52 protein-coding genes (2 of these 52 cut by a window edge) are annotated in these 57,671 nt (G+C 70.8%); 19 read left to right on the top strand and 33 right to left on the bottom strand.

Annotated elements, in window-relative coordinates; all coding sequences use genetic code 11:
• The 4 genes in view from urtE to atzF are tightly spaced (at most 57 nt apart) and all read left to right on the top strand, a layout consistent with a single transcriptional unit that may run on beyond the window.
• Positions 1 to 299: the 3' end of an urea ABC transporter ATP-binding subunit UrtE gene (urtE, locus tag BMZ18_RS03715; RefSeq protein WP_068362389.1), read on the top strand. It extends 394 nt beyond the left edge of the window; 299 of the gene's 693 nt are visible here — the last part of the coding sequence; its start codon lies beyond the left edge, outside the window; its stop codon occupies positions 297 to 299.
• Entirely contained in the window at positions 299 to 1,012 is a 714-nt protein-coding gene (locus tag BMZ18_RS03710) for a GntR family transcriptional regulator (protein WP_068362392.1), read from the top strand. Before urtE ends, BMZ18_RS03710 begins: the two co-directional genes overlap by 1 nt.
• A gap of 57 nt (positions 1,013 to 1,069) precedes the next feature.
• Positions 1,070 to 4,801 (top strand): urea carboxylase, encoded by a 3,732-nt coding sequence (gene uca / locus BMZ18_RS03705; RefSeq protein ID WP_082894984.1) that lies wholly within the window; start codon positions 1,070 to 1,072, stop codon positions 4,799 to 4,801.
• Positions 4,798 to 6,516 carry an allophanate hydrolase gene (gene atzF, locus BMZ18_RS03700; RefSeq protein ID WP_068362395.1) on the top strand — a complete coding sequence of 573 codons (1,719 nt, stop codon included), beginning with the start codon at positions 4,798 to 4,800 and terminating at the stop codon, positions 6,514 to 6,516. The genes uca and atzF overlap by 4 nt, the downstream gene beginning before the upstream one ends.
• Positions 6,517 to 6,612: 96 nt before the next feature.
• Here atzF and BMZ18_RS03695 read toward each other — a convergent pair whose 3' ends face one another.
• The 3 genes from BMZ18_RS03695 to BMZ18_RS03685 form a co-directional block, all read right to left on the bottom strand.
• Positions 6,613 to 7,461, bottom strand: a complete 849-nt coding sequence (locus tag BMZ18_RS03695) for a TIGR02569 family protein (RefSeq protein WP_371828480.1) — start codon at positions 7,459 to 7,461, stop codon at positions 6,613 to 6,615.
• Between the two features lie 67 nt (positions 7,462 to 7,528).
• A complete protein-coding gene (gene moeB, locus BMZ18_RS03690; RefSeq protein ID WP_068362398.1) occupies positions 7,529 to 8,689 on the bottom strand; it encodes a molybdopterin-synthase adenylyltransferase MoeB in 1,161 nt (386 codons plus the stop codon).
• Positions 8,689 to 9,687 carry a DUF3152 domain-containing protein gene (locus BMZ18_RS03685; protein WP_068362400.1) on the bottom strand — a complete coding sequence of 333 codons (999 nt, stop codon included), beginning with the start codon at positions 9,685 to 9,687 and terminating at the stop codon, positions 8,689 to 8,691. Before BMZ18_RS03685 ends, moeB begins: the two co-directional genes overlap by 1 nt.
• A 149-nt stretch (positions 9,688 to 9,836) precedes the next feature.
• Here BMZ18_RS03685 and fasR point away from each other — a divergent pair, with 149 nt between their 5' ends.
• On the top strand, positions 9,837 to 10,487 hold the full coding sequence (gene fasR / locus BMZ18_RS03680; RefSeq protein ID WP_068101880.1) for an HTH-type transcriptional activator FasR: 651 nt from the start codon (positions 9,837 to 9,839) through the stop codon (positions 10,485 to 10,487).
• A gap of 96 nt (positions 10,488 to 10,583) precedes the next feature.
• Here fasR and BMZ18_RS03675 read toward each other — a convergent pair whose 3' ends face one another.
• Positions 10,584 to 10,817, bottom strand: coding sequence for a DUF3107 domain-containing protein (locus BMZ18_RS03675; protein WP_068101882.1), 234 nt, complete (start codon positions 10,815 to 10,817; stop codon positions 10,584 to 10,586).
• Between the two features lie 129 nt (positions 10,818 to 10,946).
• Entirely contained in the window at positions 10,947 to 11,654 is a 708-nt protein-coding gene (locus BMZ18_RS03670; RefSeq protein ID WP_068101884.1) for a ferritin-like fold-containing protein, read from the bottom strand.
• Between the two features lie 318 nt (positions 11,655 to 11,972).
• On the opposite strand from BMZ18_RS03670, the gene BMZ18_RS03665 reads away from it, so the two are divergent.
• The gene (locus BMZ18_RS03665; protein ID WP_068362401.1) at positions 11,973 to 13,679 is read left to right on the top strand and encodes a DEAD/DEAH box helicase; all 1,707 of its coding nucleotides are present in this window, start codon (positions 11,973 to 11,975) and stop codon (positions 13,677 to 13,679) included.
• A 19-nt stretch (positions 13,680 to 13,698) separates the two neighbouring features.
• Positions 13,699 to 14,946, top strand: coding sequence for an Rv3212 family protein (locus BMZ18_RS03660; RefSeq protein ID WP_068362403.1), 1,248 nt, complete (start codon positions 13,699 to 13,701; stop codon positions 14,944 to 14,946).
• Between the two features lie 37 nt (positions 14,947 to 14,983).
• Here BMZ18_RS03660 and BMZ18_RS03655 read toward each other — a convergent pair whose 3' ends face one another.
• A complete protein-coding gene (locus BMZ18_RS03655) occupies positions 14,984 to 15,775 on the bottom strand; it encodes a ParA family protein (RefSeq protein ID WP_068362478.1) in 792 nt (263 codons plus the stop codon).
• Between the two features lie 64 nt (positions 15,776 to 15,839).
• Positions 15,840 to 17,405 carry a DHA2 family efflux MFS transporter permease subunit gene (locus BMZ18_RS03650; protein WP_082894985.1) on the bottom strand — a complete coding sequence of 522 codons (1,566 nt, stop codon included), beginning with the start codon at positions 17,403 to 17,405 and terminating at the stop codon, positions 15,840 to 15,842.
• Positions 17,406 to 17,561: 156 nt separating this feature from the next.
• Here BMZ18_RS03650 and BMZ18_RS03645 point away from each other — a divergent pair, with 156 nt between their 5' ends.
• Positions 17,562 to 18,221, top strand: a complete 660-nt coding sequence (locus BMZ18_RS03645) for an acid phosphatase (protein ID WP_068101889.1) — start codon at positions 17,562 to 17,564, stop codon at positions 18,219 to 18,221.
• A gap of 79 nt (positions 18,222 to 18,300) precedes the next feature.
• Here BMZ18_RS03645 and BMZ18_RS03640 read toward each other — a convergent pair whose 3' ends face one another.
• Positions 18,301 to 18,741 carry a hypothetical protein gene (locus BMZ18_RS03640; RefSeq protein ID WP_068362404.1) on the bottom strand — a complete coding sequence of 147 codons (441 nt, stop codon included), beginning with the start codon at positions 18,739 to 18,741 and terminating at the stop codon, positions 18,301 to 18,303.
• Between the two features lie 71 nt (positions 18,742 to 18,812).
• Between BMZ18_RS03640 and BMZ18_RS03635 the strand changes: the two genes are divergently transcribed.
• Both BMZ18_RS03635 and BMZ18_RS03630 read left to right on the top strand, forming a co-directional pair.
• A complete protein-coding gene (locus tag BMZ18_RS03635; RefSeq protein ID WP_068362407.1) occupies positions 18,813 to 19,838 on the top strand; it encodes a diacylglycerol/lipid kinase family protein in 1,026 nt (341 codons plus the stop codon).
• 263 nt (positions 19,839 to 20,101) lie between these two features.
• On the top strand, positions 20,102 to 20,356 hold the full coding sequence (locus BMZ18_RS03630) for a WhiB family transcriptional regulator (protein WP_068101895.1): 255 nt from the start codon (positions 20,102 to 20,104) through the stop codon (positions 20,354 to 20,356).
• 115 nt (positions 20,357 to 20,471) lie between these two features.
• Here BMZ18_RS03630 and BMZ18_RS03625 read toward each other — a convergent pair whose 3' ends face one another.
• Together BMZ18_RS03625 and BMZ18_RS03620 are read right to left on the bottom strand one after the other, a co-directional pair.
• Positions 20,472 to 21,962: a sensor histidine kinase gene (locus BMZ18_RS03625; RefSeq protein ID WP_068362410.1), complete on the bottom strand. Its 1,491-nt coding sequence runs from the start codon at positions 21,960 to 21,962 to the stop codon at positions 20,472 to 20,474.
• 18 nt (positions 21,963 to 21,980) lie between these two features.
• Positions 21,981 to 22,196 carry a biotin/lipoyl-binding carrier protein gene (locus BMZ18_RS03620; RefSeq protein ID WP_068362482.1) on the bottom strand — a complete coding sequence of 72 codons (216 nt, stop codon included), beginning with the start codon at positions 22,194 to 22,196 and terminating at the stop codon, positions 21,981 to 21,983.
• 121 nt (positions 22,197 to 22,317) lie between these two features.
• Between BMZ18_RS03620 and BMZ18_RS20290 the strand changes: the two genes are divergently transcribed.
• Positions 22,318 to 22,392, top strand: coding sequence for a 50S ribosomal protein bL37 (locus BMZ18_RS20290; protein WP_110293457.1), 75 nt, complete (start codon positions 22,318 to 22,320; stop codon positions 22,390 to 22,392).
• A 67-nt stretch (positions 22,393 to 22,459) separates the two neighbouring features.
• Here the strand turns inward: BMZ18_RS20290 and rsrA are convergent, their stop codons facing one another.
• Both rsrA and BMZ18_RS03610 read right to left on the bottom strand, forming a co-directional pair.
• Entirely contained in the window at positions 22,460 to 22,795 is a 336-nt protein-coding gene (rsrA, locus tag BMZ18_RS03615) for a mycothiol system anti-sigma-R factor (RefSeq protein WP_068362411.1), read from the bottom strand.
• Positions 22,792 to 23,415, bottom strand: a complete 624-nt coding sequence (locus BMZ18_RS03610) for a sigma-70 family RNA polymerase sigma factor (RefSeq protein ID WP_201133059.1) — start codon at positions 23,413 to 23,415, stop codon at positions 22,792 to 22,794. The genes rsrA and BMZ18_RS03610 overlap by 4 nt, the downstream gene beginning before the upstream one ends.
• A gap of 400 nt (positions 23,416 to 23,815) precedes the next feature.
• Here BMZ18_RS03610 and BMZ18_RS03605 point away from each other — a divergent pair, with 400 nt between their 5' ends.
• From BMZ18_RS03605 to rsgA, 3 genes are read left to right on the top strand one after another with little or no spacing between them, the layout of a single operon-like run.
• On the top strand, positions 23,816 to 24,337 hold the full coding sequence (locus tag BMZ18_RS03605; protein ID WP_068362485.1) for a YbaK/EbsC family protein: 522 nt from the start codon (positions 23,816 to 23,818) through the stop codon (positions 24,335 to 24,337).
• A gap of 17 nt (positions 24,338 to 24,354) precedes the next feature.
• Positions 24,355 to 25,665, top strand: a complete 1,311-nt coding sequence (gene aroA / locus BMZ18_RS03600) for a 3-phosphoshikimate 1-carboxyvinyltransferase (RefSeq protein WP_068105820.1) — start codon at positions 24,355 to 24,357, stop codon at positions 25,663 to 25,665.
• Complete coding sequence (rsgA, locus tag BMZ18_RS03595) at positions 25,605 to 26,651, top strand: ribosome small subunit-dependent GTPase A (RefSeq protein ID WP_371828478.1); 1,047 nt, start codon at positions 25,605 to 25,607, stop codon at positions 26,649 to 26,651. The genes aroA and rsgA overlap by 61 nt, the downstream gene beginning before the upstream one ends.
• Positions 26,652 to 26,681: 30 nt before the next feature.
• On the opposite strand, the gene BMZ18_RS03590 is transcribed toward rsgA, so the two are convergent.
• From BMZ18_RS03590 to BMZ18_RS03570, 5 genes are all read right to left on the bottom strand, one after another.
• Positions 26,682 to 27,935, bottom strand: a complete 1,254-nt coding sequence (locus tag BMZ18_RS03590; protein ID WP_068362415.1) for a fatty acid desaturase family protein — start codon at positions 27,933 to 27,935, stop codon at positions 26,682 to 26,684.
• Positions 27,936 to 28,017: 82 nt separating this feature from the next.
• Entirely contained in the window at positions 28,018 to 29,283 is a 1,266-nt protein-coding gene (locus tag BMZ18_RS03585) for a fatty acid desaturase family protein (protein ID WP_068362420.1), read from the bottom strand.
• A gap of 233 nt (positions 29,284 to 29,516) precedes the next feature.
• A complete protein-coding gene (locus BMZ18_RS03580; RefSeq protein ID WP_068362487.1) occupies positions 29,517 to 30,632 on the bottom strand; it encodes a ferredoxin reductase in 1,116 nt (371 codons plus the stop codon).
• 63 nt (positions 30,633 to 30,695) lie between these two features.
• Positions 30,696 to 31,253: a DUF6912 family protein gene (locus BMZ18_RS03575; protein ID WP_068362423.1), complete on the bottom strand. Its 558-nt coding sequence runs from the start codon at positions 31,251 to 31,253 to the stop codon at positions 30,696 to 30,698.
• Positions 31,254 to 31,308: 55 nt separating this feature from the next.
• A complete protein-coding gene (locus BMZ18_RS03570) occupies positions 31,309 to 32,733 on the bottom strand; it encodes a WS/DGAT/MGAT family O-acyltransferase (RefSeq protein ID WP_068105825.1) in 1,425 nt (474 codons plus the stop codon).
• A gap of 236 nt (positions 32,734 to 32,969) precedes the next feature.
• On the opposite strand from BMZ18_RS03570, the gene BMZ18_RS03565 reads away from it, so the two are divergent.
• Positions 32,970 to 33,533 carry an Rv3235 family protein gene (locus tag BMZ18_RS03565; protein WP_139203811.1) on the top strand — a complete coding sequence of 188 codons (564 nt, stop codon included), beginning with the start codon at positions 32,970 to 32,972 and terminating at the stop codon, positions 33,531 to 33,533.
• A 9-nt stretch (positions 33,534 to 33,542) separates the two neighbouring features.
• On the opposite strand, the gene secA is transcribed toward BMZ18_RS03565, so the two are convergent.
• The 14 genes from secA to BMZ18_RS03495 all read right to left on the bottom strand — a co-directional run bounded on the left by secA (position 33,543) and on the right by BMZ18_RS03495 (position 52,548).
• Positions 33,543 to 36,491, bottom strand: a complete 2,949-nt coding sequence (gene secA, locus BMZ18_RS03560) for a preprotein translocase subunit SecA (protein WP_068362430.1) — start codon at positions 36,489 to 36,491, stop codon at positions 33,543 to 33,545.
• Positions 36,492 to 36,681: 190 nt separating this feature from the next.
• Entirely contained in the window at positions 36,682 to 37,488 is an 807-nt protein-coding gene (gene hpf / locus BMZ18_RS03555; protein WP_082833856.1) for a ribosome hibernation-promoting factor, HPF/YfiA family, read from the bottom strand.
• Positions 37,489 to 37,706: 218 nt separating this feature from the next.
• Positions 37,707 to 38,384: a ComF family protein gene (locus tag BMZ18_RS03550; RefSeq protein ID WP_068362437.1), complete on the bottom strand. Its 678-nt coding sequence runs from the start codon at positions 38,382 to 38,384 to the stop codon at positions 37,707 to 37,709.
• A 61-nt stretch (positions 38,385 to 38,445) separates the two neighbouring features.
• Positions 38,446 to 40,221, bottom strand: coding sequence for an MtrAB system accessory lipoprotein LpqB (gene lpqB, locus BMZ18_RS03545; protein ID WP_068362440.1), 1,776 nt, complete (start codon positions 40,219 to 40,221; stop codon positions 38,446 to 38,448).
• Positions 40,218 to 41,846, bottom strand: a complete 1,629-nt coding sequence (mtrB, locus tag BMZ18_RS03540) for an MtrAB system histidine kinase MtrB (protein WP_082894988.1) — start codon at positions 41,844 to 41,846, stop codon at positions 40,218 to 40,220. Before mtrB ends, lpqB begins: the two co-directional genes overlap by 4 nt.
• 82 nt (positions 41,847 to 41,928) lie before the next feature.
• A complete protein-coding gene (gene mtrA, locus BMZ18_RS03535; RefSeq protein ID WP_068101917.1) occupies positions 41,929 to 42,606 on the bottom strand; it encodes an MtrAB system response regulator MtrA in 678 nt (225 codons plus the stop codon).
• Between the two features lie 4 nt (positions 42,607 to 42,610).
• Positions 42,611 to 43,294, bottom strand: coding sequence for a dTMP kinase (locus BMZ18_RS03530; protein WP_068362446.1), 684 nt, complete (start codon positions 43,292 to 43,294; stop codon positions 42,611 to 42,613).
• A 32-nt stretch (positions 43,295 to 43,326) separates the two neighbouring features.
• Complete coding sequence (gene ahcY / locus BMZ18_RS03525) at positions 43,327 to 44,856, bottom strand: adenosylhomocysteinase (protein WP_068362447.1); 1,530 nt, start codon at positions 44,854 to 44,856, stop codon at positions 43,327 to 43,329.
• A gap of 59 nt (positions 44,857 to 44,915) precedes the next feature.
• Positions 44,916 to 46,127: an alkane 1-monooxygenase gene (locus tag BMZ18_RS03520; protein ID WP_244516398.1), complete on the bottom strand. Its 1,212-nt coding sequence runs from the start codon at positions 46,125 to 46,127 to the stop codon at positions 44,916 to 44,918.
• Between the two features lie 169 nt (positions 46,128 to 46,296).
• Positions 46,297 to 47,805, bottom strand: coding sequence for an amino acid permease (locus BMZ18_RS03515; protein ID WP_068362448.1), 1,509 nt, complete (start codon positions 47,803 to 47,805; stop codon positions 46,297 to 46,299).
• A gap of 150 nt (positions 47,806 to 47,955) precedes the next feature.
• On the bottom strand, positions 47,956 to 49,206 hold the full coding sequence (gene manA, locus BMZ18_RS03510) for a mannose-6-phosphate isomerase, class I (RefSeq protein WP_068362449.1): 1,251 nt from the start codon (positions 49,204 to 49,206) through the stop codon (positions 47,956 to 47,958).
• Between the two features lie 73 nt (positions 49,207 to 49,279).
• Positions 49,280 to 50,464 carry a hypothetical protein gene (locus BMZ18_RS03505; protein ID WP_068362493.1) on the bottom strand — a complete coding sequence of 395 codons (1,185 nt, stop codon included), beginning with the start codon at positions 50,462 to 50,464 and terminating at the stop codon, positions 49,280 to 49,282.
• Positions 50,465 to 50,542: 78 nt separating this feature from the next.
• Complete coding sequence (locus tag BMZ18_RS03500) at positions 50,543 to 51,910, bottom strand: phosphomannomutase/phosphoglucomutase (protein ID WP_068362454.1); 1,368 nt, start codon at positions 51,908 to 51,910, stop codon at positions 50,543 to 50,545.
• A 218-nt stretch (positions 51,911 to 52,128) separates the two neighbouring features.
• Positions 52,129 to 52,548: a DUF3499 domain-containing protein gene (locus tag BMZ18_RS03495; protein ID WP_170851437.1), complete on the bottom strand. Its 420-nt coding sequence runs from the start codon at positions 52,546 to 52,548 to the stop codon at positions 52,129 to 52,131.
• A gap of 188 nt (positions 52,549 to 52,736) precedes the next feature.
• Here BMZ18_RS03495 and BMZ18_RS03490 point away from each other — a divergent pair, with 188 nt between their 5' ends.
• Positions 52,737 to 53,156 (top strand): metallopeptidase family protein, encoded by a 420-nt coding sequence (locus BMZ18_RS03490; RefSeq protein ID WP_235606587.1) that lies wholly within the window; start codon positions 52,737 to 52,739, stop codon positions 53,154 to 53,156.
• Positions 53,157 to 53,218: 62 nt separating this feature from the next.
• Here the strand turns inward: BMZ18_RS03490 and BMZ18_RS03485 are convergent, their stop codons facing one another.
• Complete coding sequence (locus BMZ18_RS03485) at positions 53,219 to 53,491, bottom strand: WhiB family transcriptional regulator (protein ID WP_139203833.1); 273 nt, start codon at positions 53,489 to 53,491, stop codon at positions 53,219 to 53,221.
• 589 nt (positions 53,492 to 54,080) lie between these two features.
• Between BMZ18_RS03485 and cofD the strand changes: the two genes are divergently transcribed.
• The 3 genes from cofD to BMZ18_RS03470 are packed head-to-tail and all read left to right on the top strand — an operon-like array spanning position 54,081 to position 56,943.
• Complete coding sequence (gene cofD, locus BMZ18_RS03480) at positions 54,081 to 55,043, top strand: 2-phospho-L-lactate transferase (RefSeq protein WP_068101932.1); 963 nt, start codon at positions 54,081 to 54,083, stop codon at positions 55,041 to 55,043.
• Complete coding sequence (locus tag BMZ18_RS03475) at positions 55,040 to 56,380, top strand: coenzyme F420-0:L-glutamate ligase (RefSeq protein ID WP_068362460.1); 1,341 nt, start codon at positions 55,040 to 55,042, stop codon at positions 56,378 to 56,380. Before cofD ends, BMZ18_RS03475 begins: the two co-directional genes overlap by 4 nt.
• A complete protein-coding gene (locus BMZ18_RS03470) occupies positions 56,377 to 56,943 on the top strand; it encodes an NUDIX hydrolase (RefSeq protein ID WP_068362461.1) in 567 nt (188 codons plus the stop codon). Before BMZ18_RS03475 ends, BMZ18_RS03470 begins: the two co-directional genes overlap by 4 nt.
• Before the next feature lie 31 nt (positions 56,944 to 56,974).
• Here the strand turns inward: BMZ18_RS03470 and BMZ18_RS03465 are convergent, their stop codons facing one another.
• A protein-coding gene (locus BMZ18_RS03465; RefSeq protein WP_068362464.1) for a mannose-1-phosphate guanylyltransferase ManB crosses the window boundary here: on the bottom strand, positions 56,975 to 57,671 show its 3' portion. The gene runs 380 nt beyond the window's last position; 697 of the gene's 1,077 nt are visible here — the last part of the coding sequence; its start codon lies beyond the right edge, outside the window — the gene reads right to left on this strand; its stop codon occupies positions 56,975 to 56,977.

The raw sequence follows: 57,671 nt of genomic DNA, 5'->3' as shown, positions 1-57,671 counted from the left end.
TGTCCGGCGGGCAACGCCAGCAACTCGCGATCGCCCGAGCCCTCATCACCGAGCCGCGGGTGATCGTGCTGGACGAACCCACCGAAGGCATCCAGCCGTCCGTGGTCGCGGAGATCGAGCGGACCATCGTGGCGTTGTCGCAGCGGGGCGGATTGTCGGTTCTGTTGGTGGAGCAGCACATCGGGTTCGCTCTGGGCGCGGCGCGTACCTACCACGTCCTCGAATCGGGTCGGATCACCGCGACCGGAGCCGGCGGTCTCGGCGCCGAGAGCGACGTGCGTGCGGCGATGGCCATCTGATGACGGGGACGTCCCCTCTGATCGGAACCGGACCGTTGCGCGACCGGGTGTACCTCACGTTGCGTCAGGACCTCATGGCCGGCGCTCTCGATCCCGCGGAGCGTCTCGGCGAGGAACGCCTCGCCGAGCTCTACGGGGTGTCTCGAACACCGGTCCGCGAGGCGCTGGCACGGCTGCTCTCCGACGGATTGCTCCGCCGCGACGACCGCGGCCTGCTCCCCTACCGTCCCCGTCTGGCCGAGATCGCCGACCTCTACGAGCTGCGGATCACCCTGGAGCTCAGGGGAATCGACCGCGTGACCGGTGACGAGGACAGCGTGCCGCGGCACGACCGCGCGGCGCTGGCGGAGATCGTCGAGGCGTGGCGTCGCCTGCGGCACGACCCGCCGGATCCCGACGCCGGGTTCGTCTCCCGCGACGAGGAATTCCACGTGGGGATCCTGCTCTCGTCCGGGAATGCGGCGCTTGCCGACGCCCTCCGCACCGTCAACGCGCGCATCCGTCCCGTGCGCATGTTCGACTACCTGACCCCCGATCGCATGCGGGCCACCGTCGACGAGCACGTGCTCATCGGCGAACAACTGCTCGACGGCGCACTCTCCGACGCCCGGACCACGTTGCTCGACCACATCGACCAGTCCCGCGCCGTCGTCGTCGATCGCGCCACGACCGCACTCTCGATGGCCCACCTCGTTCACGCCGTGCGGCACTGACCGATCCGACCCGACCGACCCCGACCGACCCCGCCCGCATCAGAACAGGACCGACCCATGACCGAACTTCTCGGCCGGACGCCCGCCGGCCCCTCGACCGACGCGGCCACCGCCGCGGCGGCGAGCCTGTCCTTCGACACGCTGCTCGTCGCCAATCGCGGCGAGATCGCCTGCCGCATCGTCCGCGGTGCGCGGGAGCTGGGGTTGCGGACCGTCGCGGTGTACAGCGACGCCGATCGTGACGCCCGGCACGTCCGCATGGCCGACGAGGCGGTACGCCTGGGCGAAGCCCCGGCCGCGCAGTCGTATCTGCGGGCCGACGCCGTGGTCGACGCCGCGCTCGCCACGGGCGCCGGGGCAGTGCATCCGGGCTACGGATTCCTCTCCGAGAACGTCGACTTCGCGACGGCGGTCGAGGCGGCGGGGCTGCTCTTCGTGGGCCCTGCACCGGATCACCTCCGGATATTCGGCGACAAGCACACGGCGCGCCGTGCGGCCGCCGAGGCGGGCGTCCCGTTGGTCGCGGGCAGCGGCCTGCTGGCCGGTCCCGACGACGCGGTGGCGGCCGCGGCTGCGATCGAGTACCCCGTCATTCTCAAGGCCGTGGGCGGTGGAGGCGGCATCGGAATGCAGGCGTGCCGAACTCCCGAGGAGCTGGTCGCCGCCTACGATCGCGTGATCCGTCTGGCGGAGAACAACTTCGGCTCCTCCGGTGTGTTCCTCGAGCGCTTCGTCGAACGCGCCCGCCACATCGAGGTGCAGGTGTTCGGCGACGGTGAGGGCCGGGTGGTCAGTCTCGGCACCCGCGACTGCTCCCTGCAGCGGCGCAATCAGAAGGTGATCGAGGAGGCCCCCGCTCCGGCGTTGCCCGAGTCCGTCACCGAGCAGGTGCTCGCGTCGGCACGGGCCCTGACGGCCGCGCAGCGATACCGCTCCGCCGGCACGGTCGAGTTCGTCTACGACGTCGACCGCGAGGAGGCGTCCTTCCTCGAGGTGAACACGCGGCTGCAGGTGGAGCACCCCGTCACCGAGGCGGTCACCGGGGTGGATCTGGTGGGGTGGATGCTGCGGCTGGCCGGCGGCGACCGCTCGATGCTGACCGACGTCCCCGACTCCGGGCCCGCGATCACCGGACACGCCGTCGAGGCCCGTGTCTACGCCGAGGATCCGGGCCAGGACTACCGACCCAGCGCCGGATTGCTCACCGACGTGGCGTTTCCGGACGACGCGCGCATCGACACCCACGTCGAGACCGGCACCACCGTCAGCTCCTACTACGACCCCATGCTCGCCAAGGTGATCGTGCACCGACACGATCGCACCGACGCGCTCCACGCGCTGCACGACGCTCTGACCCGGTCCCGGCTGCACGGGGTGTCCACCAACCTCGGCCAGTTGCGGATCGCGGCGGTGGCCGAGCCGGTCGTGCAGGCCGTGCACACCACGGGCACGCTCGCCGACCTCCCGACGGACGGCCCTCGGATCGACGTCGAGCGCGCCGGCGTCTCCACCACCGTCCAGGACGTTCGGGGACGGACCGGTCTCTGGAACGTCGGCATCCCCCCGTCCGGAGCGTACGACGACCTCTCGCTCACGCTGGCGAACCGACTCGTCGGCAACGACGATCTCCCGGCCCTCGAATGCACCCTCACCGGGCCGCGTCTGCGGTTCTCGCACCCGACCGTCGTCGCCGTCACCGGAGCCGACGCGCCGGTGACCCTCGACGGCGAACCCGTGCCGATGTGGGAGGCCGTCACCGTGCCCGCCGGCGGCGTGCTCGACCTCGGCGCACCCGCGGACACCGGACTGCGGACCTATCTCGCGGTGCGCGGCGGGCTCGACGCGCCGGACTACCACGGCAGCGCGGCGACGTTCACGCTCGGCGGTTTCGGCGGCGTCACCGGCCGTGCGCTGGTGACCGGCGACGTGCTGCGTCCGGCCGGTACCGACGTCGGCGTCACCGACCCGGCGCCCGTGGTTCCGGCCGACCGACCGGAGTTCACCCACCACTGGCACCTCGCGGTCGGCGAGGGCCCGCACCCGGCTCCCGACTACTTCACCCGCGCCGATCTCGACCTGTTCTACGAGTCGGTGTGGACGGTCTCGGCGCACGCCAACCGGACGGGCATCCGGCTCGAGGGTCCGAAGCCGGAGTTCGCGCGCACGGACGGCGGCGACGCCGGACTGCACCCGTCGAACCTCCACGACTGCCCGTACAGCGTCGGCGCACTCAACGTCTCCGGCGACACCCCGATCCTGCTGGGTCCGGACGGGCCGAGCCTCGGCGGCTTCGCCTGCCCGCTCACGGTGGTCACCGCACATCGCTGGAAGCTGGGCCAGATACGGCCGGGCGACACGGTGCGCTTCGTCCCCGTCTCCGACGCAGGCGCCGACGCCCTGCGGTCCGATGCCGCACGCGCACAGGACCGTCCGACACCCGCGCTGCTCGGTCGCCGCGAAGACGACGACGGTGTTCTCGGCCGTCGCGACGCCGGCGACGGCCGACCGGAAGTCCGCTACCTGCGCGGCGGGGACGACAACGTCCTGGTCGAATACGGACCGAGGGAACTCGATCTCGGGCTGCGGATCCGGGTGCACGCGTTGGCCGCGGCGCTGGCCGAGCGGGCGCCCGCCGGCTTGCTCGACGCGACACCCGGCGTGCGATCGTTGCACCTGCACGTGGATCCGGACCGACTGCCGATCCGCACCGTGGTGGGACTGCTCGCCGAGATCGAGGAGGACCTCCCGCCGACGGCGGACATCGTCGTCCCCAGCCGCCGCATCACCCTGCCTCTGTCCTTCGACGATCCTTCGATCCTCGAGGCCATCGATCGTTACCGCGGCGGCGTCCGCCCGACGGCGCCGTGGCTCCCGTCGAACACCGAATTCGTCCGGCGCATCAACGGTCTCGACTCCGTCGACGACGTCCGACGCATCGTCTTCGACGCGGAGTACCTGGTGCTCGGACTCGGCGACGTGTATCTCGGTGCGCCCTTGGCCGTTCCGCTGGACCCACGACACCGCCTGGTCACCACCAAGTACAACCCGGCGCGGACGTGGACGCCGTCCGACGCCGTGGGCATCGGCGGCAAGTACCTCTGCGTCTACGGCATGGAGTCGCCGGGGGGTTACCAGCTGATCGGACGCACGGTGCCGATCTGGTCCGGTCACACCCAGCGAGCGCCGTTCGAACCCGGGGTGCCGTGGTTGTTCCGCTGGTTCGACCGCATCTCGTGGACACCGGTCACCCCCGACGAACTCACCGAGGCCCGCGCCGACGCTCGCGCCGGGCGATTCGACCCGGCGATCGAGCACGGCGAGTTCTCCCTCGCCGAGCACCGCGGCTTCCTGGCCGAGCACGCCGAGTCCATCGACGAGTTCGACAGCCGTCAACGCGCAGCCTTCGAGCGGGAGAAGCAGACCTGGCGCGAATCCGGCGAGTTCGACGCCCGGCAGACCGACGTGGACCCTGCCGTCGCGTCCGGCGCGCTCGACCTCGACGTCCCCGCGGGGGGCACGGTCGTCGAGGCCCCGATGGTCGCCAGCGTGTGGCGCGTCGACGTGTCAGTCGGCGACGTCCTCGCCGCCGGCGACACCGCGGTGGTGCTCGAAGCGATGAAACTCGAACTGCCGGTGACCGTTCCGGACTCCGTGCGCGTCGTCGCCGTCACCGCCGCCCCGGGCGATCGGGTCGAACCAGGCAGCCCCTTGCTGATCACCGTCCCTGTCGACAACGCAGAGACCACTCCGGGAACCATCCCGACCACCGAAGGGAACACCCTCGCATGAGCGTCGTCGCCGACCGCATCGATCCCACGCTGCCCCCGTCGCAGCGCGTGGCCCTGGCATACAAGCGCCTCTACGAGGAGGACCGACCGGAGGTGTGGATCGACCTGCGACCGGAGGGTGAGGTCCTGAGCGACGCGCACGCCGTCGAGCAGCGCCTGGCCGACGGTGCCGACCTCCCTCTCGCCGGCCTGCTCGTCGCCGTCAAGGGCAACATCGACGTCGGCGGACTCCCGACCACCGCGGCTTGCCCGGAACTCGGCGTCGTCGCCGAGAAGTCGGCCACGGCCGTCCGACGGCTCGTCGACGCGGGCGCGCTGGTGCTGGGCACGACCAATCTCGATCAGTTCGCGACGGGCCTGGTCGGCACCCGCAGTCCGTACGGCGCGGTGCGGTGCGCGTGGGATCCCGAGCGGGTGTCCGGGGGGTCGAGCGCCGGATCGGCGGTCGCCGTGGCCCTCGGCGTGGTCGACGTCGCTCTCGGCACGGACACCGCCGGATCCGGCCGGGTGCCGGCGGCGCTGCACGACCTGGTCGGCATCAAGGCCACCCTGGGTCTCGTCCCTACCGCGGGCGTCGTGCCGGCCTGCGTGGACTACGACGCGGTCACCGTGTTCGCTGCCGACCTCGCCACTGCGGCCGCCGCGATGCGCACGATGATCGGGCCGGACGAGGAGGACCCGCGAAGCCGGTCGTGGCCCGCGACCGTTCGTCTGGCCGCCGCGCCCCGGCCGCGCGTCGCGGTGCCGCGGGCGGACGATCTGACCGCGCTGTCGCCCGAGTTCGCTGCCGCGTTCGGCGCGACCGTCGACGGGCTGACCGACCGTGGGATCGACACCGTCACGGTGGACGTCTCGGCCCTGCTCGACGCGGCAACGCTGCTCTACGACGGGGCCGTGGTGGCGCAGCGGTACGCGGCGGTGGGAGCGTTCCTCGAGACGGCGCCGGCGAATGCGGACCCGACGGTCGCCGCCATCGTCCGGGGGGCGAAGGCACCTGCCGCGCACGAGTACGTCACCGATCTCGACCGCCTCACCCGGGTCCGGGCCCTCGCGGTGCGGATGCTCGCGGACGTGGACGCGCTGCTGCTGCCCACCACCACCGAGCACCCGACCATCGCGGCGGTGCAGGCCGAGCCCGTGGCGATCAACCGTCGGATGGGGACGTTCACGAATTTCTGCAACCTGCTCGACCTGGCCGCCGTGGCCGTGCCGGGCGCCGCGACCGCCGCGGGCGACCCGTTCGGCGTCATGCTCGTCACCGACCGTTTCGACGATCAGGTCGCGGTGGACGTCGCGGCGCGTCTGGTCGGTGAGCCGAGTCCCGACCTCGGCGCAGGCGGCGTGGACGTCCTGGTGGTGGGCGCCCATCTCGCGGGTTTCCCGGCGCACGGGCAGCTCGTCGAGCGCGGGGCGCGATTCCTCGGCGAGGTGCGAACCTCCACGGCCTACCGACTCCAAGACCTGCACACCGAGCCGCCCAAGCCGGGACTGGTCCGGGTGGGCGACGGCGGCGCCGAGATCGCGGGCGAGCTCTACCGCCTCGCCCCGGCGCACCTCGGCACGTTCCTGGCGGCGCTCCCCGCGCCCATGGGACTGGGCCCGGTGGAACTGTCCGACGGTCGGTGGGTCACGGGTTTCACCTGCAGCCAGGAGGCCGCCGACGCCGGAACGGACATCACCGAGTACGGCGGGTGGCGGGCGTATCGGGCACGCTGACGGCGGCGGCCGTCTCGTCGGTACTGACGGCGGCGGCCGTCTCGTCGGTACTGACGGCGGCGGCCGTCTCGTCGGTGCCGACGGCGCCGCCCGGCTCTAGAGCAGGAGCCGCACCAGGTCGGCGGTCCGCGCGAGGCCGGGGTACGCCTCGGCTGTCGAGCGAGGGTGCAACGCGTGGACGGCGAGCCGGAACATGATGGCCCGCAACAACATCTGCGGCCATTCCGGGAGGTCCTCCCACCGGCCGACCAGGCCGTCGTCCGCACCGCCCCAGGACACCGCGTCGACGACGACCACCGCCGCGGCCCATGCAGCGGGACGCCAATAGGGGGTGATGTCGGTCAGTCCGGGCGCGCGGGCGCCGTCGAAGAGCACGGTGCCGAACAGGTCCCCGTGGACCAACTGGTCCGGCTCCTGCACCGGTCGCCGCAGCGTCGCGAGCCGGCCGATCAGTTCCATGCTGCGTACCCCGTCGGGCGACGTCGGCTCCACCGCCCCGCCCGCGCGGGCCGACCGGAACGGAACCGGTTCCCACGCAGCACGATCCGCCGCGACGAACACGTCGACGTCGGACCACGGGGCCACCGGCGGCTGGGTGAGAAACCGCGGCTTCTCCAGCGCGGACGTGGCCACGTGCAGTCGGGTGGCCAAGGAGACCACCTCGTCGTGCCGAGGTTCGGGCGCGCCCTCGATGTAGGTGTCGGCGCGCCACCCGGACACGACGTACCGGCCGTCCGTGGACCGCACCGGGCGGGCGAGCCGCACCCCCTCGACCTCGAGCGTCTCGCGGACCTTCGCCGACCAGGCACCGCGCGCGTGATCGGCCACGGGCGAGAGCACGACGTCACCGAGACGCCATCCGCCGTCCCAGTCGTCGCCGAGCGGGACCGGGTCGGAGCCGCGGAGGCCGAAGGTGCCGATGACGTGCTGAGGTGGTTCCGGCATCATGCGTCCGACCGTACCGCCACGGCGACCGTCGTCCGGGACCTCGGCCCGTCGGGAGAACGGCGGGTCAGTAGGAGGGCAGGGAGGGGTCGATCTCGCGGATCCAGGCGTCGAGGCCGCCGCGGAGATGATGGGCGTCCGCGACACCCGCGGCCCGAAGGACGGCGAGCGCGTCGGCGGACCGCTCCCCCGTCTTGCAGTAGAGAACGACGGGCCTGTCGCGGGGAATGTCGCCGGTCGCGCTGCCGTCGAGCACCCCGCCGACCGGCACGAGAGTCGCACCCTCGAGGTGCGCGATGTCCCACTCGACGCGCTCGCGCACGTCCACCAGCGCGACCGGACCGTCGCCCGCGAGGAGCTCGCGGACCTCCTCCGGTTCGAGGTCCCCGTCGACCGTGAGCGGCGGCGTCGGCAGACCGCAGAGCACCTCGTAGTCCTCCGCGACCTCGGTCACCGGCGCACGGCCGGGATCGCGACGCACCGTCACCGTGCGGAACGCCATCGCCCGCGCGTCGTAGATCAGCAGGCGACCGAGCAACGGGTCACCGACACCGGTCACGAGCTTGACGGCCTCGGTGGCCATGACCGATCCCACGACCCCGCACAGCACGCCCAGCACGCCGGCCTCGGCGCAGGACGGCACGGTGCCCGGCGGCGGCGGATCGGGATACAGGTCGCGGTAGTCGATACCGCGACCGCCCGGCGCCGCGTCCCAGAACACCGACACCTGCCCGTCGAAACGGTGGATCGACCCGAACACGTAGGGCACGCCCGCCACCGCGGCGGCGTCGTTCACCAGGTAGCGGGTGGCGAAGTTGTCGGTGCCGTCCACCACCAGGTCGTACTGCCGAAAGATGTTGGCGGCGTTGCGCGGAGCGAGACGCAGCTCGTGGACGCGCACCTCGATGCTCGAGTCGATGCGCCGGATCGCGTCCCGCGCACTGGCCCCCTTGCCGCGCCCGACGTCGGCCTCCCCGTGCACGATCTGACGCTGCAGATTGGAAGAATCGACCTCGTCGAATTCGACGATGCCGATGGTGCCCACCCCGGCCGAGGCGAGATACAGCAGCACCGGCGAGCCCAGGCCGCCCGCGCCGACCACCAGCACCCGTGCAGCGCGCAGCCGCCGTTGGCCGACCGTGCCGACATCGGGCAGCAGCAGATGACGGCTGTAGCGCGCGACCTGGTCGGGCGTCAGCGGCGGTCCCGGGGCGACGAGCGGCTCCATCACGTGCGCGGATAGGGCCAGGGGTTGAATCGGCACACCTTGCCGTCCATGGGGACGACGCCCTCCGGGTCGAGCGTCGCGATGTCGTCGTTGGCCGTGCCGAAGGTCTGCTGCATCATGATCGGCGCGAGGCCGCCGTCCGTCTCGCACGGCTGGTGCGCCTGGTACCCGATGGCGTGGCCCACCTCGTGATTGACGACGTACTGGCGGTAGGAGCCGATGTCGCCCTGGAACGCCGTCGCACCGCGCACCCACCGCGGCTCGTTGAGCACCACGCGGTCGATGCCGGGGTTGTAGCAGGACACCTCGAGCTGGATGTCGTAGCCGCAGACGTCCCGCACCGTCATCTGCGAGGTCAGGGAGACCCGGAAGTCGGGATCACCCGTGTCGACCCGCCGGAACGCGAACCGCGGGTCGTTGGTCCAGCTCTTCGGGTTGGACAGCGTGGCGTCGACGAAGCGGCCGAAGGACTCGTCACCGCCGAACCCCACGGTGTCGATGCCCTCCTCGATCTCCACGGTGTAGGTGAACACACGCTCGGTGCCCTGCCCCACCTGGTCGGTCGTTCCCGGCACGACGCGCCAGGTGCCCGCGCCCTGGACGGCGAACGGTCCGCCGTCGGGCATCTGGCCGGAGGGAATGCTGTCGGCGAAGTTCCCGTCGCCCGCGGGCGGTACGCCGATCACGTCGGTGCCCTCGGACGTGTTGGACAGGGCGGGGAAGCCGGGGGCGGAATCGGGCGACGCGGCCGTGCCCGGATCGCGCACCGCGTCGACGATGACGAGCACGGTGACGACGAGCAGGATCGGCAGGGCGTAGGCCCGCCAGCCGTAGGTGGCGACGAACCGACCCACCCGGCTGCGCTTCTTCGCGGTGCGTTCGGGGCGCGGCGGGCGCGGGCGACCGGCGTCGACGGCCGTCGGATCCCACTGCGCCCGGAGCGGCTGATGAGATCGCCGCGCCCGGTCCGCGCGCTGCGGATGCCCTCGATCGCTCACCGATCCAGGTTCTCACACGTGCCCGACCGCTCGGATCGGCGCGCCGGGGTATCGTCGACACGATCTGCAGAACGACATGCCGCGCCCTACCGCTGAGCCGAGAGATCCTCGTCCGTCGGCCGACGCGGCGGATGGGACGGTAGTACCAGATGACCGATGTCGCCGACCGAAGCTCGTCCGTCGGGGCGGGAGCGGGGCGTCGCAGCGCCCGCCTTCCCCGCGATGCGCGCCGCGCGCAACTGCTCACCGCGGCCGGCGAGATCTTCGTGGCCCGTGGCTACCACGCCGCCGGCATGGACGAGATCGCCGAGTGTGCCGGTGTCAGCAAACCCGTTCTGTACCAGCACTTCCCGGGCAAGCTCGACCTGTACGTGGCGGTGCTCGGCAACTACGTCGACACGCTCATCTCCGGACTGCGCCAGGCGCTGCGGTCCACCACGGACAACCGCAAGCGCGTGCGCGCCGCCGTCCTCGCGTTCTACGACTTCGTCGACAACGACACCCAGGGTTTCCGCCTCGTGTTCGAGTCGGATCTGATGGGCGATCCGCAGGTGCAGTCCCGCGTGGACCAGGCCACCGAAGCCTGCGTCGACGCCGTCTTCGATCTGGTCAGCCACGACTCCGGGCTCGACCCGCACCGCGCCCGCATCCTCGCTGTGGGCCTCGTCGGCGCCAGCCAGTTCACGGCTCGGTACTGGCTCGAGGCCGACCGGCCGATCACCAAGGAAGAGGCCGTGGACACCACGGTCACCCTGGCCTGGGGCGGCCTGTCGCACGTGCCCCTGCAGGCCGGGTCCTGACCGACCTCGAGCGTCACCGACCTCGAACGCACCGGACGACGAACGGCCCCGCACCTGCTCGGTGCGGGGCCGTTCGCTGTGCCGGAGTTGGTCCGGTCAGGACGCCGTGACGGTCGAGAATCCGACGCGCCGGCTGTCCGACGGGCCGATCTCGACGTAGGCCAGCTTGGCTGCGGGGACGAGGAACTTGCGGCCCTTCTCGTCGAGCAGGGTCAGCACGCCCTCGCCGCCGAAGGCTCCGGAGACCAGCGCCTCCACCTCGTCGGGAGTCTGGGCGCTGTTGATCACCAGTTCCCGTGGGCTGTCCGAAATTCCGATCTTGACCTCCACGGCCGACCTCCACGTCGTTGTCGTTGGTGCCTGTCTGTTCGTGGTCCAGGCTAGTGCAGGGGCCGGTCGCGACACGGCCTCCGACACCACGCCCTGAGCGAACAGCCGGACGACTGCCGGTGGGGCCGCTCAGACGAGGCCGAGGGTGGCCATGCGCTCGGAATGCCGCACCTGCATGCGGTCGAACAACGCGACGATGCCGGTGAAGTCGCCCGACGCCGTCATCACCAGCTCGGTCAGTTCCTCGCGCTGGGCGAGGACGAACTGGGCCTGGGTGATCGCCTCGCCCAGCAGCCGCCGTCCCCACAGCATCAGGCGATCCTTGGCTGCGGCGTCCTCGGCGACACGGGCCACCACCTCGGAGACGACGAACTCCGAATGCCCCGTCTCGGCGAGCACCTCGCGCACCGTCGCGGCGACCTCGGCGGGCAGGCTGTGCGCGATCTCGCGGTAGAAGTCGGCGGCCAACCCGTCCGCGACGTAGGTCTTGACCAGGACTTCCATCCACGTCGACGGCAGGGTCGATGCATGGTAGGCGTCGAGGGCGGCGGCGAACGGTTCGGTGACCGACAGGACGTCACGCCCGCGGTCGCGGAGCGCGGCCTCGAGCACCTCGAAGTGGTTCATCTCGGCGGCCGCCATGCTCGCCATCGCGATTCGGTCGCGCAACGTCGGCGCCATCGCGGCGTCCTCGACCAGACGGTAGAAGGCGGAGATCTCGCCGTACGCGAGCACGCCGAACAGGCTCACGACGCCCGGGTGATCGGCGGACACGACACCCGGCGCGGACGCGCCGTCGACCTGCTGCGTCCGCCCGCTGACCCCAGTGCTCTCCATGGCCACCGACCCTACCGCCGGACACGTCGGAACGGCCGATACCGCCGCCCGAGCGACGCCGGGCTAGAATGGGCGTGACGGCGCTGCGTCCGTACGACGGCGGCCGTGTCCCGGACACGGTCGATTCACCGCTACGGCCACCGCGGCGCCGACACCCGACACTGTGCGCGCACTCGGTTCGTGCCTGCCGCCGATCGTGTCGCCGGGGTTGTCGCGACGGACCGTGTCCGTCGCCACCGCCGGCCGACGGCGCCGCGGGCTGCAAACGGACTCGGGGGCATCGACATCGGCCGTCACTCGGCCTGGCCCTCGTGGTGCGTGCGAGACCCGAGAGAGGCCGGACCCCTGAGCAAGATCACCGTCGACCACGAGAACGACGCCCCCGCGGAGACCACCGTGTCCGCCGCGTTGGACACCACCCACACTCCCCCCACCTTCGCCGAGCTCGGCGTGCACCCGCAGATCGTGCGCGGCCTCGCCGACATCGGCATCGATCGCACCTTCGCCATCCAGGAGCTCACGCTTCCGCTGGCCCTCGCCGGCGACGACCTCATCGGTCAGGCTCGCACCGGCATGGGCAAGACCTTCGGCTTCGGCGTGCCCTTGCTGCACCGCCTGGCCACCGGTCCCGCCGACGGCTCGGGCACGTCGGTGCTCGACGGCACCCCGCGAGCGCTGGTCATCGTCCCGACGCGCGAGCTCTGCGTCCAGGTCACCAGCGACCTCGAGAACGCCGCCAAGCATCTGCAGTCGGCCGACGGACCCGTCCGGGTCATGTCCATCTACGGCGGTCGTTCCTACGAGGCGCAGATCGCCACCCTGCAGGCCGGCGTCGACGTGGTCGTCGGTACCCCGGGTCGACTGCTCGACCTGGCCAAGCAGGGGCACCTGGTGCTCGGCAAGGTCGGCGTGCTGGTCCTCGACGAGGCCGACGAAATGCTCGACCTCGGCTTCCTCCCCGACATCGAACGTCTCATGGGGATGGTCCCGGACAGCCGCCAGACCATGCTGTTCTCGGCGACCATGCCGGGCCCGATCATCACCCTGGCCCGCACGTTCCTCACGCAGCCGACGCACATCCGCGCGGAGGAGGCGGAGTCCTCCGCCGTCCACGAGCGCACCGCACAGCACGTCTACCGCGCGCACGCGCTGGACAAGGCCGAGATGGTGGCCCGCGTGCTGCAGGCCGACGGACGCGGCGCGACGATGATCTTCACCCGCACCAAGCGCACCGCCCAGAAGGTAGCCGACGACCTCGCCGAGCGCGGATTCGCCGTCGGCGCCGTCCACGGCGACCTCGGGCAGATCGCGCGCGAGAAGGCGCTCGAGAAGTTCCGCGCCGGCAAGATCGACGTTCTCGTCGCCACCGACGTCGCGGCCCGTGGCATCGACATCGACGACGTCACCCACGTCATCAACTACCAGTGCCCGGAGGACGAGAAGACCTACGTCCACCGCATCGGTCGCACCGGTCGCGCGGGCCGCACCGGCATCGCCGTCACCCTGGTCGACTGGGACGACATCCCCCGGTGGCAGCTGATCGACAAGGCGCTCGGGCTCGACATCCCCGAGCCCGCGGAGACGTACTCCAGCTCCGAGCACCTCTACACGGAGCTGAACATCCCGCGCGACGCCACCGGCAGCATCGCCCGGCCGTCCCGGACGTCGTCCGACGACACCTCGGCGGACTCGAAGTCCGGTGCCGACCGTGCCGCGTCGTCCGGTTCCGACCGCGCGTCGTCCGACGACGCCCCGCGTGCTCCGCGTCGCTCGCGGAACCGTCGTCGCACCCGTGGCGGCAAGGCCGAGACCGGCGCCGACCGCGGCGCGGCCGACACCACCGCCACCACCGCCACCACCGCGCCCGACTCTCCCGGTGCGGACACGTCCGCCGCGGAGGGCAACGGCTCGACCCGTCCCCGTCGCCGTCGTCGTCGCGGCTCCGGCCGCGGCGGGGCGGCCGCGGGGTCTGCTTCCGCCGGGTCGACCGACGGCGCCTCGGTGACCGCCGCAGCACGCGACTGACCGGCCGGCTCAACGGCCCGTGCTCGCACCCGAACGGCGCACCCGCGCCGACGTGATCGCCGCCGCCACCATCGCCGTCCTGGTGATGGTGGCGGCGGTCGTCGTCTGGTGGAACAGCGACGCCCGCGGCACCACGTCGGTGGTCGCCGAATCCCCGGTGGGGCCGCCGCCCTCGGCGCTGTCCGTTCCCGAGTCTGTCGGCGAGCTCTGGCGAACCGACGACGCCGGATCGGGCACGCCGTTCGTCGTGGGCGGCACCGTGATCGCCTCGGACGAGCACACCGTGCGCGGTCTCGACCCGGCGACCGGCGACACACGCTGGAGCTACACCCGCGATCGCGCGCTGTGCGCCGTCGTCGGCGCCTGGGACGCCGCCGTGGCCACCTACCGCGACGATCGCGGGTGCGGACAGGTCACCGAACTCGACGGCGCGTCCGGCGCGCGCGAGGACCAACGCACCAACGACGCGGACGATCCGGCGCGGCTGAGCTTCGACGTAACCTACGTCACCCAGGCGGGGTCGACGCGGCTCGAGGTGTGGCGGTCCGATCTGGTGCGCACACTCGAGTACGGACGAGTCGACGCTCCCGTGAACCCGGGCTCGCAGCCGCGCAGCGGATGCACGCTGATCTCGACCGCCTCGGCCAGCAGCCGAGTGGCCGTGCTCGAGCGGTGCCCCGGCGAGACCGGCCTGCGCCTGACCACGATGAACCCGGCCCCGAAGGACGCGACCGTCCCGGAGGTCTACGGGTCGACCGTGTTGGCCGACGTCTCCCCCGACGTCGAAACCGCCCGCGTCCTCGCCGTCGTCGGCGACCGCATCGCCCTCTACCTGCCGCCGTCGGACACCGTGGTGGGACGGGTGGCCCTCTTCGACGGCTCGGCGACGTTCCTCTCGGCCGTCCCGATGGACGAGCCGGTGACCACCACGTGGCCCACCGCACGCGCCTCGGACCTGGTCCGCACCGGATCAGTGCTGGTGTGGTGGACCGGATCCGTCGCGGTGGGCTTCGACCAGGCGACGCTCGAGCGCCGGTGGGTCCTGCCCGCCGCCCTCGGCGCGGGAGCCGTCATGGCCGGGCAGCTCCTCGTCCCGGTTCCCGGTGGCCTGGCCGTGACGGACACCGAATCCGGCACCGTCTCCCGCACCCTCCCGGTCACCCGCGAGGACGCGGCCGCACCCGTCTCCGTCACGGTGCTCGGCACCCGCGTCGTCGAGGGCAGACGAGGCGCGGACGGCGCCGGGACCACCGTCGTCCTCGGCTGAGTCGTGTCCCGGTAGGGACCGGGCCGGCGTCGGCCCCCTACTCGGCGTCGTACGTCTGCAGCGCCGCGCCGCCCGTCCAGTACGCGTCCAGGTTGCGCGCCAACTCGCGGTAGGCCTCGGCACCCTTGTTCTTGCGGCCCGAGATCACCGAGGTACCCGACGCCGACGCCTCGGCGAAGCGCACGGTCCGCGGGATGGGCGGAGCGACGACGGGAATGTCGTACTGACCGGACACGTCCGCGAGCACGTCACGACTGTGCGTGGTCCGCGCGTCGAAGAGCGTGGCGAGCGCCCCGAGCAGCTCCAGGTCCGGGTTGGTGATCTGCCGGACCTCCTCGACCGTGGTCAGCAGCTGCCCCACACCGCGATGGGCCAACGTCTCGCACTGCAGCGGGACGAGGACCGCCGTGGCGGCCGTGAGACCGTTGAGCGTCAGCACGCCCAGCGACGGCGGGCAGTCCAGCAACACCACGTCGTAGTCCGCCGCCACCGGCGCCAGCGCCCGCTTCAGCGTGTACTCCCGGCCGGGCCGCATGAGCAGAAGCGCCTCCGCACCCGCGAGGTCGATGGTCGACGGCAGGAGATCCACGCCGTCGTCCGTCGACAGAATCGCCTCCCCGACGGGCAACGCCGCGGTGAGCACCTCGTGGACCGACGCGGTGAGCTTGTCCGGGTTGTGGCCCAGCGAGAAGGTGAGCGATCCCTGCGGGTCGAGGTCGACGACCAGCACCCGTCGTCCCGACGCCGCCAGGGCCGCGCCGAGGGAAGCCACGGTGGTCGTCTTGGCGACGCCACCCTTCTGGTTGGCCACGGCCAGAATCGTCGTCACGCGCACGATCTTGTCATCACGGCCGACCCCGCGCCGCACCTCGCCCCGGTGTGGCGCGACGAGGTCAGTGCAGCAGCGTCGGTGCAGCGCCCGCCCCGGCGGTCGGCGTGACCTTGCGACGCGGCAGCAGGAACGCCGGGACGAAGGTGAACGCCACGATGATCGTCGCCACCAGGAAGGTCGACCCGAACGCGTCCGCGGCCTGGGCGAGCCCCGCCTCCACCGCACCCGGCGGCAGGGCCGCGGCGATCTCCGGGTCGCTCTGCGCGGCCATCGCCGGGCCCGCGGCGGCGCGATCGAGCAACTGGTTCGTCAGCACCACCGAGATGACCGCGGTACCCACCGAGCCGGCGGATTGCTGGATGATGTTCATCAGCGTCGATCCACGGGCCACCGACGCGTCGTCGAGCGTCTGCAGCGCGGCCGTCATGATCGGCATCATCGTCGCGCCGAGGCCCAGACCCATGACGAACAGGCCGCCCAGCAGGATCACGTAGGACGTCGACGGACCCACCTGCGTGAACACCGCCATACCCGCGGTGACCAGGGCCATGCCGGTGATCACGATGCGTCCCGGACCGATGCGGTCGGCGAGATTGCCGGCGATCGGCATGGACACCATCGCGCCGAGGCCCTGGGGTGCCAGCAGCAACCCGGCGGCCAGCGTGGTCTCGCCCCGCACCTGCAGGAAGTAGCTGGGGAAGATCAGCCCGGCACCGAAGAACGCGATCGCGAACAAGCTCATCGCCACGACGGCGACGGACAGCGAGCGGTTGCGGAACAGGCGCAGATCGATCAGCGGGTGCTCGGTCCGCAACGCGTGGACCACGAAGGCGGCGACGAGGGCCAGGCCCACCACCGCGGACACGAGCACGCGGGCGGACAGCACGGTGCCGGTCTCGGGAATCGACGAGACGCCGAAGAGAAACAGTGCGAGGCCCGGCGAGAGCAGCAGCATTCCGACCACGTCGAAGGACTGCGACGGCTGCGGAGCGTCCTTCGGCAGCACCGTCCACGCCGCGACCAGGGCGACGATGCCGATCGGCACGTTGATGAGGAATATCCAGTGCCAGCTCGCGGCGTCGATGAGCCACCCGCCGAGAATCGGTCCGGCGATCGGGCCGAGCAGCATGGGCACACCGAGCACGGCCATGACGCGACCGATGCGATCGGGCCCCGCGGCGCGGGTCAGAATCGTCATGCCGAGGGGCATGAGCATGCCGCCGCCGAAGCCCTGCAGCACGCGGAACACGATGAGCGAGGTGATGTCCCACGCCACGCTGCAGAGCATCGAGCCCGCGACGAAGAGAACCAGAGCCGTCAGGTAGAGACGCTTGGTGCCGAAGCGGTCCGCGGCCCACCCGGTCAGCGGAATGACGGAGGCGAGGGCCAGCGTGTAGCCGGTCATCGTCCAGGCCACACTCGCGTAGGTCGTCCGGAACTCGGCCGCGAACGTCGGCAACGCGACGCTGACCACGGTCACGTCGAGGATCGACATGATCGCACCGATGACGATGACGCCCGCAATCTTGAGCACGGTCGCGTCCAGGCCGCGCTCCGCGGCGGCGGTCGCAATGGAGGGCTCGTCCGCTCCGGTCGCCGGGACGGACTCGGTGGTTCGATCGGTCATGATCGGTGACTTCCTTCTCTCGCGCACTCGTTCCTCGCTTCGAGAGCGGTGGGAGGAACCCGAGAAGTAAACATGCATACGGCCGGTTTGTTCCAGCGAGTTCTCCGAGACCTGCGTCACCGACGAACCTGTGTCGTCGATGAGCCTGCGTCACCGATGAGGAAGGATCGCGTCGTGCTCGACGACCACGGCCGTGACCACCGCCCCGAATCCGATCCGCTGCGCCCGGACGCGCGCGTGGTGCTGCTCCGCCACGGGGAGACCGACTGGGCGCGCACGGGGCGGCACACCTCGGTGACGGACGTTCCGCTGACCGAGCGTGGCGAGGATCAGGCGCGGGCCGCCGGCGCGCGGATCGCGGCGCTGGGCCTGCGCGACCCGCTGGTGGTGACGAGCCCGCGGGCGCGGGCCCTCCGCACCGCGGAACTGGCGGGCCTGCCGGTCGACCGCCGGTGGGACGCCGTGCGCGAGTGGGAGTACGGCGAGTACGAAGGGCTGACCACCCCGGAGATCCGTCGGGAGGTCCCGCACTGGACGGTGTGGACTCACCCCTGCCCGGGTGGCGAGACGGCGGATGCGGCGTCGTCGCGCGCGGACCTCGTGCTGTCGGTGGTGTCGGCGACGCTGCCGGAACGAGACGTCGTCGTGGTCGGGCACGGGCACTTCTCCCGCGTCCTGATCGCCCGGTGGATCGGTGAACCCGTCACCGAGGGACGGCGTTTCGCCCTCGGGCCGGCCGGGTCGACGGTCCTGGGATTCGAGCACGGGTTCCGGCAGGTGGTGTCGCACAACGTGCCGCCGGAGCACGGAGCGTAGCGGAGCTGCGACCAGCTGAACCGGAGCACGGAGCGTAGTGGAGCTGCGACCAGAGGAGCCGGAGCACCGAGCGCAGGGATTACGCCGGTCGGTCGGCGTCCGGTCGGTCGTCCGGATCGGCGTACTCGGTGACCATCCAGCGGGCGGCCGGCGGGCAGAACAGGCAGACCAGGACGACGACCACCACGACGCCGAGGACGGTGCCGAGGACCGGTCGATCGGAGTCGGTGAGCAGGGACCACACCACTGGGAGCAGCAGCAACTGAGCGACCAGCGCCAGTGCTCGTCCCCAGCGATGTCCGAGGACGAGGGCGATGCCACCGGTCAGGACGGCCCCGCCGAGGACGGCGAACCAGATGGCGCTGCCGAACCCGTTGACGACGGATTCGTCCGCTCCGGCGAGACCGCGGACGACCAGGACGACGGCCACCACGACGGCGACGGTCCCCTCGAGCGAGACCAGTGCGCCCGCGATCCGCACCGGGAGCGGGGTGGCGGTCGACGGGGGTGTGGCGGACACACGGTCACCCTAGAGCACCACCCGGCGCGAGCGACGGGAGCCGACGACGGCCGCGTCTAGTCTGGAGCCTCGTGCGAGCCATCCTCATCGTGAACCCCCACGCCACCTCGACCACTCCCGCCGGTCGTGACCTGGTGGCACACGCGTTGGCGAGCCGGGTGAGCCTGCAGGTCGCCCAGACCACGCATCGCGGGCACGCCACCGAGTTGGGTCGCGAGGCTCGTCGGGCCGGTCTGGACCTGGTGATCGTGCACGGCGGCGACGGCACGGTGAACGAGGTGGTGAACGGCCTGCTGGGCACGCCCGCGCCGACGTCGATGCAGTCGGTCACCGTGGGTCCGGTGCCGCTGCTGGCCGTGGTCCCGGGTGGGTCGGCCAACGTGTTCGCTCGGTCCCTGGGTATCGAGCGCGATCCCGTCGCGGCGACCAATCAGCTGATCGATCTGATCGGGGCCGAGCAGCGTCGACGCATCGGCCTCGGCTACTGCGTCCGGGTGGTCGACGGTCGATCGGACGATCGGCGCTGGTTTCTCTTCAACGCCGGGATGGGTCTCGACGCCGACGTCTGTGCGGCGATCGACAAGGGCCGGCGTAGCGGGGAGCCGGTGTCCCCGTCCCGGTACGTGCGCACGGCGATCGCGACGTTCTTCCGGCGCAAACGTGCGGACCCGAAGTTGTCGGTCCGGGTCGAGGACGGGCCCGAGGAAAACGGCGTGCATTACGTCTTCGTCACCAACACCGACCCGTGGACGTATTTGAACGATCGCCCCGTTCGTACCAATCCGACCACGCGTTTCGAAACCGGACTCGGGGTGTTCGGGATGCGGACCACCGCGGTACTGCCGTCTCTTCGTGTGGTGGCGCAATTGCTGTCCCCGTCGCGCGAACCGTCGTCGTCGAGACTGCTGCGTACCGACGACACGCGGTGCGTCGTGGTGCGCGCGAGCGATCCCGTCGGTCTTCAGGTCGACGGCGACTACCTGGGCGAACGGACCGAAGTGCGGTTCGTGTCCGCACCGGACGCGCTCGATGTCGTGGCGCCCCGAGCCGACCTCGGTGTGTCGAACCACGCGGAAACGGGTACGACGCCGCGATGAGCGAACGTCACCGCACCTCGGTAGGTCCGATGACCGGATCGTCAGTGAGCTTGGCCACGGAGACCGCGTCGTCTATTGACTTATCCCTGGTTCGTGAAAGCATTCACAAGTAACAGCGCGGAAACATGCTTCGGCTCGCTCGCGAACTGTTCGACAACAAGACCGTGAAAACCGGCTGAAAGCCCCCTGTAAGCCCTGAACGCGTCCGTCGACGCGACCACGAAACGACAAGCGCGTGCGCGCGCTCGGTGAGGAGTAAGAAGATGGATTGGCGCCACAAGGCTATCTGTCGCGACGAGGACCCGGAACTGTTCTTCCCGGTGGGAAACAGCGGCCCGGCTCTCGCCCAGATCGCCGATGCCAAGGTCGTGTGCAACCGCTGCCCCGTCACCGCGGACTGCCTGGCCTGGGCCCTCGAGTCCGGCCAGGACGCCGGCGTGTGGGGTGGCATGAGCGAGGACGAGCGTCGCGCGCTGAAGCGTCGTAACGCGCGCACCCGCGCTCGCTCCGCCGTCTGACCCGAGGCAGAACGCTCGAAGAGGTCGAAAGCCCGGCACCCACGGGGGTGCCGGGCTCCGTCGTGTGCCGGGCTCTGTCGTGTGCCGGGCTTCGTCTGTTCGGCGAATGCCGCACTCACCCGCGTCGCGTCAGCCCGACCGGGACCCGGACCGTCGCGTCGGTCCCCCCGTCCGGCCCACCCGCGACCGCGATGGAGCCGCCGAGTTCGACGTCGACGAGCGTGGTCACGATCTGCAGACCCAGTCGACCGGACGTGCGCGGGTCGAAGCCCGGTGGAACGCCGCGGCCGCTGTCGCGCACGGTGACGGTGAGTGTGTGCGCGGACCGCTCGGCCAGGATGTCCACCCGCCCCGACGCGCCCGATTCGAAGCCGTGCTCGAGGGAGTTCTGAATCAGTTCGGTGAGCACCATGACCAGTGGTGTCGCCCGTTCCGCGGGGAATCGACCGAGCGCGCCGTCGCGCCGCACCGCGACGTCCGCCGAGACCGAGCCCACGTCCGCCATCACCGGCAGCAAGCGGTCCACCACCTCGTCGAGGTCGACCACCTCGTCGACGGAGTTGGACAGCACGTCGTGCACCAGGGCGATCGACGTCACGCGACGCTCGGATTCCTGCAACGCCGTGCGGGCTTCGCCGTTCTCCGTCCGACGCGCCTGCAGCCGCAGCAGCGCCGCGACGGTCTGCAGGTTGTTCTTCACTCGATGGTGGATCTCGCGGATGGTCGCGTCCTTGCTGAGCAGGGCACGGTCGCGTCGCTTGACCTCGGTCACGTCACGGACCAGGACCACCGCTCCCAGCGGACGGTCCGCGCGCCGAAGGGCGAGCGTGCGCAGCAGCACGGTGGCTCCCCGTGCGTCGATCTCCATCCGGCGTCCCCCGGCGTCGCGCACGGCGGCGCCGATGTGCGCGGCGATCTCGTCACCGTCGAACGGGTCGGTGACCAACCCGCGTGTCGACGCCGCGAGGTCGTGACCCGCCAGATCGGTGGTCAGACCCATGCGGTGGTACGCGGACACGGCGTTCGGGCTCGCGTAGGTCACGATGCCCGCGGTGTCGAGACGGATGAAACCGTCGCCCACCCGGGGGCTCGAGTTGACGTCGCCCGGCTCGGCGGCGGTCGGGAACGTGCCCTCCGCGATCATGTCGCCGAACTGTGCGGCCGACTCGCGGTACGCCGCCTCGAGCAGACTCGGCGGTCGCCGGGACACCGGGGCGGACTCGCGCGTCAGGACACCCACGACGCGTCCGCGGACCCGCACCGGCACGGCGTCGGCGACCGGGACGTACTCCCCCGCTTCCACGCCCGGTCGGGCCGCGGACCGCTCCACGGCACCCGAGTCGAAGCACTGCGCCACTTCGGGGTGCTCGTCGTCGTCCACGACGGCCCCGACCTTGTCCATCGGGATCACGGTCGGTGCGGTGGTGGGGCGACACTGAGCGACGCAGAGGATGCGAGCGGGCGCCGCCGTGGGAACCCAGAGCAGGACGTCGGCGAACGAGATGTCCGCGAGGAGTTGCCACTCGCTGACCAGCCGTTGGAGATGGTCGACGGCGTGACCGGGCAGATCGGTGTGTGCGGCGAGCAGTTCCGACAGCGTCGACACGGGCGGGTGGCGTGCGAGTCAGGCGATGACGGCGATGAGGTCGCCCTGCTGGACGACGTCGCCCACCGCGACGTCGACCGAGGCGACGGTCCCGGCGGACTCCGCCAGCACGGGAATCTCCATCTTCATCGACTCCAGGATGACGACGGGATCGCCTTCCGCGACGCGGTCACCCGGCGCGACCACGATCTGGAACACCGTCGACACCATCTCGGCCCGAACGTCCTCGGCCATCTCGCTGCCCACCCCTCGTCGTCGGAGAACCGCGCGGTCACCGTCGGCCGGTGCGCGGCCGGTCGCGGTACAGCCAACCACACGTGAGAAACTGGAGCGAACGAGAAGGAAGGAGATCGCGATGGGCAAGCGAGGACGCAAGAAGCGCAGCCGCAAGGGGAACGCCGCCAACCACGGCAAGCGACCCAACAGCTGAATCCTCACCACTCGGTGACGACGACGGGGCCGGACACGCATGGCGTGTCCGGCCCCGTACTCGATCGTCAGCGACGCCCGGATTCGACGTCCGTGCCCCGAGTGTTCGTGTCGAGAGAGTCCGTCTCGATCACGGTCACGGTGCGACGTATCTCGATCTTCAACCGTTCCCGCAGACCGTCCGGCGCGCGGTCACCGCCGCACTTGCGGCCCACCAGCGACTTGATCTTCTCCTCGATGCCGTACTGGGCGAGGCAGGAACCGCAGGAGTCCAGGTGCTTCTGCACCCGCTGCCGACTGGCCTCGTCGCACTCGTTGTCGAGCATCACCCAGACGTCCGCGAGGACGGCGGAGCAGTCGAGCTCCTCGAACTGGCTGTCGTCGTCGACATCTCGCGAGCTCATCGCACGACCTCCTCGGGTGCGGTGGTGCGCAGGAAGCCTCGCTCCCGTGCGACCTCGGCCAGTTCGTGCCGCAACTGCTTGCGGCCGCGGTGCAGCCGGGACATGACGGTGCCGATCGGCGTACCCATGATCTCGGCGATCTCCTTGTACGGGAACCCCTCGACGTCGGCGTAGTACACGGCCATCCGGAACTCCTCCGGAAGGGCGGCGAGGGCAGCCTTGATGTCGTCGTCGGGCAGCGTGTCGAGAGCCTCGACCTCCGCCGACCGCAGACCCGTCGACGAGTGCTCGGCCGTGGCCGCCAACTGCCAGTCGGTGATCTCGTCGGTCGGGTACTGCGCCGGCTGACGCTGCTTCTTCCGATACGAGTTGATGTACGTGTTGGTCAGGATGCGGTAGAGCCACGCCTTGAGGTTCGTGCCCTCACGAAAGCTCTTGAACGCCGTGTACGCCTTGATGTAGGTCTCCTGGACCAGATCCTCGGCGTCGGAGGGGTTGCGCGTCATGCGCAGCGCAGCGCCGTACAACTGGTCCACGAGCGGCAGCGCGTCCCGCTCGAATCGCGCGGTCAGATCTTCGGCACTGGCCCGGGAACGGATTCCGTCCTCGGTCTCGAGCACCGCCGGATCGACTGCGCCCGTGGTGGTGCCGGGCTGGTCGTCCGTCACGGGGGTCCCTTCGGTTGCCGCGGTCGACACGGTTGCGGCGGACGTCTCGCCCACCGACACGGCAGCGGCGGGAGCCGCGCCGTCGACCTCGTACCACCACGATACCGGCGGGATGACACGCTTCGCGGTCACCGCCCGGGACCGTGCGACGTGCTCGTCGACTGATGTCGCGATCACCCGGTCGCCTCCTCTCGATGGAGTCCTTCTCACGTGTCCGCGTCGTCGCCGCGGCACGCTCTCGTCGTCGGTGCAACAGCGAGCTCCGCCCACCTGTTCCCGCTGCCCACCCGGCGGTGCCGACAGACGTCCACCGGGCGGTGCCGACCGCGGCCCGTCGGGCACGATGATCGACATGGCAGGAACGGCCACTCCGGCGACCACCGTCCTCGACCGGTCCGGCGTGTCGTACCGGCTGCACACCTACGTTCACGCGAAGGGCACCACGCGCTTCGGCGAGGAAGCCGCCGACGTCCTCACCGCTCGTCTCGGGGTCGACGCGGTCCGCATCCTCAAGACCCTCGTGATCACCGCGTCCGGCGGAGCGGCTACGCGGCCGTTCACGGCCGTCGCGGTGCTGCCCGTGACGGCGACGCTCTCGACGAAGGCCGCGGCCGCCGCACTGGGGGCCGGTCGCGCTGCGATGGCCGATCCGGCGGTGGCGCGCCGGGCGACGGGGTACGTGCTCGGCGGGGTCTCGCCCCTCGGGCCGTGGTGCACGGGCGCCCGACCCGCGCTGCCCACGGTCGTCGACGAGTCCGTCGCCGCCGCGGACACCGTGTTCTGCAGCGGCGGTCGCCGCGGGCTCGAGATCGAGATCGCCCCGGCCGACCTGATCGCCCTGACCGGCGCGGTCCTGACGGACCTCACTCGCTGACGCGCGGGAATGAGAGACTGACCACCGTGACGTACTGGACCGCCCCCACCGCCACGCGCCCGGTGCGTGCCACCGTCGACGTACCCGGCTCGAAGTCGCTCACCAACCGTGCGCTGGTCCTCGCCGCTCTGGCGGACGGCCCCTCCACGATCACCGGTGCGCTGCGCAGCCGGGACACCGACCTGATGATCGAGGCGATCCGCACGCTCGGCGCGACCGTGGAGGTCACCGGCGACCGCGTCCGGGTCACGCCCGGACCGCTGACCGGGGGCACCGTCGACTGCGGCCTGGCCGGCACGGTCATGCGGTTCGTGCCCCCGCTGGCGGCGCTGGGCTCCCGCACGTCGCACTTCGACGGAGATTCGCACGCCCGGAACCGGCCGCAGCGCACGGTGCTCGACGCGCTGCGCGCGCTGGGTGTCGAGGTGCACGGCGACAGCCTGCCCTTCGACGTGGTCGGCACCGGCTCGGTCCGCGGCGGCCGCGTCGAGGTGGACGCCTCCGGATCGAGTCAGTTCGTTTCCGGCCTGCTGCTGTCGGCCGCGCGCTTCACCGACGGGGTGACCTTCGAGCACGTCGGTCCCCCGGTGCCGTCCATGCCGCACATCGACATGACGGTGGCGATGCTGCGGGAGAGCGGCGTGCAGGTGGACACGCCGGCCGAGACCGGACGGGCGAACACCTGGCGGGTCCACCCCGGACCGATCGCGGCCGTGGACCGCACCATCGAGCCCGACCTGTCCAACGCCACGCCGTTCCTCGCGGCGGCAGCGGTGACCGGCGGCGCCGTCACCGTGCCGCGCTGGCCGGCCACCACCACCCAACCCGGCGACGAGTTCCGCGCCGTGCTCGCGGCGATGGGAGCGACCGTCACCGCGGACGAGGCCGGCGTGACCGCCCACGGACCCGACCGGCTGGTGGGCATCGACGTGGATCTTCACGACATCGGCGAACTGACCCCGACCGTCGCGGCGATGGCGGCGCTCGCGTCGTCGCCCTCGCGACTGCGCGGGATCGCGCACCTCCGCGGCCACGAGACCGACCGCCTCGCGGCCCTCGCCGCCGAGCTGACCGCGCTGGGCGGCGACGTCGTCGAGACCGACGACGGGCTGGCCGTCACACCGGTCGCCCTCACCGGCGCACCGTGGCGCGCCTACGCCGACCACCGGATGGCGACGGCGGGAGCCGTTGTGGGACTGAGGGTCCCGGGAGTGCGGATCGACGACATCGATTCCACCGCGAAGACGCTGCCCGGGTTCGCCGATCTGTGGCAGCGCATGCTCGACGGGGACGCCCCCGGCCCGTCGCGACGCGAGGCCCGGTCCTGACCCCCCGCCGCTACGACGAGTCCGACGTCCGGATCCGGCCGGGCAAGGGCACGCGGCCGCGGACCAAGACGCGGCCGACGCACGCCGACGCCCGGCGCGCGATGGTCGTCTCCGTCGACCGGGGACGCTGGGGGTGTGCCCTGGACGAGGATCCGGCGCGCGTCGTCGTCGCGATGCGGGCGCGGGAACTCGGTCGCACCCCGATCGTGGTCGGCGACAGCGTCGGCGTGGTCGGAGACACGAGCGGCCGAACGGACGCCCTCGCGCGCATCGTGCGTGTCGAGGATCGACGAACGGTGTTGCGGCGCACCGCCGACGACACCGATCCGTACGAGCGGGTGGTGGTCGCCAACGCGGACATGCTGCTGATCGTCGTGGCACTGGCGGATCCGCCGCCCCGCTCGGGCTTCGTGGAACGGGCGATGGTGGCGGCGTTCGTCGGCGGGCTACGCCCCGTGCTGTGCCTGACCAAGGACGACCTGGCCGACGCCGACGAGTTCGCCGCGATGTTCGCCGGCCTCGACGTTCCGGTGGTCCTGGTGGGACGCGATCGGCCCCTCACCGAACTGACCGCCCTGATCGCCGGGTCGTCGTCGGCACTGATCGGTCATTCGGGGGTCGGCAAGTCGACGCTCGTCAATCGAGTGGTGCCGGGCGCCGACCGCGCCACCGGCGTCGTGTCCGGCGTCGGCAAGGGACGGCACACGTCCACGCAGTCGGTGGCGCTCCCCCTCGAGGGCGGCGGGTGGGTGATCGACACCCCCGGCATCCGCAGCTTCGGGCTCGCCCACATCTCCCCCGAGGACGTGGTGGCGGCGTTCTCGGACCTTGCCGAGACGGCCGCCGACTGCCCCCGCGGCTGCACCCACCTGGGTCCGCCGGCGGATCCGGAGTGCGCATTGGACACGCTGACAGGTCAGGCGACGCACCGCGTCGCCGCGGTACGTCGCCTGCTGGTGGCGCTCATGTCCAACGAATCCTGGTGACCTACACGCGCTTCGAGTGAGTCGACCGGGTCAGCGGCGACCGAACCGCGCCCGCAGACCCCGGCCGCTCTTCGACTCCGCAATTGCCGACAGCAGACCCTTGCGACGACCCGTCGCCGGATCGACCACCGCGGTGGTGTTCCCGCCGAAGCGGCGCTCGGATGCGGTCTCCGGGGCATCGTCCGCCGTGGCCTTGAGGAACTTGTCCGGCAACGACAGCTTGGCGATGGTCCGCCAGGACTTCGCGTACTGGGCCGGGAACGACCCCGTGGTGTAGGGCAGGTCGTACTTCTCGCACAGCGCGCGCACCTTGACGCTGATCTCGGCGAGACGGTTGCTCGGCAGGTCCGGGAAGACGTGGTGCTCGATCTGGTAGCAGAGGTTGCCACTCATGAACGCGAGCGCGGGTCCGGCCTCGAAGTTGGCGCTGCCCAGCATCTGGCGCAGGTACCACTGTCCCTGCGTCTCGTCCTTCAGATCGTGGCGCGTGAACTTCTCCGCCCCGTCCGGGAAGTGGCCGCAGAAGATCACGGCATTGGTCCAGACGTTGCGGATCACGTTCGCCATGATGTTGGCCGTCAACGTCTTTCGGAACGACGCAGTCGGCGACAGCGACGACACCGCCGGGGTCAGCGCGTAGTCCTTGAGCATCTGCTTGCCGACCTTCTCGCCCACCTCGGCGAGCTTGCGGCGCGTCTCCTCCTTGGACACGCGGCCCTTGGCGACCTTGCCGAGCTCGAGGTGCTGGACGGCGACGCCGTACTCGAACAGCAGCATCAGCAACGTGTTGTAGACGAGGTTGCCGGCGTTGAAGGGCGTCCACTTGCGGTCACGCGTGACGCGGATCAGCCCGTAGCCGATGTCGTCGTCCATCCCGAGCACGTTGGTGTACTTGTGATGGATGTAGTTGTGCGTCTGCTTCCAATGCTCGGACGGACCCGTGTTGTCCCACTCCCACGAGGTGGAGTGGATCTCGGGATCGTTCATCCAGTCCCACTGGCCGTGCATGACGTTGTGGCCGAGTTCCATGTTCTCGACGATCTTGGACACGCCGAGCATCGCACTGCCCGCCCACCACGCCACACGGTTGTTGCTGGCCAGCATGGTGGTGCGGCCGACGGCCTCGAGGGTGCGCTGGAAGCGGATGGTGTTGCGCACGTAGCGCGCGTCCTTCTCGCCCCGCGCGGCCTCGATCTCGCGACGGATGGCATCGAGCTCGTGCCCGATGGCCTCGACGTCGGCGTCGGTGAGGTGGGCGTATTCCTTGACATCGGAGATCGCCATGCATCCACTCCTCGGCAGGTGGGGGAACCCCGCACGCGGGGTCGTACCGTGGTTACCCTACCGGAAGTTACGCCTCCGTAGGTTACGGTGCCGCAGGTGTGTGCGCCTTCACAGCCCGACGGGCCTCACGCCGTGCCTCCTGTAGAGCCGACCGCAGCCCCCTCTTGCGTCCGGTGATCGGATCGAACCGCACGCGGTCCACGACGGCGGACGCCGGACCGTGGAATCGTCGCTCGGAACTGGTCTCCGGTGCGTCGTCGGACGTCCGGCGCAGCCAGCTGTTGGGCACCGACAGCTTGAAGATGGTCCGCAGCGCCTTCCAGTACTGGGCGGGCAGATGGCCCGTGGTGTACGGCAGGTCGTACTTGTCGCACAGTTGCCGCACCCGCTCGGCGATCTCCGGGTACCGGTTGCTCGGCAGGTCCGGGAACATGTGGTGCTCGATCTGGTAGCAGAGGTTGCCGCTGAGGAACGCCATGGTCGGGCCCGCGTGGAAGTTCGCGCTACCGAGCATCTGCCGCAGGTACCACTCCTCGTGCGTCTCGGTCTCGAACTGGCCCATCGTGAACTTCTCGGCGCCGTCGGGGAAATGACCGCAGAAGATCACCGCGTACGCCCACAGGTTGCGAATCACGTTCGCGGTCAGGTTCGCCCCGATGGCCCGGCGCCACGCCGGTCCCGCCAGGGCCGGGAAGAACACGAAGTCCTTGCCCACCTGCGTCGCGACCTTGCGCGCGAACTCCTTGTTGGGTTCGGACAGCACCTGCCACGGATCGACGCCCCGCTCCTCCTTGGAGGCGGCGAGATCGTGCAGCGCGATGCCCCACTCGAAGGTGAGCGCCAACACCAGATTCGCCGCCGGCTGCAGCAGGTTGATCGGCTTCCACTGCTCGTCCCGCGTCATGCGCAGGATGCCGAAGCCGATGTCGTCGTCCATGCCGACGATGTTGGTGTAGGTGTGATGCGAGTAGTTGTGGGCGCGTTTCCAGTGCTCGGAGGGGCCCGTCTGATCCCACTCCCACGACGTCGAGTGGATCTCGGGATCGTTCATCCAGTCCCACTGACCGTGCGAGACGTTGTGGCCGAGCTCCATGTTCTCGATGATCTTGCTCGCCGCCAGCAGGCCCGTGCCGAGCAAGGCCGCCGGTCGCCACCGCGAACACAGGATCGCGAGCCGACCACCGACCTCGAGCGACCGCTGCAGGGCGATGGTGCGGCGGATGTAGTTCGCGTCGCGCTGGCCACGCGACTCCTCGACATCGCGGCGGATCGCGTCGAGTTCTCGGCCGAAGGCCTCGATGTCCTCGTCGGTCAGATGAGCGAACTCGAGAATGTCGGTGATCGCCATAGGGGTGGTACTCCCTGAAGTCTCGTGGTGGCTTTCCCGCGCGGGCGCCGCGTCCGGTGGACGGGTCGAGCAGCCGGGGTGTGCCTCGCGCCGATGCGGCGGGCAGCCACGACCGACAATAGCCGACCCTCCTGAGAGCGGGGTGTGTCTCCTCCGCGGCCTCTGTCACATCGGACGGGGTTCGACCGCCCGGGCGCGCACCCGGAACAAGCGTGCGCGTGCCGGTACGGGCCTCAGAGTTCGAGGGTGCAGTCCCCCGCCGCGGCGGAGATGCACGTCTGGATGCGGTCGCCGCGCGAGTGCTCCTTGCCCGACCGCAGGTCCCGCACGTGACCGTCCGACACCGCGACCACGCACGTCTGGCAGATCCCCATGCGGCAGCCGAAGGGCATCTGCACCCCCACGCGCTCCCCGGCCTCGAGCAGGGTGGTCGCGCCGTCCACCTCGATCGTGCGGCCGGACCGCGCGAAGGTCACGGTGCCCCCGTCCTCGGCCGAGCCGGTGCGGGCGATCTCGAACCGCTCGGTGTGCAGCCGGTCGATCACCCCGGCGTCGGCCCAGTGCGCCTCCACCTCGTCCAGCATCGCGATCGGCCCGCAGGCCCACGTCTGCCGCTCCCGCCAATCCGGGAACCGCTGGTCGAGCGACCGCAGGTCGAACTTGCCGTCGGACCGCGTGAGCTGCACGTGCGACACCACCGAGTCGTACTTCGCGTCGAGCGCCTCGAGCTCCGCGCCGAACATCACGTCCGCCCGCGACGGCGCCGAATGCACGTGGACCACGTCGGGCATCTGCCCGCGCGTGTCGAGACTGCGCAACATGCCGATGACCGGCGTGATGCCGCTGCCCGCGGTCACGAACAGGATCTTCTCCGGCGGCGGGTCGGGCAGCGCGAAGTCGCCCTTCGGCGCGGCCAGGCGCACGATGGTGCCCGTCTTCACACCGTCGACCAGGTGCGACGAGAGAAAGCCCTCCGGCATCGCCTTGACGGCGATGGAGATCTGCTTGTCCTTCCAGTCGGGCGCCGAGGTCAGCGAGTAGGACCGCCAGTGCCACCGGCCGTCGACGTGCAATCCGATACCGATGTACTGGCCGGGCCGGTAGTCGAAGTCGAAGCCCCACCCCGGCTTGATGACCAGCGTCGCCGCCGTGTCGGTCAGCTTCTCGACGCGCACGATGCGGCCGCGCAATTCCCGCGCGGACCAGAGCGGGTTGGCCAGGTGCAGATAGTCGTCGGGGATCAGCGGCGTCGTGATGCGGGTCAGCGCGCCGCGCACCGCGTTCAGCGCGGGCCGCTTCGGCGCGGCCACCCCGGACACCGGTGCCTCGAGCCAGTCCTTGAATCCCATGCGGTCATTGTCCCCGACCACGTCGCTGCCCGGGGCATCGGGCCGGACACGCCCACCGCCGCGTCACATGAGGTCGAGGAGGAACGGGATCTCCTGCGGCGCATACCAGGCGAGTTCGTGGTCCTCGGCGTCGCCGAGGACGAACTCCGCGTCCACGTCACCGAGGTCCGCCGCGTCGATCGCCTCCACCGCGGCACGTACGGCCGGCTCCGCCTCCGCGAGGTCGACGTGGACGGAGGCCACCTGGCGCAGCGCCAACGGCTGCGGCAGTCGCACCACCGCGTCGTCGAGGTCCGGACGCAGCGTCACCGGATCGACGTCCGCCGCGATCACCACGCGTCGTGGGGCCGACCCGGCGGCGGCGGCGGCGGCGTCGACGTCGGCATCGGCGTCGGCGCCGCCATCGGTCTCGTCGACCTCGCCTTCACCACCGAGCAGCCGTAACGACGCGCGAGCCGCCTCCCGCAACGCGACGTCCGCCAACTCGTCGTCGTCACCGGACGAATACGCCTCGCGCAACGTCGGCGTGACCGCGAACGCCGTCCGCGAGATCGGCGAGAACTCGCCGTCGTCGATCAACGCACGCAGCATCGTCGTCGTCGCGGGAACGAACACCCTCACGAGCGCCTCGCTTTCGGGATCGGTGTCGTCGGAATCGGCGCCCCGTCGGGGCCGGTCACCGCACGGACTTGTCGTCGGAGGCGGCGTCGACGAGCTCGTCGAGCGCTTCGTACAGCAGCGTGGTGACGACGTCGATGTCCGGCATCGCCGCGCGGTCGGCGTTGACGCCGTAGTAGACGTGGCCGTCGTACGAGGTGAGGCCGATCGTCATCGCCTGGTTGCGCACCAGCGGAGGCACCGGATACATCTCGATCATCCGTGCCCCGCCCGCGTAGAGCGGGAACTGCGGCCCGGGGGCGTTGGTCACGACGATGTTGAACATACGCTGCGACAGGCTCGACCCGACGCGAGCACCCATCGCGTGCAGCGTGGCCGGCGCGAACCCGGAGAGCTTCATCAGGGTCGACGCCGTCACCCCGCGCCCCTGGCGCGCGTGCGCCTCGGTGGCGTGGGAGATGTGGGACAGGCGCACCACCGCGTTCGGCTCGCCCACCGGCAGATCGACGAGGAACGATTCGACCTCGCCGGCCGGATGCCCGATCGTGTCGGCCCCCGCGGCGACGGGCGCGTGCACCGACAGCGGCACCAGAGCGCGCACCGTCGTGTACGGCCCGAGCGGTTCTCCGCGGGACAACAGCCAGTTGCGCAGGGCACCCGCCACCACGGTGAGCACGACGTCGTTCACCGTGCCGCCGAAGCGCCGACGAACCGCCCGGTAGTCGTCGAGGTCCGTCCGGGCGACGGAGAATCGGCGGTTGCGGGAGATCGTGGTGTTCAGTGGGCTGGTCGGGGCCGTCTGCGCCGCCGTGCGCACCACGGCCGCGACCTTGCCGACCGCGCGCGCCGCGCCGTGTGCGGCCTCGGCGAGGTCACCGACCGCGCCCCGCACCGCCTCGACGGCCTCGCCGGGCCGCGACACCATCTCCGCCAGCGCCGACGCCACCAGCGCCCGATCGGACGGCTCCCGCGCCGGCATCCACAGTTCCTCGGCCATCGGCGGGGGCGACTTCGTGTCGTCGAGGATCACCTGGCTGATCTCGAGGGCCTGATCACCGTCGACCAGGGCGGAATGGGACTTGGTGAAGATCGCGAACCTGTTGCGCGCCAACCCTTCCACCAGATACATCTCCCACAGCGGGCGGGTCCGGTCGAGGGGTCGCGAGGTCAATCGCGCCACCAGATCGTGCAGCTGCTCCGTCGATCCCGGCTTGGGCAGCGCGGACCGCCGGATATGATAAGTGATGTCGAAGTCACGGTCGTCGACCCACACCGGGCGGGCCAGCCCGAACGCGACCTCGCGCACCTTCTGTCGGTACCGCGGCACCAGCGCCAATCGGCTCTCGACGAGCGTCAGCAACTCGTCGTACGTGAAACCGCCACGCGGAGTGCGGAACACCGCCAACGAACCCACGTGCATGGGGGTGGTCCCGGCCTCCAGGAAGTAGAACGACGCATCCTGAGTGGTGAGTCTGGTGGCCACCGCGCATCCCCTTCGATCGTCGGACCCACCGGGTCCGGCCTGCCGGTCCCGCAGCTCGTCGCTGTCGTGGCCCACAGTCTCGCACGACGTGGACCGTTCGGTTCGGGCGGAGGCACGCCGGCGGTTCCGTGCCCGGGTCGGGTGTTACCCCGAGTCGAACCCCGCCGACTGTGAGTCGAGCGGACATTCGCGCACCACCGTTCACGACGGCGGGCGGCGCGACCACACTCGGCCGCGTGACCGCTCCCGACGTCCGCCTGGACCACCCGCCCGCCTCCGAACCGGCGCTCGACGACGGCGGCAGCGCCTCGCCGTGCCCGTGCGTGTCCACGGCCGCAGGGCCCCGCATCTCGCCGCTTCGGGTGTCCGGGCGTCGGCCCGGCCCTCATTCCGGACGGTCACCCGACCGCGCCGCGTCCCGCAGGGGATCGGCACCCGATCACGCAGCCCCACGGTCCGATCCGGATCCCGAGCTCACCGCGGCGCGGGTGATCGCCGACCGTCTGCTCCGCGGCGCGTTCGAAGTGATCGATCGGAGGCGGGCACCCGCCTCCCTGCGCGCCGGAGTCTCCCCCGCCGTGCTCGGCATGATCGCGTCGCTGTCGACGGCCGAGGTACCCGGCCGAGCCGCGGGGGTCGCGGTGCTGCGCACGGTCCACGTCCGTCGCGGAGCGCGCGGACACCTGGAGGTGTTCGGCTCGTACTCGCGCGGGGAACGACGATTCGCGGTGGCGGCGCAGCTGTCGCACCGGACTCCCCCAGGCTCGCCGTGGATCGTCACGAGCCTACGATTGTCCTGATCGGCCGATCTACTTGCGGCGCTTCGACTTCGCGCCGCGCTTGACGGGCTTGACGGTGTTGCGGGCGGCCTCGCGGCGCTCCCGCCGGGTGGTCGTCGACTTCTCCGCCGCCCCACCGTCGGTCGACGCCCGGCGCACGCTGGTGCCGCCGGACTCGTCAGGTCCCGAGTACGTCAGACGGGACGGATCGCGCTCGTCGAGCCCCTTCGCCCGCAGCGCCGGGGGCGCCGTCTTCTCGGCCGCGACGGTGGCCGGCTCCCGGGTCGGCGACACATCGCGACCCGCGGGTGCACCGGGTCCGGCGGCGGGCGTCGGGGCTGCCGGCGGAGCCGGGGTGGGAGTGGTCCCCGTCGCGGCGGCCGATGCCGCGGCGCGCGCCGCGACCGGATTCTGCAGTCCCGCGCCCACCTGCAGCCCCGCCGACGCGGCCGGGCTCGGTGCCGAGGCCTCGACCTGCAGGTTGAACAGGAAGCCGACCGACTCCTCCTTGAGGCCGTCGAGCATGCCGGTGAACATGTCGTAGCCCTCGCGCTGGTACTCGACCAGCGGGTCGCGCTGCGCCATGGCCCGCAGGCCGATGCCCTCCTTGAGGTAGTCCATCTCGTAGAGGTGCTCGCGCCACTTGCGGTCCAGCACCGACAGTAGGACCCGACGCTCGAGCTCGCGCATCCCACCCTCGCCGGCGATCGCGTCGATCTCCGCCTCACGCCGGGCGTAGGCGGACCGGGCGTCGTCGAGCAGGGCCTCGCGGAGCTCGTCGCGAGAAAGGTCGCCCTTCTCGCCGAACTCGTTCTCCTGCGTGAGCTCCTTCTGGTCGACGCCGACCGGGTAGAGCGTCTTCAGCGCCGTCCAGAGCTGGTCGAGGTCCCAGTCCTCGACGTAGCCCTCGGCCGTGGCGCCGTCGACGTAGGCGGTGACCACGTCGGTGATCATCTGCTCGACCTGGCCCTCCATGTCCTCGCCGCGCAGGATCCGACGACGCTCCTCGTAGATGACGGTGCGCTGCTGGTTCATCACCTCGTCGTACTTGAGCACGTTCTTGCGGATCTCGAAGTTCTGCTGCTCGACCTGGGTCTGCGCGCTCTTGATCGCCTTCGAGACCATCTTGGCCTCGATGGGCACGTCGTCCGGCAGGTTGAGGCGGGTCATGATCGACTCGAGCGCGGCCCCGTTGAAGCGGCGCATCAACTCGTCACCGAGCGACAGGTAGAAGCGGCTCTCGCCCGGATCGCCCTGGCGCCCGGACCGTCCGCGCAGCTGGTTGTCGATGCGCCGCGAATCGTGGCGTTCGGTGCCCAGCACGTACAGCCCGCCCGCCTCGCGCACCTTCTCCGCCTCGGCCTTGACCTGGCTCTTGACCTCCTCGAGGGTGGGCTCCCACGCCTGCTCGTAGTCCTCGGCGGACTCCACCGGGTCCAGCCCGCGGCTCCGCAGCGCCAGGTCGGCGAGGATGTCGGGGTTGCCGCCGAGCACGACGTCGGTACCGCGACCGGCCATGTTGGTGGCCACGGTGACCGCACCGGACCGCCCGGCCTCGGCGATGATGGTCGCCTCCTGCTCGTGGAACTTCGCGTTCAGCACGTTGTGCGGCACACCGCGCTTGGTGAACTGCTTGGACAGGTACTCCGACCGCTCCACGCTGGTGGTACCGATCAGGACCGGCTGTCCCTTCTCGTGGCGCTCGACGACGTCGTCCACGACCGCCGCGAACTTGGCTTCCTCGCTCTTGTAGATGAGGTCGCCGTTGTCCACTCGGACCATCGGCCGGTTGGTGGGGATCGGGATGACGCCGAGCGAGTAGATCTGGTGCAACTCGGCGGCCTCGGTCTCGGCCGTACCGGTCATGCCGGAGAGCTTGTCGTAGAGGCGGAAGTAGTTCTGCAGGGTGATCGTGGCGAGGGTCTGGTTCTCGGCCTTGATCTCGACCTTCTCCTTGGCCTCGATCGCCTGGTGCATGCCCTCGTTGTACCGGCGACCCACGAGGATACGACCGGTGAACTCGTCGACGATGATGACGTCGCCGTCGCGGACGATGTAGTCCTTGTCGCGCTGGTAGAGCTCCTTGGCCTTGACGGCGTTGTTGAGGTAGCTCACCAGCGGCGAGTTGGCCGCCTCGTAGAGGTTGTCGATGCCGAGCTGGTCCTCGACGAACTCGACGCCCGCCTCGTGCACACCGACCGTGCGCTTCTTGATGTCGACCTCGTAGTGCAGGTCCTTCTTCATCAGCGGGGCGATGCGGGCGAACTCCGCGTACCACTTGCTGGACGCGTCCGCCGGGCCCGAGATGATGAGCGGGGTCCGCGCCTCGTCGATGAGGATGGAGTCGACCTCGTCCACGATCGCGAAGTTGTGACCACGCTGCACCAGATCGTCCAGCGAGTGCGTCATGTTGTCGCGGAGGTAGTCGAAGCCGAACTCGTTGTTGGTGCCGTACGTGATGTCGGCGGCGTACGCCGCCCGGCGCTCGGCCGGGGTCATGCCGGACAGGATCACGTCGACCGACAGCCCGAGAAAACGGTGCACACGGCCCATCCACTCGGAGTCGCGCTTGGCCAGGTAGTCGTTGACCGTGACCACGTGGACCCCGTCACCCGACAGCGCGTTCAGGTAGGCCGGCAGCACACAGGTGAGGGTCTTGCCCTCACCCGTCTTCATCTCGGCGATGTTGCCGAAGTGCAGCGCCGCGCCGCCCATGACCTGCACGTCGAAGTGGCGTTGGGACAGGACTCGCTTGGAGGCCTCGCGAGCCACGGCGAACGCCTCGGGCAGCAGGTCGTCCAGCGTCTCACCACCCTCGATGCGGGTGCGGAACTCGTCCGTCTTCCCACGCAACTCCGCGTCGGTGAGCCCCTCGACGTCCGGAGAGAGGGAGGAGACGTGGTCGGCGATGTGCTTCAGCCGCTTGACCATGCGACCTTCACCGACACGGAGCAACTTGGACAACGACAACGACGGCACGGTCTTTTCTCGTCCTCGGGTTCGGGAACAGGGGCGGGCGGAGTCGACGCCGGGCGTCGGCTCCACCGGGGGCGCGCGGCACCCTCGGCGCATTCATCGTAGGCGTCGCGCCTGACAGGTCGCTGTGAGGCCGACACGACACCGCCGGGCACCCCCGCACGAGACGGGGGCACCCGGCGGACTCGGCGGGTCAGGACAGCCGGAGCAGTCCGTAGTCGAACGCGTGCCGGCGGTAGACCACCGACGGGCGGTCCGACTCCTTGTCGTGGAAGAGGAAGAAGTCGTGGCCGACGAGTTCCATCTCGTACAGGGCGTCGTCGACGGTCATGGGCACCGCCGGGTGCTCCTTCGTCCGCACGATCCGGCCGGGACCGTCCACGGGCTCGGTCTCGAGAGCGTCGAACGCCTCGGCGGGCGCGGCGTCGACGGTGTTCTGCAGCGCAGCGGTGGCCTCCGCGACGGAGACCGGACGCTTCTCGCCGTAGTGCACCTTGCGACGGTCCTTGGTGCGACGCAGTCGGTTCTCCAGCTTGGAGATCGCCGACTCGAGGGCGCCGTAGAAGCTGTCCGCGCACGCCTCGGCTCGCACCACGGGGCCCTTGCCGCGGGCGGTGATCTCGACGCGCTGGCAACTCTTGGACTGGCGCCGGTTGCGCTCGTGCATCAACTCGACGTCGAACAGGTGGATGGTCGGATCGAAGCGCTCGACACGGGAGAGCTTCTGCGACACGTGAATTCGGAAATGATCGGGAATCTCGACGTTGCGTCCCTTGACCACGACGTCGGCGGTCGCCTCGGTGGGCGACGAACCGGGAACAGGGGCCGGGGCGTCGTCGAACCAGTCGACGGGCGCGTCGGACGCGCCGGGTGACTCGGGCGGGGTGGTGCGGGTGATCTCGGGCCCGGGACCGTGGGTCTCGCGGGGATGAGCGTGCACCCGATGGGTGTTGGTCTGTGCTGCCGTCGTGTGAACTGCCGTAGTCGGCGACGTCGTCATACGTACCTCCCGATCGATGCTGCGCGGACAGTGTTGTCGCACAGGGACATGCGAGGCACCGGAGCGCTGAATGCCCGGCGCCAGGTGAAGAGGCATCACCTCCTGCCCTGGTGTCGAACGTGATCGAGCGTGGCCCCGACCGTAGTCGCTCACGTGCACGTCTGCCACCGTTAGCCGGATATTCACACGCGGTGTTCAGCAGGCCGCCGCCGGGCCGCTCAGCGCACCGCCCCGATCACCACCACCGCGTCCACACCGACGCCCGCGCGCCGCAGAGCCGCGACGGACTCCGCGGCGGTGGTTCCGGTGGTCAGCACGTCGTCGACGAGCACCACCGGCCCGCGCGGCGCCCGCGCCCGCACGCCGATGCGGCCCGCGAGGTTCTCGGCGCGCTGCGCGGCGGACAGACCCACCGAGTCGCGCACGCCGCCGTCGACCTCGAGCACTCGCGCCACGGAGACCACCTCGGGTGCCGACGCGGCGGACGCGGCCGTGCACAACCGGACCACCGGATCGCCCCCACGACGTCGCGCGGCCCGTCGACGCGACGGCGCGGGCACCAGCACCAACGGGTTGAGCTCGGCAGGATCGAGATCGCCGGCGTCGCGCAGCTGCGCGATCGCGTCGGCCAGGGCCCTCCCGAGAGGGACGGCGAGATCACGCCGACCCCGCTCCTTCGCCGCGACCACCGCTGCTCGATGCGGTCCGGCGTAGGAGCCGAGGGCGAAGCACGGGACTCCGACCGTCACCGCCGGGCGCACCGCGCGCGGCGGTTGCGCCAGAGCCTCGGCGCACCGTGCGCACCACGCGACGCTCGCCGCCCCGCATCCGCCGCATTCGCGCGGCACCACCAGATCGATCCCCGCCCGTACCGTCGCCGACCACCGTGCCCACATGCGCGGCAGTGTGCCGGATTCCCCCGACAGGATGCGAGCGGCCGAGGCCCCGAGACGGTCTTCAGCCGGGGAGGACCGGGACCGCCTTCGCGCCGGTCAGCCCGGGCACCTCGCGCCAGTACCGGTCGGACGCCGGGTCGCTGTCGTCGATTTCGAAGACGGCGCGGGAGTCGGCGACGTAGGTGGTGCTCGGTGTCGCGTCCACGGACACCACGGGGGCGGTGAGATTGCGGCTCGGCAGACCGTCGAGACGCGACCCGTCCACGGCCACCTGGACGATCGGGATGTCCGTGGCGGCGCGTGCCACCACGACCGTGTCGCCGGTGCTCCAATCCAGGGACAGCGCGGCGCTGGCCAGACCCGCTGCCACCGCCTCGGGCTCGCGCAGGGAGTAGGAGCCGTCGGCGCGGCGCACCACCACCGCGACGTACACCGCGCCGTCGACGATCAACGCGGCGCGCACCCCGTCGCGGGAGAGCCGGAGTTCGGTGATCTGACCGCCGAGCTCGGCGATCTCGGACGACTCGACGTCGGTCAGCGACACCTGGCCGGTGGCCGGGTCGCGGACCGCGCGCCGCACCGCGGATCCGTCGATCACCGCCCACACTGCGTCGCGGTCCGGGCCCCAGGTGGGCCGGGTGATGGTGCCGCCCTCCGCCACCGGGAACGCGGACCCGCCGTAGGACCCGATGAGCAACGCGTCCGGCGGTTGCGGCGCGGCCCGGCCGGTGTCGGAGACGGCGGCGACCAAGGTGCCGTCCGTCGACAGGGCGATCGACCGCATCGTGTCGACCGTGCCGAAGAAGCCGGGAACCGGGGTGACGGCGTTCGCCCCGACACGGACGAGACTGCCGTTGCGTAGCGCGTGCAGCCCGACGTCGGCCCCGGCCACCGCCGACGGGTCGAACTCGGCGAGGTCGGCGGTGGTCCAGCCGTCGGGAAACTCGGGATCGAGGGGGGCGCCGTCGGCGAGCAGCACGTACGGCCCCGACACCTCGGCCCGGGCCAGCGTCCAGACGATCTGGGCCGCCAGGAGGGTGCGCGTCGCGCTGTCGAGAGGGCTCGCCCCGCGCAGGTCGACGCGAACTCCGCCCGGCCCCACGCCGACACCGGTGGGCCGCCCGTCGGCCTTGGTGATGGCCTGCGCGGTGGTCAGGCCGTTGACGACGTTGCGCACCGCCGGCTCGAGCGACAATCGCGGACCGGCCTGCAGCAGCGTGATCAGCGTGTCCGCCATCCGATCCTGCGACGTCGCGATCCACCGCTGGTCCGGGACGAGAGTGGTTCCGGTGGGATCGACGAAGTACAACGACCTGCGCTGATACGCGCCGAGGAACTGCGTCCGGTCCATGACGACGCCCGAGGGCAGCTCGTCGATCCGCCACTGCCCGTCGCGGAGGACGAGCGTGAGTCGGGTCTCGAAGGATCCCTGTTCGGCCCGGTACTGCCCGCCGGTGTCGAGCTGACCGACCCGGTTGGCGCGGATGGTGTACTCGATGGAGTCGTCCGTTCGTGACTCCTCGAGCACGTCGATCTTGTCCACGACGATCGCGATGGCACCGTCGTTCCACCGGTCCGCGGCCTCGGGGGTGAGGAATTGCCGCGCCCCCGCGTGGCGGTCCGTCGGGTCGGTGCTCGCCTTGACGAAATCGCGGACCAGCAGACTGGGTTCGCGGCCCGGTGCGGGCTCGGGCAGCTCCTCGGCGACGGGGCCACGCGCGACCGTGCCGATCGCCTGGGGTGCGGACGAGGTGGGCAGCGAGGCGCAGCCGGAGACCACCGTCGCCACGACCGCCAGCAGAACGAGGAGGGTGCGCCACCGGGTTCCGGCGGTCATCGGCGCTCCCCCGACGACGCCCCGACGCCTTCCGGCCGGGCCGCGGGCAGAGGCTGTCCGGAGGGATACCGCTGCCCGCTCGGCCGCAGCGGCAACGGGCTGGACACCACTTTGCGTCCGCGCACCCGCGGCAGCGTCAACCGGAAGCAGGCACCCTGTCCCGGCTCGCCCCAGGCCTCGAGCTTGCCGTCGTGCAGCCGCGCGTCCTCCAGCGAGATCGCCAGGCCCAGACCCGTTCCGCCGGAACGACGGACGCGGGAGGGGTCCGAGCGCCAGAACCGGTTGAAGACCAACTTCTCCTCACCGGGGCGCAGACCCACGCCCTGGTCGCGCACCACGAACGCCGCGGCGTCGTCGTCCGCACGCAGCCGCAGCAGGACGGGCTTGCCCTCCCCGTGGTCCAGGGCGTTCGCGAGCAGGTTGCGCAGGATGCGCTCGACGCGCCGCGGATCGACGGCGGCGTTCACCGGATCGTCCGGCATGTCGACGATCAACTCCGTCCCCGTCTCGCGCGCGAGGTGGCGCACGGTGGAGATCGCCGCCCGCGCGCACATGCGCAGGTCGAGTTGCTCGGACGCCAGCTCGGCCACACCGGCGTCGTGCCGGGAGATCTCGAGCAGATCGGACAGCAACGTCTCGAAACGGTCCAGCTCCGCCACCAGCAGTTCCGACGACCGCCTGAGGAGCGGATCGAGGTCGTCCGACCCGTCGTGGATCAGCTCGGCGGCCATCCGGACCGTCGTGAGCGGCGTGCGCAGCTCGTGAGAGACGTCGGAGGTGAACTGGCGTTGCAGGTTGCCGAATTCCTCGAGCTGCGTGATCTGCTTCGACAGACTCTCGGCCATTTCGTTGAAGGACATGGCCAGGCGCGCGATGTCGTCCTCGCCGCGCACGGGCATCCGCTCCTTGAGGCGGCCGTCGGCGAAGCGGACCGCGATGCGCGACGCGGACCGGATCGGCAGGACCACCTGGCGGGCGACCAACAACGACACCGCGGCCAGCAGCACCATCAGCACCGCACCGCCGATCAAGAGCGTGCCGCGCACCAGGGCGAGCGAGCGGTCCTCCCCCGCCAACGGGAAGACGAGGTAGAGCTCGAGGTCGGGCAGATCCGAGGCCGTGGGACTGCCGACGATCAACGCCGGTCCGGAATACCCGCCCGGCTCGGACACCGGCGCGAACTGATAGCTGATCTGGTCGGCCTGCACGAACGCACGAAGGGCGTCGGGGATCTGATCGGCCGGGCCGGTCGACAGTTCCCGCCGGGCGCCGTCGCCCCGCACCAGCAGGACCGGGTCGAAGGTCCCCGCGGACCCGCCCTCCGACGCGGTGTCGCCGTCACGGCTGGTCAAGCTGCTCCGCGCGAGCTCGAGCCGATTGGCGACGGACGTCGTGTCGTCCCCTGCGAGCTGACTCTCCACCGAGGCCCGCGCCCGGTCGAGCTCCTTGGTGGCCGCGTCGATCTTGGTGTCGAGCAACCGATCGGTGATCTGCCCGGTGAGCACCACTCCCAGCACGGAGATAACCACGAACGACAGCGTCAACGTCGACACCACCACCCGCAGCTGCAGGGACCGACGCCATGCGTGGCCGGCGGCGGCCCCCACGGAGCGCGCCCAGCGCATCACCGGCGAGAACGTGCCGTTGATGCGCCGTCGCGAACGGGACGTGAAGATCACCGACCTCCTCGTCCAGGGACCGCGTCGATCACGGCGGTCCGGCCTTGTACCCCACACCGCGCACGGTCAGCACCACCTCCGGGTTCTCCGGATCGGTCTCGACCTTGGCGCGCAGACGCTGCACGTGCACGTTCACCAATCGTGTGTCCGCGGCGTGGCGGTAGCCCCAGACCTGCTCGAGCAGCACCTCACGAGTGAACACCTGACGCGGCTTCCGCGCCAACGCGACCAGCAGGTCGAATTCGAGCGGGGTCAGCGAGATCAGCTCGCCGTCGCGCGTGACCTTGTGGGCGGGAACGTCGATGACGACGTCGCCGATCGAGAGCAGCTCCGCCGGTTCCTCCTCCGTCCGGCGCAGGCGAGCACGGACGCGGGCCACCAGCTCCTTCGGCTTGAACGGCTTCATGATGTAGTCGTCCGCGCCCGACTCGAGCCCGAGCACCACGTCGACCGTGTCCGTCTTGGCGGTGAGCATCACGATGGGCACGCCGGAATCGGCGCGCAGTACACGGCAGACGTCGATGCCGTTCATCCCCGGCAGCATCAGGTCCAGCAGCACCAGGTCCGGACGGTTCTCGCGGACGGCCGACAGCGCTTGCGTGCCGTCGCCGACCACGAACGGCTCGAAACCCTCACCGCGCAGCACGATGGTGAGCATCTCGGCCAGGGCCGTGTCGTCGTCGACGACCAGAATGCGTGGCTTCATGCGCCTATCGTGTCATCCCGTCCGACTCTGCGGTCCGATCCACCAGTTGCGCGGCGAGTCGGTCGCTGTCCGCCTCGATCTCGTCCGCCGCGCCGCTGTCGACGACCACCCACGGCGACACCCACGACCGTGCGGCGAGCCCCGCGTAGACCGCGGCGGTGCGCTCCTGCAGACCACCGTCCCGCTCGTAGACGTCGCGGGCCCGGGACTCGTCCGCCTGCTCGCGCCCGCGCGCCCGCTCCTCGGCCACCGACACCGGCACCTGCAGGTAGAGCTGGACGTCCGGAACCGGGAGGACGAGCCGATCGAACTCGAGCGAGCGGACCCACTCGACCGTCGGACCCGCGGCGTCCTCGTGACGACGGGCAGCCGAGTACGCCGCATTGGAGGCGACGTACCGGTCGAGCAGGACGACGTCGTGCCGGTGCAGCATCCGACGCAGGTCGGCCGCCGCGCCGGCACGGTCGAGCGCGAACAGCACCGCCATCGCGTTCACCCCGTCGGCGAGATCGCCGTGCTCGCCGGCGAGTGCTTCCGCGGCGAGGTCCGCGTGGATCGACTCCCCGTAGCGGGGGAAACCGACGCGGACCGCGTCGATTCCCGCCCGCTCCCAGGCACGGACCAGCCGCGACGACAACGTGAACTTGCCGGCGCCGTCGACGCCTTCGACGGCGATGAGCGTTCCCACGTCGGTCGACCCCTCCGGTTCCGGTACCGGCGTCAGTACCGGTAGTGCTCGGGCTTGTACGGGCCCTCGACGTCGACGCCGATGTACTCCGCCTGCTCCTTGGTGAGCTTGGTCAGCGTGCCGCCGAGCGCCTCGACGTGGATCTTCGCGACCTTCTCGTCGAGGTGCTTGGGCAGGCGGTAGACCTCGTTGTCGTACTCGTCCGGCTTGGTCCACAGTTCGATCTGCGCGATGACCTGGTTGGAGAAGCTGTTGCTCATGACGAAGGACGGGTGGCCGGTGGCGTTGCCGAGGTTCAGCAGACGGCCCTCGGAGAGAACGACGATGGACTTGCCCGAGGAGAACACCCACTGATCGACCTGCGGCTTGATGTTGATCCGCGTCGAGCCGGAGCGCTCCAGTCCCGCCATGTCGATCTCGTTGTCGAAGTGGCCGATGTTGCCCAGGATGGCCTTGTCCTTCATCGACCGCATGTGCTCGAGGGTGATGATGTCCTTGTTGCCGGTCGAGGTGATGACGATGTCCGCGTCCCCGATCGCCTGCTCGACGGTGACGACGTCGAAGCCGTCCATGAGCGCCTGCAGGGCGTTGATCGGGTCGACCTCGGTGACCTGGACTCGCGCGCCCTGGCCTGCGAGCGATTCCGCGCAGCCCTTGCCGACGTCACCGTAACCGCAGATCAGGACCTTCTTGCCGCCGATCAGCACGTCGGTGCCGCGGTTGATCCCGTCGATGAGCGAGTGGCGGGTGCCGTACTTGTTGTCGAACTTGCTCTTGGTGACCGAGTCGTTCACGTTGATGGCCGGGAAGGTCAGCTCGCCGGCCGCGGCGAACTGGTAGAGCCGCAGCACACCGGTGGTGGTCTCCTCGGTGACACCCTGCACCGACTCCGCGATGGCGGTCCACTTGCCCGCGTCCTGCTCGAGCGAGGCCCGCAGCAGTCCGAGGAAGACCTTGTACTCGTCGGAGTCGCGCTCCTCGTCCACGGGCGGGACCACGCCGGCCTTCTCGAACTGCGCCCCGCGCAGCACCAGCATGGTGGCGTCGCCGCCGTCGTCGAGAATCATGTTGGCCGGACGGGCCGTGCCGTCCTCGGCGACGGGCCACGTCAGCATGCGCTCGGCCGCCCACCAGTACTCGGCGAGGGACTCGCCCTTCCAGGCGAAGACGGGCACGCCCTGCGGCGCCTCCGGCGTACCGTGCGGGCCGACGACGATCGCCGCGGCCGCGTGGTCCTGAGTGGAGAAGATGTTGCAGGACGCCCAGCGCACCTCGGCGCCGAGCGAGACCAGGGTCTCGATCAGCACGGCCGTCTGCACGGTCATGTGCAGGGAGCCGGAGATCCGCGCACCCTTGAGCGGCTGGACGTCGGCGTACTCCCGCCGGAGCTCCATCAGGCCGGGCATCTCGTGCTCGGCCAGACCGATTTCCTTGCGCCCGTACTCCGCGAGCGAGATGTCGGCGATCTTGAACTCGAGACCGTTCACGATGTCGGACTGCAGCGCACCGAGGGTGTCGGCGAGCGCCTGCGTCTCGGAGGTGGTCGTCTCGGATGTGGTCATGTCTGGAGGCACTCCCTGGTCGGCTGGCGATCGACACGGCTGGTGATCGCAGACCCAGGCTATCCCCTGACGGCGACCCCGGTGTCGGCGGTGGATCGCACCGGGAATCGAGCGCGCAGTCGGTCGGCGGCGCCCGGCGCGAGGTTCGCCCGATTCACGTCGCCGTCGTAGTGGCGGACGACCTTCGGATCCATGACCCGACGCCACATCGGCGGCACCGCGGCCAGCAACACCATGGTCGCGTAACCGGCGGGCAGCTGCGGCGACTCGTCGAAGCTGCGCAGCGTCTGGAACCGACGGCCCGGGTTGGCGTGGTGATCGCTGTGACGCTGCAGGTGGTAGAGGAAGATGTTGGTCACCAGGTGATCACTGTTCCAGCTGTGTCGCGGCGAACAGCGCTCGTAGCGTCCGGTGGCGGTGCGTTCCCGCAGCAGTCCGTAGTGCTCGATGTAGTTCACCGACTCGAGCAGCAGGATGCCGGTCACCGCCTGCACCAGCAGGAAGGGCAGCACGACGGGCCCGAACACCAGCGTCAGAAGCGCGACCAGCGCCACCGACAGACCCCACGCGGTGAGCACGTCGTTGTGCACCGAGAACACCCTCCGCCCACGACGACGCAGTCGATCGCGCTCGAGGGCCCACGCCGACCGGACGCCACCGAGAATCGTGCGCGGGAAGAAGCGGTAGAGCGATTCGCCGAGTCGGGCACTGGCCGGATCCTCCGGCGTCGCGACGCGGACGTGATGGCCGCGATTGTGTTCGACCACGAAGTGCCCGTAGCCGCACTGCGCGAGCGCGATCTTGGCGAGGCGCCGCTCCGCCCGCTCGACACGGTGGCCCAGTTCGTGCGCGGCGTTGATGCCGATGCCGCCGACCAGACCGACGGACACCGCGTACCCCAGGCGGTCGACGGTGGACAGGGTTCCGAAGGCCACCAGCCAGCAGGCGACGATCAACCCGGCGTACTGCACGGGCAGGAACAGGAAGGTGCACCAGCGGTAGAACCGGTCGTGCTGGAGATCGCGGACCTCGTCGTCCGGCGGATTGCTACCGTCCGCACCCACTGTGACGTCGAGCAGCGGAATGGCGACGAAGAAGATCAGGACGCCGCTCCACCAGAAGATCGGCCAGCCCGTGTGGAGCACCAGCTGGGACGGCAACAGGGCGGACGCCGGCGCCAGGATGCCCAGCGGCCACAGATACCTCTTCGGATCCCGCCATCCCCGCGTCACCGTTCCACGCTCCTCCCCGGTGCCCCACCCGTCGGACACCCGAACCGACGTCCCGACGGGCGGCTCGATTCGGGTGATCGAATCGTTACATCGCGTCGAAACATACCATCGGATCGTTTCGGGGCGTCACGAACGACCGAACCCCCGCCGTCGACGCAGGTCGAGGGCGGGGGTCGAGGGCGGGGGTCGAGGACCGACGCGAGGTGTACTACTCCAGCCCGGCCTGCTGCCGACCGAGCACGGAGTGACGCCGGGAGTACGCGAAGTAGACGATCACGCCCAACGCCATCCAGACCACGAACCGGAGCCAGGTCTCCACGGACAGGTTCAGCATGAGCCACAGGCACGCGACGACCGCGAGGATCGGCACCAGCGGCACCAGCGGCGTCCGGAACCCGCGCTTCAGATCGGGCCGGGTCCGGCGCAGCACCACGACGCCGATCGAGACCAGGACGAAGGCGAACAGGGTCCCGATGTTGACCATCTCCTCGAGCGTCCCGATCGGGAAGAACGTCGCGAGAACCGCGACCACGACGGCCACCAGCACGGTGATGCGCACCGGGGTTCCCCGGGAGCCGGTCTTGGCCAGCGCACGCGGCATCAGTCCGTCGCGCGACATCGCGAACAGTACGCGGGACTGCCCGAGCAGCAGCACCATGACCACCGTCGTGAGACCGGCCAGGGCGCCGAAGGAGATGATCTGCTGCGCCCAGGTGATGCCGTTGAGCTCGAACGCCGTGGCCAGCGTCGAGGAGTCCCCGGCCAGCTCGGTGTAGTTGACCATGCCGGTAAGGATCAGGGTGACCGCGACGTACAGCACGGTGACGATGGCGAGCGAGCCCAGGATGCCGCGCGGCAGGGACCGCTGCGGATCCACCGTCTCCTCCGCCGTGGTCGCCACGATGTCGAAGCCGATGAATGCGAAGAAGACCAGGCTGGCGGCGGCGAGCAGGCCGTACCACCCGAAGTTGCTGCCCTCGGCACCGGTGACGAAGGAGAACAGCGACTGGGTCAGCCCGGTCTCGCTCTCGGCGGGCTCGGCGGGCGGGATGTACGGGCTGTAGTTGGCCGCCTTGATGTAGAACGCACCGACCACGACGATGAGCAGCACGACGGCCACCTTGATCGCGGTGATGATCAACGAGACACGCGAGGAGATCTTCACTCCGGTGACCAGCAGCACGGACAGCACGACCACGATGAGCAGGGCGCCCCAGTCCACGTCGAGTCCGCCGATGGTCGCGACCGGCGAGGCCGTTCCCAGCACCTCACCGAGATAGAGCGACCATCCCTTGGCGACGACCGCCGCCGCGAGTGCGAACTCGAGGATGAGGTCCCACCCGATGATCCAGGCGATGAACTCGCCGAACGTGGCGTAGCTGAACGTGTACGCACTGCCGGCGACCGGGACCGTCGAGGCGAACTCCGCGTAGCACAGGGCCGCGAGACCGCAGGCGATCGCGGCGAAGACGAACGCGAGCGACACGGCGGGACCGGCCACGTTGCCGGCCGTGCGCGCGGTCAGGGTGAAGATGCCGGCGCCCACCGCGACGGCCACGCCGAACACCGTGAGGTCCCACGAGTTCAGAGTCTTCTTGAGTTTGGTGTCGGGCTCGTCCGTGTCTTGAATGGACTGCTCGATCGACTTGGTCCGCCGAAGACCTTGTCCGGAGCCGCTCACCGGCTCCCCCGTCGCACCCTTGCCGTGACTCGTCACCGGCGTGCTCCTTCGCGTCCGCGCGCCGTCGTCGACGGCGCTGTGCGCCCTATCGTCACACGGGGAGGCGTCACAACGGACCAACGGGTGCTCGGTGCGTCACACGGTCGGGCGTGACGGCCCCGGTTCGGCCGACGGCGGAAGAACCGGTCAGTCCACCGATCCCACCGCGGCGACGAAGACGGTGGCGTCGTCGGTCGCCGCGCAGAGTTCCGGAGCCGGGTCGGTCGCGGCCACCCACAGGGCGTGTCCGCGTTCGAGCGGGAGCGTTCGGTCGCCCGCGCGGACCTGCACGTGACCGTGCACGCACAGCAGGATGCGTGGGCGGTCCACGGACTCGAGTGCGTAGGGCGCCGAGTCGGCGGCCGACGATCCGCTCCGCAGGTCGACGCGGGTGAGCGCGAATTCCGGTGCCGGCGTCGGGTAGCGCACCGAGCCGTCCGGCAGCGTCCGCGCCTCGAGAACCGGGGAGGGCAACGGCTCGAAGTCCAGCACGCGCAGGAGCTCCGGCACGTCGACGTGCTTGGGTGTGAGGCCACCGCGCAACACGTTGTCCGAGTTGGCCATGATCTCCACGGCGGTCCCGCGCAGGTACGCGTGCAGATTGCCGGCATCGAGATAGAGCGCCTCGCCGGGCCGGAGGGTGACGCGGTTGAGCAGGAGCGCGGCGAGCACACCTGCATCCCCCGGGTAGTACTCCCCGAGTTCGAGCACCGTCCGCAATTCGGGAACGAAGCGTCGATCGCTCGTCGTCTCCGCACGCTCGAGCGCCCGCACACAGGCGTCGAGCACCGCGGGCAGCACCGCGTCCAGGGCGCGCTGCGGCAGCGTGATCCACGACGTGAAGAGGGTACGCAAACCCGTCGCGTCCGGCTGGTCCTCCAGCATCCGCTGATAGGGGGCCAGTTCCTCGGCGCCCAGGAGGGCGAACAGCTCGATCGTCTCGCGGGGCAGGCGGAAGCCGGCCAACGCGTGGAATTCCGTGAGTGCCACCACCAACTCGGGCTTGTGGCTGGCGTCCCGGTAGTTCCGGACCGGCGCGTCGATCGGCACACCGGCGGCGTTCTCGCGCCGGAAACCCTCCCGCGCCTGGTCCAGCGACGGATGCGCCTGGAGCGAGAGGGGCTCCTCGGCCGCGAGGAACTTCACCAGGAACGGCAACCGTGATCCGAAGCGCTCGGCGACGGCCTCCCCCAGCTGACCGGCAGGATCGCGGTCGATGACGTCCAGCAGCGACGTGGGACCGGTCTCGGTGACCAGCTGCGCGGGATCGCCCGGATGCGCGCCGAACCACAACTCGGCCTCGGGATGCCGGGTGGGCGACGCGAGCCCTCGCAATTCCGCGAGGGCCGTGCGCGACCCCCAGGCGTAGGACCTCGCCGCACCGTCGAGAAGGTTCACCGTCGACCGCCTGTCGTCACCGTCGAACCGTCGTCCGGTCGGACGACGGCGCAGAAGTCTGGTTCGGCGGCCGTCATCGGCCGCCGGCGAGCTGGACGTACGCCGCGGCCGCCTCGAGCCGCGCGGCGAGGACGAGGCAGTGCCGCACCGTCGTCGCCGCTTCCCCTCCGGACGGGGCGATCGCGCCGGGGCCCACTGGTCCGAACTCGAGCGTCGGGCGCAGCTCGGGCGCGGCGTCGCCGGACAGGTCGTCGACCCGCACGACGTCCACCTCGCCGAGAACGGCGACGCGGCGACGCACCGAGGAGTCGTCCGGGTCGATCGAGACGGTCAGGATGCGGACGGGCTCGGTCGGCCTCGGACCGTCGATCTGGTCGTCGTGGAAGAGCGGGTCGTAGTCCTGCGCGGCGCCGCCGCTCCCGGGCGCATCGAGCGCGCCGCTCCCGGGCCCACCGACCGCGCCGAATTCGTGCACCACCGCGACGGCGTCGGCCAGTTCGCTCGCTGCCGCGACGACACCCGCGGTCCGCAGCAGCACCGACGCGCCGTGGCGAGCCAACTCGGTGGCGGCGACGCCGTCGCCGGTCACCAGCACGCGTCGTCCGGCCACGCGCGACGCCAGCGACTTCGCCGGGTTGCGGAACACCTCGATCGACGGGTGATGCCGTGCCGACTCCGCGTCGACCACGTCGGCGACGTCGGCCAGATCCCCCGGGGCGAATGCGGGATCGACGGCGGCGAGCACCGCCGTCATCGTGGCCACGTGACGGGCGAACCCGTGAATGTCGAGGACCCGCACCCGCGGCGGCAGGGCGAGCACCCGACCGGCGCCGGCGTCGGCGACCGGTCCTTCGTCGGGAACCGTCACCACCACGTCGGCGCGGCGGCGGACCGCGCTGTCGACGGAGCGCGCGAGGACGGGGTCACCCGCGTCGTCTCCGGCGACCACGACGACGTCCAGCGGACCGACCCAGGGCGGAGTCGCCGGGGCGATGACCACCGGCACGCCCGCGGAGGCGACGAGGGAGGAGAGCAGTCCGGCGGCCCGACGCGCGGGACCGGACGGCGCGACGATCACCACCGCCCGCGGCCGCGCCCCGTCGAGCCGGGACAGCGCACCCTCGGAGACCGCCGCCGCGGTCGCGCGGATCTGCGCTCCCGCGAGGGCGGCCGATCGCAGGACTCCGCCGCGGTCGGCGCGCGTCACGGCCTCGGCGTCGTCGAGGTCGACCGGCGTCGCCGGGACGGTCGTCGGCATCTCGACCACCTCACCCACCTCCCACGCTCGAACGGGACTCGCGACTGTGTGCGCTCACTCCACCATGCTGTACCCGGTTCACCCCCGAACGATGCCCAGGATCTCCGTCGTCAACCGGTCGACGTCGGCCGTCGTCGGGGCCTCGACGTTCAAGCGCAGCAACGGTTCCGTGTTGGATGCGCGCAGGTTGAACCAGGCGTGGTCACCCAGGTCGACGGTCACCCCGTCGAGGCGGTCGACGGACACCGTCCGATCGGCGAACGCGTCGACGACCGCGCGCGTGCGCTCCGCGGCGTCGTCGACGGTGGAGTTGATCTCGCCGGACGCGGCGTAGACCTCGTAGCGCGCCATGAGCTCGGACAGCGGTGCGTCCTGCGAGCCGAGGGCCGCCAGGACGTGGAGGGCGGCGAGCATGCCCGAGTCCGCACCCCAGAACTCGCGGAAGTAGTAGTGCGCCGAGTGCTCGCCGCCGAAGACCGCGCCCGTCTCGGCCATGAGCGCCTTGATGAAGGAATGACCGACCCGGGTGCGCACCGGGCGACCGCCGAGGGAGTCGACGAGCTCCGGCACCGACCGCGACGTGATGAGGTTGTGGATGATCGTCGAGGACGGGTGCGCGGCGAGTTCGCGCTCGGCCACGAGGGCGGTGATCGCCGAGGGCGACACCGGTTCACCGCGCTCGTCGACCACGAAGCACCGGTCGGCGTCGCCGTCGAACGCCAGGCCGATGTCCGCACCCGTCTCACGGACGAACGCCTGCAGGTCGACGAGGTTGGCCGGCTCCAGCGGGTTGGCCTCGTGGTTGGGGAAGGTGCCGTCGAGTTCGAAGTACAAGGGGTGCACGGTGAGCGGCCCGGGGCCGAGCACGGCGGGGACGGTGTGCCCGCCCATTCCGTTGCCCGCGTCCACCGCGATCGACAACGGTCGGATCGACGTGATGTCGACCAGCGTCCGGACGAATTCCGCGTAGTCGCCCAGGACGTCGCGGGTGGTGATCTCCCCGCGCGGACCGTCGGCCGCGGGCATCCCCTCGATCACGTCGGCGGTGATGGTCGCGAGCCCCGAGTCCTGGCCCACCGGCTTCGCGCCGGCCCGGCAGAGCTTGATGCCGTTGTACCGGGCCGGATTGTGGCTGGCGGTGAACATCGCACCGGGACAGTCGAATCGGCCCGACGCGAAGTAGAGCTGATCCGTCGAGGCGAGTCCGATGTGCACGACGTCGAGGCCGCGTGCGACGACACCGTCGGCGAACGCCGCGGCGAGAGCCGGGGAGGAGTCCCGCATGTCGTGACCGATCACCACACGGTCGGCTCCCTCGGACCCGACGAGCCGCGCGAAGGACGCCCCCACGTCCCGGACGAAGTCTTCGTCGATCTGCTCGCCGACGACGCCCCGCACGTCGTACGCCTTGATGACCGCTGTGACCAGGTCCGCTGATCGAGCCACGTCATTCTCTCCTCGGTGTCTTGGGGGAACGAGCCGGTACGCACCGGATCTCGACGAACGCCGGGTGCGTCGGGCGCCACCGTCGGCGAATTACCCACACGGGGTTCGGTGGGTACGCCAGAGCCTAACGCCCGGCGGGCGGTCGGTAGGGGCAGGCGCGGGAGAACCCTGACGGCTCCGCCCCGGACCGCGTGCCCGTCACGAACCGCAGGATCGAATCAGGTCGAGGGATCGGGGAGAACGCGGAGATGGCCGCGACGACCCGTGCGCGCGGCCGGCATCACGGGCACGGTTCCGACGCCCTCGCCGTCGGCCCGCGTGGACGCCGGCCCGGCGTTCGGCAGGGGCCGAGCGGACACCCGATCGCGGGCGCCGGCCTCCCGGACGGCTTCGGCCAGCGCGGTGAGATCGTCCTCGTCCGGTCCGGAGGTGGCGAAACCGCCCTCGTACCGGACCATGTCCCAGCCTTTGGGGGCGGTGATGGACGAGCCGTGCACCTCGCACAGGTCCCAGGAGTGGGGTTCGTCCACCGTCGCCAGCGGACCGACGACGGCGGTGGAATCGGAGTAGACGTAGGTCAACGTCGCCACGGCCGGTCGGTTGCACCCCGGTCGGCAACATCCCCGCACAGCTCTCACAGCCAGCACCCTAACCCGCGTGACACGCGGGGGAACAGCCGACACGACGGGATCGTGGGCGTGCACCGGTGCCGGCGCCGGGCCGTAGCATGACGCGGGTGTCGTCGTACCCCGATCCCGCACGCCCGTCGCGTTCCGACCGCACCCGACCGTCCACGTCGCGATCGGCGGCCCGGCGTGGGCGCGGCATGCGTGGGGTCCTGCTCCCCGACTCCGTTCCCGGACGCCGGTCCCGGTCCGAGCAGTTCGATGCGGCGGTGCTCGACGCCTTCGCGCCGATCGAGCGTCGGTGGCACGACCGGTTGCTCAAGCTCGACATCGCCGTCGACGACGTGCCCAAGATCCGGGCCGTCGATCCGTCCTCGGTGACGTGGCCGCCGGAAGTGGTGGCGGAGGGGCCGGTTCCGCTGTCGCGGCTCATCCCGGCGGGAGTCGACAGCCGCGGGGCGACCGTGCGCGCGCGGATCGTGGTGTTCCGCCGTCCGCTGGAGCGGCGGGCCAGGTCGATGCACGACCTCACCGACCTGGTGCACGACGTGCTGGTGGAGCAGGTGGCGACGTATCTGGGCGTCACGCCCGACGTCGTCGATCCCGACGCGATGGACTGAGTCGACCCCGACGCGATGGACTGAGTCGATCCCGACGCGATGGACCGAGTCGGGTCGCTCGGTCAGACGATGCCGCGCTTGAGGCGACGACGCTCGCGTTCCGAGAGACCGCCCCAGATGCCGAAGCGCTCGTCGTTCGCGAGGGCGTACTCGAGGCACTCGTCCTTGACCTCACAGCCGAGGCAGATCCGCTTGGCCTCGCGGGTGGAGCCGCCCTTCTCGGGGAAGAACGCCTCGGGGTCGGTCTGCGCGCACAGCGCGCGCTCCTGCCACTGATCGTCCTCGTCCGCACCGTCGACCAGAACCAGGCCGGGTTGCGGTGCCGCCGTGGGCATTCCGAGCGTGACGAGCGGCGGATCGACGTCGACCTCGGACGCCTCGATCGGGTCACCCTCGAGATCGTCGGCCAGGTCGAGGTCGAGCCCCGTGATCGACTCGACGGCGGCGTCGGGCGCGACGCGGAGGCCGGCGCGATCCTGCAGACCGGAGTTCGAGTGCTGGTGGTCGGGCATCACGTCCGCCTCCTTATGTTCTTCGCGTCCCGCCTGGCAGCGGCGGTGCGGTCGGTGTCGGTCACTGGTGTCGATGATCGACCGTGAAGCCGGATCGCGATGCGAGCACTCGCGCCGAGGCGAGCGAACACGTGTTCGAACGATGGTTCGCTGCAAGCGATTCCACCGCCCGAACCGGTAATGACATGACTGTGATTAGACACGCCACGGTGTGTCGCGGTCAAGCGGAGCGCAGTTTTTCCCATACCATCACGCCCCGCGAAATCCGGGCACGCGGAGACCCCGGTGTGTTCGCTCATGGAACCCCGGTGCCACCCCCGTCTCACCCCGGCCTGGTACCCGAGCGTCGCCGCGGGCAAACACCGTCACCGCGCGACGGCCTCCGCGACACGAGGGCCTAGGGTCGACGGTCATGAAGGTGACTGTTCTGGTGGGCGGCGTCGGCGGTGCGCGCTTCCTGCAAGGCGTGCGTGAACTGCTCGGCGACGGCGACGAGATCACCGCCGTGGTCAACGTCGGGGACGACGTCTGGATGCACGGCCTCCGCATCACACCGGACCTCGACACCTGCATGTACACCCTCGGGGACGGCATCGACGTCGAGCGCGGTTGGGGGCGTCGCGGCGAAAGCTGGAGCGTCAAGGAGGAATTGGCGGCCTATGGCGCGCAGCCGGACTGGTTCGGTCTCGGCGATCGGGACATCGCCACTCACCTGGTACGCACTCGCATGCTGCGAACGGGGTATCCGCTGTCCGCTGTCGTCGAGGCACTGTGCGTCCGGTGGTCCCCCGGTGTCCGACTGCTGCCCGTCACCGACGATCGTTGCGAGACCCACGTCGTGATTACCGATCCGGACTCCGACGGCGACGACCGCAAGGCAATTCACTTCCAGGAGTGGTGGGTTCGCCATCGCGCGGCGGTCCCCACGCACGGCTTCGCCTACATCGGTGCGGAGCAGGCCACGCCCGCCGACGGTGTGCTGGACGCGATCTCGGGAGCCGACGTCGTCCTGCTGGCCCCGTCCAATCCCGTGGTGAGCATCGGCGCGATCCTCGCCGTCCCCGGCATGCGGTCCGCGCTACGGACCACGTCGGCGCCGGTGGTGGGCCTCTCCCCGGTCATCGCGGGTCGTCCGCTCCGGGGCATGGCCGACGAGTGTCTCTCGGTCATCGGCGTGGAGACCTCCGCCGAGGGCATCGGGCGACACTACGGCGCGCGCAGCGGCACCGGCCTGCTCGACGCCTGGCTCGTCGACGAGGGTGACACCGCGGACGTCCCCGGCGTCACCGTCCGAGCCGTCCCCCTGCTGATGTCCGATCCGTCGGCCACCGCCGAGATGGTGCGCGCGGCACTGAGCGCGGCAGGCGTGGCGTGAGCGACCACGCTCCCGGTGGGACCGTCGAGATCCTGCCCGTGACCGGCCTGCCCGAATTCCGGCCGGGTGACGACGTCGGCGCCGCGCTGGCGACCGCGGCGCCCTGGGTGCGGGACGGGGACGTCCTGGTGGTCACCAGCAAGATCGTGTCCAAGGCCGAAGGGCGGTTGGTGGTCTCGCCGACCGATTGCGACGCGCGAGACGCGCTGCGCCGCAGGCTCGTCGAGCAGGAGGCCGTGCGCGTCCTCGCCCGACGCGGACGCACGCTCATCACCGAGAACCGGCTCGGCATCGTCCAGGCCGCCTCGGGCATCGACGGATCGAACGTCGTCGGCGACGAGCTGGCTCTGCTGCCCGAGGATCCGGACGCGTCCGCCCGGCGCCTGCGCGACGATCTTCGCGCGAGCCTCGGCGTCCGCGTCGCCGTCGTGATCACCGACACCATGGGTCGGGCGTGGCGAAACGGCCAGACGGACAACGCGATCGGCGCTGCCGGACTCCCCGTGCTTCACGGGTACGCCGGCGAACGCGACGGCCAGGGCAACGAGTTGCTGGTGACCGAGGTGGCGCTCGCGGACGAGCTGGCCGCGGCGGGCGATCTGGTCAAGGGCAAGCTGGGCGGGGTCCCCGTCGCGGTGGTGCGCGGTCTCACCGTCACCGACGACGGCTCGACCGCACGCGATCTCGTGCGACCCGGTGAGGACGATCTGTTCTGGCTCGGCACCGAGGAAGCGATGGCGCGCGGGGCGCGGGCGGCCGTCCCCGGCCGACGATCAATCCGCGCCTTCACCGCCGACCCGGTGGACCCGGCCGCGGTGCGGGACGCCGTCGCCGACGCCGTCACCGCCCCGGCGCCGCACCACACGCGTCCGATGCGGTTCGTCCAGCTGCTCGATCCCGAGCGGCGCACGGCTCTGCTCGACGCGATGGAGCGCCGCTGGCGCCACGATCTGAGCTCGGATCCCCGCACCTCGGGATCGGTGGACGCCCGCGTCGCCCGGGGTCGCATCCTGCGCGACGCACCCGCTGTCGTCCTGCCCTTCCTGGTTCCCGAGGGCGAACACGACTATCCCGACGCCCGTCGGCGCGGCGCGGAACGCACGATGTTCACGGTGGCCGCCGGCGCGGCGGTGCAGGCGTTCCTGGTGGGGTTGTCGGTCCGGGGCCTCGGCTCGTGCTGGATCGGCTCCACGATCTTCGCCCCCGAGGAGGTGCGCTCCGTCCTCGACCTCCCGGAGTCGTGGCTGCCCGTGGGCGCGGTCGCGATCGGGGTGCCCGCCGAGCCGCCGACTCCGCGACCGACCGGCTCGATCGACGACGTGCTGGTGGAGCGATGAGCGCGGAGTCGTTGCACGCATCCGCCACGCGCGTGCTGACCGAGTGGCGAACCGACGACCCCGCGGCCGACTCCGTCCGCCACACCATGCTGGCGTTCCTCGCCGCCGAGCCGCGAGCGTGCCTGCGCGAGAGCGCCGCCGGACACATCACGGCGTCGGCGGTGGTCCTCGACCGGACCGGGCGCCACGTCCTGCTGACGCTGCACCCGCGCGTCGGACGGTGGCTGCAACTGGGCGGCCACTGCGAACCCGACGACGCGACCGTCCGGGACGCCGCCCTGCGCGAGGCGCGGGAGGAAAGCGGGATCGACGACCTGACGCTGGAGCCGGACCTGCTGGACGCGCACACCCACCCGATCATGTGTTCGCTGGGCGTGCCCACACGGCACCTCGACCTCCGGTTCGTCGTGCGCGCCGCCGCCGATGCGGAGAACGTCGCCGCCGTGCGGAGCGCGGAGTCCACGGACCTGCGCTGGTGGCCGATCGACGCTCTGCCGGACGGCCCGGAGGGCGCCGAGCGCGACGCCCTCCGCGCGATGATCGAGCGGGCGAACTCCCGCTGATCGTCGCCGGCCGGGTGGAGCCCCGCCGCCGTCAGACGTCGGTGGAGAACCGAACTCCGCCGTCCGGCAACGTGACTCCCGGCCACACGCGTGCCCCGCGGAGCAGCTCGCAGCGCGCGCCGACGTTGGCGCCGTCGCCGATCACGGCGTCCCGCACCAGGGCCCGCGGACCGATGCGTGCGCCGAAACCGAGGATCGACCGTTCCACGACGGCACCGGCCTCGACGACCGCACCGTCGAAGACGACCGCGCCGTCCAGACGGGCGCCCGCGCCGACCTCGGCGCCGCGTCCGACGACGGTGCCGCCGATGAGGAGTGCTCCCGGCGCCACCCCCGCGCCGGGATGCACCAACGACTCGCCACGAGCGCCGTCGAGCGCCGGCGACGGTGCGATGCCGCGAACCAGGTCGGCGGAGCCCTTCACGAAATCCTCGGGAGTGCCCATGTCCCGCCAGTACGCGGCGTCGACGTGCCCGTAGACACGCTTGCCCTCCGCCAGCAGCGCCGGGAACACCTCGCGCTCGACGGACACCGGGCGACCCTCCGGGATCTGCTCGATCACGCTGCGACGGAAGACGTAGCAGCCGGCGTTGATCTGATCGGTCGGCGGGTCCTGCGTCTTCTCGAGGAACGCGGTGACGCGCCCGTCCTCGTCGGTGGGGACGCAGCCGAACGCGCGCGGGTCACCGACACGCACCAGGTGGAGCGTGACGTCGGCTTCCGATGCG

Source organism: Rhodococcoides kroppenstedtii (assembly GCF_900111805.1).
GTDB classification, from domain to species: domain Bacteria; phylum Actinomycetota; class Actinomycetes; order Mycobacteriales; family Mycobacteriaceae; genus Rhodococcoides; species Rhodococcoides kroppenstedtii.
Note: the sequence above shows the minus strand (reverse complement) of the source record. Positions and strands in the feature narration are given on the sequence as shown.

What these genes read in the sequence shown, in the direction of transcription:
- BMZ18_RS03605 (WP_068362485.1), top strand. Translation starts at nt 23,816, where the DNA reads ATGGCAGGAACGGCCACTCCGGCGACCACCGTCCTCGACCGGTCCGGC.
- mtrA (WP_068101917.1), bottom strand. Translation starts at nt 42,606, where the DNA reads ATGAAGCCACGCATTCTGGTCGTCGACGACGACACGGCCCTGGCCGAG.
- BMZ18_RS03550 (WP_068362437.1), bottom strand. Translation starts at nt 38,384, where the DNA reads ATGTGGGCACGGTGGTCGGCGACGGTACGGGCGGGGATCGATCTGGTG.
- ahcY (WP_068362447.1), bottom strand. Translation starts at nt 44,856, where the DNA reads ATGACCACATCCGAGACGACCACCTCCGAGACGCAGGCGCTCGCCGAC.
- hpf (WP_082833856.1), bottom strand. Translation starts at nt 37,488, where the DNA reads ATGACGACGTCGCCGACTACGGCAGTTCACACGACGGCAGCACAGACC.
- BMZ18_RS03580 (WP_068362487.1), bottom strand. Translation starts at nt 30,632, where the DNA reads ATGGGATTCAAGGACTGGCTCGAGGCACCGGTGTCCGGGGTGGCCGCG.
- BMZ18_RS03505 (WP_068362493.1), bottom strand. Translation starts at nt 50,464, where the DNA reads ATGCCGACGACCGTCCCGGCGACGCCGGTCGACCTCGACGACGCCGAG.
- BMZ18_RS03585 (WP_068362420.1), bottom strand. Translation starts at nt 29,283, where the DNA reads ATGGCGATCACCGACATTCTCGAGTTCGCTCATCTGACCGACGAGGAC.
- BMZ18_RS03650 (WP_082894985.1), bottom strand. Translation starts at nt 17,405, where the DNA reads ATGACCGATCGAACCACCGAGTCCGTCCCGGCGACCGGAGCGGACGAG.
- BMZ18_RS03670 (WP_068101884.1), bottom strand. Translation starts at nt 11,654, where the DNA reads ATGGAGAGCACTGGGGTCAGCGGGCGGACGCAGCAGGTCGACGGCGCG.
- BMZ18_RS03695 (WP_371828480.1), bottom strand. Translation starts at nt 7,461, where the DNA reads ATGCCGGAACCACCTCAGCACGTCATCGGCACCTTCGGCCTCCGCGGC.
- BMZ18_RS03590 (WP_068362415.1), bottom strand. Translation starts at nt 27,935, where the DNA reads ATGGCGATCTCCGATGTCAAGGAATACGCCCACCTCACCGACGCCGAC.
- cofD (WP_068101932.1), top strand. Translation starts at nt 54,081, where the DNA reads ATGAAGGTGACTGTTCTGGTGGGCGGCGTCGGCGGTGCGCGCTTCCTG.
- rsrA (WP_068362411.1), bottom strand. Translation starts at nt 22,795, where the DNA reads ATGAGCTCGCGAGATGTCGACGACGACAGCCAGTTCGAGGAGCTCGAC.
- uca (WP_082894984.1), top strand. Translation starts at nt 1,070, where the DNA reads ATGACCGAACTTCTCGGCCGGACGCCCGCCGGCCCCTCGACCGACGCG.
- moeB (WP_068362398.1), bottom strand. Translation starts at nt 8,689, where the DNA reads ATGGAGCCGCTCGTCGCCCCGGGACCGCCGCTGACGCCCGACCAGGTC.
- BMZ18_RS03470 (WP_068362461.1), top strand. Translation starts at nt 56,377, where the DNA reads ATGAGCGCGGAGTCGTTGCACGCATCCGCCACGCGCGTGCTGACCGAG.
- atzF (WP_068362395.1), top strand. Translation starts at nt 4,798, where the DNA reads ATGAGCGTCGTCGCCGACCGCATCGATCCCACGCTGCCCCCGTCGCAG.
- mtrB (WP_082894988.1), bottom strand. Translation starts at nt 41,846, where the DNA reads ATGCGCTGGGCGCGCTCCGTGGGGGCCGCCGCCGGCCACGCATGGCGT.
- BMZ18_RS03490 (WP_235606587.1), top strand. Translation starts at nt 52,737, where the DNA reads ATGCGTGGGGTCCTGCTCCCCGACTCCGTTCCCGGACGCCGGTCCCGG.
- fasR (WP_068101880.1), top strand. Translation starts at nt 9,837, where the DNA reads ATGACCGATGTCGCCGACCGAAGCTCGTCCGTCGGGGCGGGAGCGGGG.
- BMZ18_RS03645 (WP_068101889.1), top strand. Translation starts at nt 17,562, where the DNA reads ATGAGGAAGGATCGCGTCGTGCTCGACGACCACGGCCGTGACCACCGC.
- BMZ18_RS03710 (WP_068362392.1), top strand. Translation starts at nt 299, where the DNA reads ATGACGGGGACGTCCCCTCTGATCGGAACCGGACCGTTGCGCGACCGG.
- BMZ18_RS03485 (WP_139203833.1), bottom strand. Translation starts at nt 53,491, where the DNA reads ATGCCCACGGCGGCACCGCAACCCGGCCTGGTTCTGGTCGACGGTGCG.
- BMZ18_RS03630 (WP_068101895.1), top strand. Translation starts at nt 20,102, where the DNA reads ATGGATTGGCGCCACAAGGCTATCTGTCGCGACGAGGACCCGGAACTG.
- BMZ18_RS03620 (WP_068362482.1), bottom strand. Translation starts at nt 22,196, where the DNA reads ATGGCCGAGGACGTTCGGGCCGAGATGGTGTCGACGGTGTTCCAGATC.
- lpqB (WP_068362440.1), bottom strand. Translation starts at nt 40,221, where the DNA reads ATGACCGCCGGAACCCGGTGGCGCACCCTCCTCGTTCTGCTGGCGGTC.